This window comes from Spirosoma luteum DSM 19990, assembly GCF_000374065.1.
In the GTDB taxonomy this organism is placed as follows: domain Bacteria; phylum Bacteroidota; class Bacteroidia; order Cytophagales; family Spirosomataceae; genus Spirosoma; species Spirosoma luteum.
The window spans coordinates 865,073-922,165 of sequence record NZ_KB893245.1; the positions used below are offsets into that span (position 1 = coordinate 865,073).

Annotated in this window: 56 protein-coding genes, 1 tRNA gene and 1 pseudogene (2 of these 58 only partly in view); 20 read left to right on the plus strand and 38 right to left on the minus strand. The window is 50.6% G+C overall.

Going from position 1 to position 57,093, the window contains the following annotated elements:
• From B156_RS0103600 to B156_RS31255, 3 genes are all read right to left on the minus strand, one after another.
• Positions 1–1,234, minus strand: the 5' portion of a protein-coding gene (locus B156_RS0103600) for a thioredoxin family protein (RefSeq protein ID WP_018618268.1). Its footprint begins 83 nt before the window's first position; 1,234 of the gene's 1,317 nt are visible here — the first part of the coding sequence; its start codon is at positions 1,232–1,234; its stop codon lies beyond the left edge, outside the window.
• A gap of 109 nt (positions 1,235–1,343) precedes the next feature.
• Positions 1,344–1,556, minus strand: coding sequence for a hypothetical protein (locus tag B156_RS0103605; RefSeq protein WP_018618269.1), 213 nt, complete (start codon positions 1,554–1,556; stop codon positions 1,344–1,346).
• A gap of 158 nt (positions 1,557–1,714) precedes the next feature.
• The gene (locus B156_RS31255; protein ID WP_157626894.1) at positions 1,715–1,918 is read right to left on the minus strand and encodes a hypothetical protein; all 204 of its coding nucleotides are present in this window, start codon (positions 1,916–1,918) and stop codon (positions 1,715–1,717) included.
• Between the two features lie 848 nt (positions 1,919–2,766).
• Here B156_RS31255 and B156_RS0103610 point away from each other — a divergent pair.
• Positions 2,767–3,288, plus strand: a complete 522-nt coding sequence (locus B156_RS0103610; RefSeq protein WP_018618270.1) for a hypothetical protein — start codon at positions 2,767–2,769, stop codon at positions 3,286–3,288.
• A 2-nt stretch (positions 3,289–3,290) separates the two neighbouring features.
• Here the strand turns inward: B156_RS0103610 and B156_RS32475 are convergent, their stop codons facing one another.
• Complete coding sequence (locus B156_RS32475) at positions 3,291–3,785, minus strand: hypothetical protein (protein ID WP_342664395.1); 495 nt, start codon at positions 3,783–3,785, stop codon at positions 3,291–3,293.
• 556 nt (positions 3,786–4,341) lie between these two features.
• On the opposite strand from B156_RS32475, the pseudogene B156_RS32545 reads away from it, so the two are divergent.
• Together B156_RS32545 and B156_RS0103620 are read left to right on the plus strand one after the other, a co-directional pair.
• Positions 4,342–4,607, plus strand: a pseudogene (locus tag B156_RS32545) (PH domain-containing protein).
• Between the two features lie 269 nt (positions 4,608–4,876).
• Positions 4,877–5,635 carry a formylglycine-generating enzyme family protein gene (locus B156_RS0103620; RefSeq protein ID WP_018618272.1) on the plus strand — a complete coding sequence of 253 codons (759 nt, stop codon included), beginning with the start codon at positions 4,877–4,879 and terminating at the stop codon, positions 5,633–5,635.
• Positions 5,636–6,263: 628 nt separating this feature from the next.
• Here the strand turns inward: B156_RS0103620 and B156_RS0103625 are convergent.
• Positions 6,264–6,336 (minus strand) — tRNA-Thr (locus B156_RS0103625).
• Between the two features lie 83 nt (positions 6,337–6,419).
• Between B156_RS0103625 and B156_RS0103630 the strand changes: the two genes are divergently transcribed.
• Complete coding sequence (locus tag B156_RS0103630; RefSeq protein WP_018618273.1) at positions 6,420–8,390, plus strand: ABC-F family ATP-binding cassette domain-containing protein; 1,971 nt, start codon at positions 6,420–6,422, stop codon at positions 8,388–8,390.
• A gap of 101 nt (positions 8,391–8,491) precedes the next feature.
• Here the strand turns inward: B156_RS0103630 and B156_RS0103635 are convergent, their stop codons facing one another.
• Entirely contained in the window at positions 8,492–9,289 is a 798-nt protein-coding gene (locus B156_RS0103635; RefSeq protein ID WP_018618274.1) for a DUF3667 domain-containing protein, read from the minus strand.
• A 191-nt stretch (positions 9,290–9,480) separates the two neighbouring features.
• Between B156_RS0103635 and B156_RS0103645 the strand changes: the two genes are divergently transcribed.
• Positions 9,481–10,797, plus strand: coding sequence for a type IX secretion system plug protein (locus B156_RS0103645; RefSeq protein ID WP_018618276.1), 1,317 nt, complete (start codon positions 9,481–9,483; stop codon positions 10,795–10,797).
• 59 nt (positions 10,798–10,856) lie between these two features.
• Here the strand turns inward: B156_RS0103645 and ychF are convergent, their stop codons facing one another.
• Together ychF and B156_RS0103655 are read right to left on the minus strand one after the other, a co-directional pair.
• A complete protein-coding gene (gene ychF, locus B156_RS0103650) occupies positions 10,857–11,957 on the minus strand; it encodes a redox-regulated ATPase YchF (RefSeq protein WP_018618277.1) in 1,101 nt (366 codons plus the stop codon).
• Positions 11,958–12,210: 253 nt separating this feature from the next.
• The gene (locus B156_RS0103655; RefSeq protein ID WP_018618278.1) at positions 12,211–12,537 is read right to left on the minus strand and encodes a DUF3276 family protein; all 327 of its coding nucleotides are present in this window, start codon (positions 12,535–12,537) and stop codon (positions 12,211–12,213) included.
• Positions 12,538–12,810: 273 nt separating this feature from the next.
• On the opposite strand from B156_RS0103655, the gene B156_RS0103660 reads away from it, so the two are divergent.
• Both B156_RS0103660 and B156_RS0103665 read left to right on the plus strand, forming a co-directional pair.
• On the plus strand, positions 12,811–13,248 hold the full coding sequence (locus B156_RS0103660) for a septal ring lytic transglycosylase RlpA family protein (RefSeq protein WP_040585031.1): 438 nt from the start codon (positions 12,811–12,813) through the stop codon (positions 13,246–13,248).
• 161 nt (positions 13,249–13,409) lie between these two features.
• Positions 13,410–14,321, plus strand: a complete 912-nt coding sequence (locus tag B156_RS0103665) for a DUF58 domain-containing protein (RefSeq protein ID WP_018618280.1) — start codon at positions 13,410–13,412, stop codon at positions 14,319–14,321.
• Between the two features lie 12 nt (positions 14,322–14,333).
• Here B156_RS0103665 and B156_RS0103670 read toward each other — a convergent pair whose 3' ends face one another.
• The 9 genes from B156_RS0103670 to B156_RS0103710 form a co-directional block, all read right to left on the minus strand.
• Complete coding sequence (locus B156_RS0103670; RefSeq protein ID WP_018618281.1) at positions 14,334–15,818, minus strand: TlpA family protein disulfide reductase; 1,485 nt, start codon at positions 15,816–15,818, stop codon at positions 14,334–14,336.
• 294 nt (positions 15,819–16,112) lie between these two features.
• The gene (gene pfkA, locus B156_RS0103675) at positions 16,113–17,087 is read right to left on the minus strand and encodes a 6-phosphofructokinase (protein WP_018618282.1); all 975 of its coding nucleotides are present in this window, start codon (positions 17,085–17,087) and stop codon (positions 16,113–16,115) included.
• Between the two features lie 244 nt (positions 17,088–17,331).
• Positions 17,332–18,075 (minus strand): glycosyltransferase family 2 protein, encoded by a 744-nt coding sequence (locus B156_RS0103680; protein ID WP_018618283.1) that lies wholly within the window; start codon positions 18,073–18,075, stop codon positions 17,332–17,334.
• A 66-nt stretch (positions 18,076–18,141) separates the two neighbouring features.
• Positions 18,142–19,461 carry a glycosyltransferase family 4 protein gene (locus B156_RS0103685; protein ID WP_018618284.1) on the minus strand — a complete coding sequence of 440 codons (1,320 nt, stop codon included), beginning with the start codon at positions 19,459–19,461 and terminating at the stop codon, positions 18,142–18,144.
• Positions 19,458–20,429, minus strand: a complete 972-nt coding sequence (locus tag B156_RS0103690; RefSeq protein ID WP_018618285.1) for a hypothetical protein — start codon at positions 20,427–20,429, stop codon at positions 19,458–19,460. The genes B156_RS0103685 and B156_RS0103690 overlap by 4 nt, the downstream gene beginning before the upstream one ends.
• 80 nt (positions 20,430–20,509) lie before the next feature.
• Positions 20,510–21,316, minus strand: coding sequence for an FkbM family methyltransferase (locus B156_RS0103695; RefSeq protein WP_018618286.1), 807 nt, complete (start codon positions 21,314–21,316; stop codon positions 20,510–20,512).
• A 182-nt stretch (positions 21,317–21,498) separates the two neighbouring features.
• On the minus strand, positions 21,499–22,578 hold the full coding sequence (locus B156_RS0103700; RefSeq protein ID WP_018618287.1) for a VWA domain-containing protein: 1,080 nt from the start codon (positions 22,576–22,578) through the stop codon (positions 21,499–21,501).
• A 4-nt stretch (positions 22,579–22,582) separates the two neighbouring features.
• Positions 22,583–23,563 (minus strand): hypothetical protein, encoded by a 981-nt coding sequence (locus tag B156_RS0103705; RefSeq protein ID WP_018618288.1) that lies wholly within the window; start codon positions 23,561–23,563, stop codon positions 22,583–22,585.
• Between the two features lie 7 nt (positions 23,564–23,570).
• Entirely contained in the window at positions 23,571–24,431 is an 861-nt protein-coding gene (locus tag B156_RS0103710) for a DUF58 domain-containing protein (RefSeq protein WP_018618289.1), read from the minus strand.
• A gap of 84 nt (positions 24,432–24,515) precedes the next feature.
• Here B156_RS0103710 and B156_RS0103715 point away from each other — a divergent pair, with 84 nt between their 5' ends.
• The 3 genes from B156_RS0103715 to B156_RS0103725 all read left to right on the plus strand — a co-directional run bounded on the left by B156_RS0103715 (position 24,516) and on the right by B156_RS0103725 (position 27,131).
• The gene (locus tag B156_RS0103715) at positions 24,516–24,899 is read left to right on the plus strand and encodes a DUF4296 domain-containing protein (RefSeq protein ID WP_026260571.1); all 384 of its coding nucleotides are present in this window, start codon (positions 24,516–24,518) and stop codon (positions 24,897–24,899) included.
• Positions 24,896–26,251 (plus strand): protoporphyrinogen oxidase, encoded by a 1,356-nt coding sequence (gene hemG / locus B156_RS0103720; RefSeq protein WP_018618291.1) that lies wholly within the window; start codon positions 24,896–24,898, stop codon positions 26,249–26,251. The genes B156_RS0103715 and hemG overlap by 4 nt, the downstream gene beginning before the upstream one ends.
• A 73-nt stretch (positions 26,252–26,324) precedes the next feature.
• Complete coding sequence (locus B156_RS0103725) at positions 26,325–27,131, plus strand: polyprenol monophosphomannose synthase (RefSeq protein WP_026260572.1); 807 nt, start codon at positions 26,325–26,327, stop codon at positions 27,129–27,131.
• A gap of 99 nt (positions 27,132–27,230) precedes the next feature.
• Here B156_RS0103725 and B156_RS0103730 read toward each other — a convergent pair whose 3' ends face one another.
• The 5 genes from B156_RS0103730 to B156_RS0103750 all read right to left on the minus strand — a co-directional run bounded on the left by B156_RS0103730 (position 27,231) and on the right by B156_RS0103750 (position 31,045).
• On the minus strand, positions 27,231–27,797 hold the full coding sequence (locus tag B156_RS0103730) for an RNA polymerase sigma factor (protein ID WP_084757652.1): 567 nt from the start codon (positions 27,795–27,797) through the stop codon (positions 27,231–27,233).
• Positions 27,798–28,325: 528 nt separating this feature from the next.
• Positions 28,326–28,715: a tautomerase family protein gene (locus B156_RS0103735; RefSeq protein ID WP_018618294.1), complete on the minus strand. Its 390-nt coding sequence runs from the start codon at positions 28,713–28,715 to the stop codon at positions 28,326–28,328.
• Between the two features lie 5 nt (positions 28,716–28,720).
• Positions 28,721–29,623, minus strand: a complete 903-nt coding sequence (locus B156_RS0103740; protein WP_018618295.1) for an SDR family oxidoreductase — start codon at positions 29,621–29,623, stop codon at positions 28,721–28,723.
• A gap of 33 nt (positions 29,624–29,656) precedes the next feature.
• Positions 29,657–30,382, minus strand: coding sequence for a peptidylprolyl isomerase (locus tag B156_RS0103745; RefSeq protein WP_018618296.1), 726 nt, complete (start codon positions 30,380–30,382; stop codon positions 29,657–29,659).
• 36 nt (positions 30,383–30,418) lie between these two features.
• Positions 30,419–31,045 carry an ABC transporter ATP-binding protein gene (locus tag B156_RS0103750; protein WP_018618297.1) on the minus strand — a complete coding sequence of 209 codons (627 nt, stop codon included), beginning with the start codon at positions 31,043–31,045 and terminating at the stop codon, positions 30,419–30,421.
• Positions 31,046–31,216: 171 nt separating this feature from the next.
• Between B156_RS0103750 and purN the strand changes: the two genes are divergently transcribed.
• Genes purN through B156_RS0103765 form a run of 3 tightly spaced genes read left to right on the plus strand, consistent with a single transcriptional unit; the run spans position 31,217 to position 34,260 of the window.
• Entirely contained in the window at positions 31,217–31,798 is a 582-nt protein-coding gene (purN, locus tag B156_RS0103755) for a phosphoribosylglycinamide formyltransferase (protein WP_018618298.1), read from the plus strand.
• Positions 31,795–32,208: a YbjQ family protein gene (locus B156_RS0103760; protein ID WP_018618299.1), complete on the plus strand. Its 414-nt coding sequence runs from the start codon at positions 31,795–31,797 to the stop codon at positions 32,206–32,208. The genes purN and B156_RS0103760 overlap by 4 nt, the downstream gene beginning before the upstream one ends.
• Positions 32,209–32,223: 15 nt before the next feature.
• A complete protein-coding gene (locus B156_RS0103765; protein ID WP_018618300.1) occupies positions 32,224–34,260 on the plus strand; it encodes a beta-L-arabinofuranosidase domain-containing protein in 2,037 nt (678 codons plus the stop codon).
• A 9-nt stretch (positions 34,261–34,269) separates the two neighbouring features.
• Here the strand turns inward: B156_RS0103765 and B156_RS0103770 are convergent, their stop codons facing one another.
• From B156_RS0103770 to B156_RS0103805, 8 genes are all read right to left on the minus strand, one after another.
• Entirely contained in the window at positions 34,270–34,503 is a 234-nt protein-coding gene (locus B156_RS0103770) for a hypothetical protein (RefSeq protein WP_018618301.1), read from the minus strand.
• Positions 34,504–34,634: 131 nt separating this feature from the next.
• A complete protein-coding gene (locus B156_RS0103775) occupies positions 34,635–36,179 on the minus strand; it encodes a M20/M25/M40 family metallo-hydrolase (protein ID WP_018618302.1) in 1,545 nt (514 codons plus the stop codon).
• A gap of 60 nt (positions 36,180–36,239) precedes the next feature.
• Positions 36,240–37,136 (minus strand): LysR family transcriptional regulator, encoded by an 897-nt coding sequence (locus tag B156_RS0103780; protein ID WP_018618304.1) that lies wholly within the window; start codon positions 37,134–37,136, stop codon positions 36,240–36,242.
• 3 nt (positions 37,137–37,139) lie between these two features.
• Positions 37,140–37,796: a DUF3226 domain-containing protein gene (locus B156_RS0103785; RefSeq protein WP_018618306.1), complete on the minus strand. Its 657-nt coding sequence runs from the start codon at positions 37,794–37,796 to the stop codon at positions 37,140–37,142.
• Positions 37,793–38,923: an AAA family ATPase gene (locus B156_RS0103790; protein WP_018618307.1), complete on the minus strand. Its 1,131-nt coding sequence runs from the start codon at positions 38,921–38,923 to the stop codon at positions 37,793–37,795. The genes B156_RS0103785 and B156_RS0103790 overlap by 4 nt, the downstream gene beginning before the upstream one ends.
• Before the next feature lie 106 nt (positions 38,924–39,029).
• The gene (locus B156_RS0103795) at positions 39,030–39,485 is read right to left on the minus strand and encodes a DsrE family protein (RefSeq protein WP_018618309.1); all 456 of its coding nucleotides are present in this window, start codon (positions 39,483–39,485) and stop codon (positions 39,030–39,032) included.
• 24 nt (positions 39,486–39,509) lie between these two features.
• Positions 39,510–40,427 (minus strand): c-type cytochrome, encoded by a 918-nt coding sequence (locus B156_RS0103800; protein WP_018618311.1) that lies wholly within the window; start codon positions 40,425–40,427, stop codon positions 39,510–39,512.
• A gap of 211 nt (positions 40,428–40,638) precedes the next feature.
• Positions 40,639–41,544, minus strand: a complete 906-nt coding sequence (locus B156_RS0103805) for a ChaN family lipoprotein (RefSeq protein ID WP_018618312.1) — start codon at positions 41,542–41,544, stop codon at positions 40,639–40,641.
• Between the two features lie 164 nt (positions 41,545–41,708).
• Between B156_RS0103805 and B156_RS0103810 the strand changes: the two genes are divergently transcribed.
• The 5 genes from B156_RS0103810 to egtD all read left to right on the plus strand — a co-directional run bounded on the left by B156_RS0103810 (position 41,709) and on the right by egtD (position 47,573).
• Positions 41,709–43,121: an ATP-binding protein gene (locus B156_RS0103810; RefSeq protein WP_018618313.1), complete on the plus strand. Its 1,413-nt coding sequence runs from the start codon at positions 41,709–41,711 to the stop codon at positions 43,119–43,121.
• 99 nt (positions 43,122–43,220) lie between these two features.
• Positions 43,221–44,882, plus strand: a complete 1,662-nt coding sequence (locus B156_RS0103815; protein WP_018618314.1) for an FAD-dependent oxidoreductase — start codon at positions 43,221–43,223, stop codon at positions 44,880–44,882.
• 114 nt (positions 44,883–44,996) lie between these two features.
• On the plus strand, positions 44,997–45,269 hold the full coding sequence (locus B156_RS30710; protein WP_084757654.1) for a UBP-type zinc finger domain-containing protein: 273 nt from the start codon (positions 44,997–44,999) through the stop codon (positions 45,267–45,269).
• Positions 45,270–45,414: 145 nt separating this feature from the next.
• A complete protein-coding gene (gene egtB / locus B156_RS0103820) occupies positions 45,415–46,599 on the plus strand; it encodes an ergothioneine biosynthesis protein EgtB (protein ID WP_018618315.1) in 1,185 nt (394 codons plus the stop codon).
• Complete coding sequence (gene egtD, locus B156_RS0103825) at positions 46,599–47,573, plus strand: L-histidine N(alpha)-methyltransferase (RefSeq protein ID WP_018618316.1); 975 nt, start codon at positions 46,599–46,601, stop codon at positions 47,571–47,573. Before egtB ends, egtD begins: the two co-directional genes overlap by 1 nt.
• An 85-nt stretch (positions 47,574–47,658) precedes the next feature.
• On the opposite strand, the gene B156_RS0103830 is transcribed toward egtD, so the two are convergent.
• From B156_RS0103830 to dtd, 5 genes are all read right to left on the minus strand, one after another.
• On the minus strand, positions 47,659–47,991 hold the full coding sequence (locus tag B156_RS0103830; protein ID WP_018618317.1) for an MGMT family protein: 333 nt from the start codon (positions 47,989–47,991) through the stop codon (positions 47,659–47,661).
• 5 nt (positions 47,992–47,996) lie between these two features.
• Positions 47,997–48,578: a DUF3109 family protein gene (locus tag B156_RS0103835; RefSeq protein WP_040585034.1), complete on the minus strand. Its 582-nt coding sequence runs from the start codon at positions 48,576–48,578 to the stop codon at positions 47,997–47,999.
• Positions 48,579–48,652: 74 nt separating this feature from the next.
• Complete coding sequence (locus tag B156_RS0103840; protein WP_157626895.1) at positions 48,653–51,025, minus strand: lytic transglycosylase domain-containing protein; 2,373 nt, start codon at positions 51,023–51,025, stop codon at positions 48,653–48,655.
• A 55-nt stretch (positions 51,026–51,080) separates the two neighbouring features.
• A complete protein-coding gene (locus B156_RS0103845) occupies positions 51,081–51,722 on the minus strand; it encodes an O-methyltransferase (protein WP_018618320.1) in 642 nt (213 codons plus the stop codon).
• A gap of 96 nt (positions 51,723–51,818) precedes the next feature.
• Positions 51,819–52,271: a D-aminoacyl-tRNA deacylase gene (dtd, locus tag B156_RS0103850; protein WP_018618321.1), complete on the minus strand. Its 453-nt coding sequence runs from the start codon at positions 52,269–52,271 to the stop codon at positions 51,819–51,821.
• Between the two features lie 286 nt (positions 52,272–52,557).
• Between dtd and B156_RS0103855 the strand changes: the two genes are divergently transcribed.
• Both B156_RS0103855 and B156_RS0103860 read left to right on the plus strand, forming a co-directional pair.
• Positions 52,558–52,779 (plus strand): hypothetical protein, encoded by a 222-nt coding sequence (locus B156_RS0103855; protein WP_018618322.1) that lies wholly within the window; start codon positions 52,558–52,560, stop codon positions 52,777–52,779.
• A gap of 63 nt (positions 52,780–52,842) precedes the next feature.
• A complete protein-coding gene (locus B156_RS0103860) occupies positions 52,843–53,862 on the plus strand; it encodes an alkaline phosphatase D family protein (protein ID WP_026260575.1) in 1,020 nt (339 codons plus the stop codon).
• Positions 53,863–53,955: 93 nt separating this feature from the next.
• On the opposite strand, the gene B156_RS0103865 is transcribed toward B156_RS0103860, so the two are convergent.
• The 3 genes from B156_RS0103865 to B156_RS0103875 all read right to left on the minus strand — a co-directional run.
• Positions 53,956–54,774, minus strand: coding sequence for an enoyl-ACP reductase FabI (locus B156_RS0103865; protein ID WP_018618324.1), 819 nt, complete (start codon positions 54,772–54,774; stop codon positions 53,956–53,958).
• A gap of 123 nt (positions 54,775–54,897) precedes the next feature.
• Entirely contained in the window at positions 54,898–55,935 is a 1,038-nt protein-coding gene (locus B156_RS0103870) for an alpha/beta hydrolase (protein ID WP_018618325.1), read from the minus strand.
• Positions 55,932–57,093 carry the 3' portion of a methyltransferase RsmF C-terminal domain-like protein gene (locus B156_RS0103875; RefSeq protein WP_018618326.1) on the minus strand. 257 nt of this gene lie beyond the right edge of the window, so the window shows 1,162 of its 1,419 coding nt (coding positions 258–1,419); its start codon lies off the right edge, out of view — the gene reads right to left on this strand; it ends in the stop codon at positions 55,932–55,934. The genes B156_RS0103870 and B156_RS0103875 overlap by 4 nt, the downstream gene beginning before the upstream one ends.

Below are 57,093 nucleotides of genomic sequence, written 5' to 3' on the forward strand. Positions count from 1 at the left end.
TCTGCCACTCAATGGCTTCCTGCCGACGTCCGAGTTTATACAACAGGTGAGCATACGTATCCAGGTTGGCCGCCTGCTGCCGAATAGCCACTGAACGTTTCGCCCAGCTTAAGGCTTTTTCAAGCAATTCCGGCTCATCAACAGCCTCGTAGAAAGCCCACGCTCCCTGGTTCAGCTGCATGGCTAAAGCCGAGGAGTAGGCCGATTGATAATAAGCCCTCATCTCCTCAAACTTTTCGATCGTACTCGAGTCGCGCTCCCCCCGCAAATAGGGCCCCATAACCTCCTCATATTGCTCCTTATCTCGCTGGTGAAGGTCGGCCAAACTAAGGCTCATGGGCGTACCGTCCATATACTGGTTGGCTACCTCAATCAGCTTTGCTGTATTGCCTACGTGTCGATAAAAATCCATGCGCAGACCAAACGCTTGTTGTTCGTTGGCTTCTTTGGATCGGCTATCATCCTGGCTGCCTGCATGCTCGATCATCAGCGCAACCGCTTGTTCAAACAAATCGGCATCTTTCTGCTGACGAGCCTGCCTTAGGGTTTGCATCACGGCTATCGCCATGGGCGGTGGTTGATTCTCCTGCATGGACCCCATGAGCTCATGGACGCGGGCCTGATTTGCCTGGTAGAGTTCGTAGGCCCTGCTATTGAGGACCAGCACCTTTGGGTAGTCCAACAAGAGTTGAAGTGTTTCGTCGACCTGTCGCTGCCCGGCTGGCAGACTAGCCAAATACGCGTTAAATACATCGGTATAGGGTTGCTCCAGCTGTTTGAGCCGCTTCAGATACGCTTTGATGAAAGCCGCATCGCGCTTACCCGACTCGTATTCGGCCTGGTAAGCAGCCAAAGGCTTTTCCGAACGAGTGGCGAAGGCCTCGTCGGCCAACGCCATAAACTCCTCTACGGGGCGCCCTCCCATTGCCGCAAAGACGACCTCCTCATCGGCATTGACGAAAAAGTAGGATGGATACCCCCGAACGTTAAACTTTTTGGCCAGTTCTTGGCCTTCACCCTTCTCGGCATCGGCTTTATAATTGACAAAAGCGGCGTTGTACTTTTCCCCAACCTGAGCATTGGGGAACACCTCCTTATCCATCCACTGACAGGGACCGCACCAGGAGGTGAAAAGGTCCAGAAAAATAAGCTTGTTTTCGTGTTTGGCTTTTGCCAGCATCGATTGCCAGTCACCTGGCTCAAAATTGATACCGTGGGTAGGGTTTAACTGCATAGTATAGTAGAAGAAAGGGCTATAAGGAACGAGAAAAGTGCTAGTTCGCTCCATAGTCAATACGGTAGACCAAGCTTATTCTATGTCCCAAGCTGCTTTGTTGGTGGATCTAGGTTACCAATTGATTGAGCTGATCGTTAGCATACAGTTTTTGATTACACCTACTTTCCAGCGCAACGCTTCGTAGCCAGCGAATCCAGTATTTCTTTACTCCGGTGGCTTTGGCTAACGCCGGCTGGAAGTCTGCTACAATCTGCCGTTTGAGCCGATAGGTCACCTCGCCCGGTGGCCGATGGCTAGAATAAAAAAAGCCTTCTTTCATCGTTTTTGGGTTGTCTAATAAAGGGTATATAAGGGTAAATCATCAGAATAGGGCGGCAGCCCTGGCTGACCGGCTGAGCTTACGATTCGTTTAAGAGAAGTAAGCAAAAGACCCGTTAAACTACTGCTTATGACCTTGAGCTTCAGGGGTGAAGTTAGTTAATTCAGTAGGCAAACGGGTTGGACTTTAGGCCGGTATAAGGTGGTAATGCCCTGTCGGAGATAGATGGGATAATTGTCTAACTCCCGATCCACCTGTTTATGGTCATGAGGCATAGCCCGGAATATGTAGTGAGGGTCAATGAAGATGATGTTGAGCCGCTCTTGTACCTGTCTCTTCACCCGCTCGGTATGCTTTAGCAAATGCTAACTGGTGGCGTTGTCTTGGTCTGGTCTGGGTCATCAGAATAGCGGTGAGTACAGTACCAGTAGTGGTAGTAATTCGACAAATAGACCTGATAGGTACCGGGTTGGTCACGGATGGTGCACAGCAACTGAGCGGCTTGTTGGATTTTTGCTGCTGTCCCCGAATAAAGTTAGGTATGGAAATGTGCCATATGACGCGCTCTTGCGCTGATGTCAATACCTGTCCAACTTTATCAGTAATATACGGTCAACAAGCCTGGGTTGCTTGACTAATTTTAGTGGTTATACAATAAAGGTAAGTTCCACTCCCCTTCTTGTTTAAGTACAAATATTGTATAAAATTTCTTCGTTTCCGAAATCGCTCCTACTTGAAATGAAGAAATGTTTATGTGTCTACTACTTGGGAAATCGGTCGTTCGGAGAAACGTACGATTAGCCAGTCCCTGCGTAACTTCAGTTAGTAAGAGTCTGCGTCGCAGACTCTGCTTCACATAACATTGGTAGCTGTTGCAAAAGTAACTCATTGATGGATAGATAAGTTACTTTTGCAACAGCCACTGGTATTATACAACATCCCTTCAAAGAATGCCAGTGGTGACATCGGATGTCACCACTGGCATTCTTGTATTTTACCCTTTTATAGGTGTCTGCGACCGCACCGGCCGGAACAGCCACTGTCCGCTAAGCGGTGCGGGACAGGCATTTTTGTACTTTTTTAAATGCCCCCTTTAGCCAGTAAAGAAAGCAGGAGTGTATTGCGGATGTTTGCTTGATTCAAGCTACGTACGACTAAATGCGACTACAGTTGTATGGATTGTAGGAACATCAATTAATCCCTTCAACCCATGCACTTTAGTCTGTTTATTAGTATCTGGACGCTGATGTTATTAATTCCCCTCGGATTCATCATTCGCCGAATTTACCGAAACAGGGCAACGAAAGCAGCCACCGAGCGTTTTGCAAAACAGCTCCAACAGCATCCCGTACTCGGCAAAGACTTTGCCCTCACGCTATATAGACCGGTGGCCTGGATTGACTTTACCCCTAGCCTAGAATCCAAAAACCTACCGACTCTTCTCAATAGCCTACCCAGTCGAATCGGTGCTTTTTTGATTCATTACCGACAGTGGGTCAGTACGGATCATTGGTTGTTGATAACCACGGTGGGTTATTTCCGGCCCTATTCAACGGGACATGAGCTTTTTACCCCGGTCTACTCGGGCAACTGGGAGACGTACAATCTTAATTTTGTGATCCAGTTTGATCCCGTCAAAAGACAGGTTGTAGTTTTATCGGACCTGTACACCACCTTAGTCGATAAGAATTTACGAGCTGACTTCGCCACGGCTATCTTTAAGATGCTTTAGATCTAGCTTAAAACGTGTTGGGGAATTAAGTTTGGCCAAGCAGTCAAATTCGTTGTAGCATGATCTGAATGTTGGCTAGATACAGCCAACTCACCGAAGAAGATAACGTGTACTCGTAATCTTTGACGATACGCCGGAAGAACGGGGTCGCCCGTGCGATTAGTCCACGCAATGCTCCGTTCGACTACCCACCGTTTGGCTACCGGCACAAAACCACGAGCCGATTCAGGACGCGAAGCTTTCTCGAAATCAATGCTCCACGCAGCCAACGCCTGGGCAAATACCCCGTTGTATGCTTGATCCCCGTAGACCTTCTCCAACCTCTCTCCAGCCCGCCAGAGTATCGTGCTGACTAAAGGAACGGCTGCTGGACCCTCGGCTTCATTAGTCCCATGCACATCGACCACCCACAAGCGGCCATCCGTATCGACGACAAACTCTCGTTTTCGCCCGTTGACTCGTTTATTGACGTCCAAACCTCGATAATCGCAAATCATGGGGTTTAGTTTAATGCTCTGTGCATCAATACATAATACAGAGGGGTAGGCTTGTCTATCGACCCGTTTACGGTCTAAGTGATTTAACGCTGCGTTAATTCGCTCGAAGGTGCCATCCTGCTTCCACTGATCAAAGTAGTAGTAAACGGCCTGCCAGTTGGGCCACTCTTCAGGTAGGTTACGCCACCGCTCGAGCGGCCCCGTGACAACCTGTTCGCAGAAGCCACAAAATAATGTTGATCATCTGGCGCGGGTTATGTTTGCGCTTGCGTTTGAGATCGAAAAAAGGCGAACCGGGTCGCTGGAGCGATTGCGGCCCATTGAGGGTCGGTCAGTGGCTTCCACTGTTTGGTCATGACTCTGTAGTTTGGCGACCACAAAGTTGGCACGACTCTCAACCTTTCTCAATTCCCAAACACCCTCTAAAGTAAGACTTGAGCTAGCTATTTCCTTAGCGGGCTTATTTATTAGTTTGAGTAGCTTGATGGTCTATAAAGAGCTTTGGGCAGGAGTAAGTATTATCTTGGTGGTTTCCCTACTGATTCTACACTTGTTTATGACAACACGTTATAAACTGGACAAAAATACCCTTACCATTCAATCAGGCCTTTTCTTTCACAAAGCGTTGCCCATTGCTTCCATCAAAAAGATCATCGAAACCCGAACCCTATTAGTTCACCCGCTCTCTCGCTGGATCGAATTGAATTAGTCTATAATCGATTCGATAGTGTGTTACTCTCTCCTGAGGACAAGATGGACTTCATCACTGAGCTGCTCCGTCGAAAGCCGGACATTGAAGTTCGGCTAAAGAGTAGGGTATAAATACAGGCACTAAGGAAGAGCTTAGGTTAACTTCAATATAGGAGTATCGCCGAACGCTCCTATGCGAGACGAAGAAACATTCGTATATCTGCTGCTTAAATTGGGCGTTTCATAGTTCACGCTGCCACCTTCGTTTGTTCTGTTTGTCAGCTTGTTTGGAGGCTTACTCGACACACTCCCAGCCGATTAGCGCCAAACATACAAAGTAGAAAAGTGGCCTAATAGAATTTTAGAGACAGGTGCCGGAAACGCCGGCAAAAAATCTAGTGATGAACTACATTTTAATCGCCGTTCTGCTTGTAACGGCGGCAGCTACCCGGTGGCAAAGTAACTCGAAGCTATCAGAAAACGCAACCGCGGTTGGAGATATCAGTGAGCCGGATATGGTCACGGTGCAGGGCGGCAGGTTTGCTATGGGTGGCTATGAGAATGATAATGAAAAGCCAATCCATAATGTTACCCTAAGCAGTTTCAAAATAGCTAAATATGAAACTACGCTGGCACATTGGCAACAGGTTATGGGCAGTAATCCTTCCGGTCGTACTGATTGTATGGATTGTCCGGTAACCGCTGTCGGCTGGGATGATATACAGGCATTTATAACAAAGTTGAATACCCTATCCGGTAAGATCTATCGCCTGCCTACCGAAGCCGAATGGGAGTATGCTGCCAGAGGCGGTACAAAAAGCAAGGAATTTGACTATGCGGGTAGTAATGATGTCAATGCGGTAGCCTGGACGTTTGCTAACAGCGGATCAACTATTCATCCTGTTGGTCAAAAACAGGCCAATGAATTGGGCTTGTATGATATGTCGGGCAATGTCTTTGAATGGTGCAACGATTGGTATGATGAGACCTATTATGCTAACAGTCCGGAACATGATCCCAAGGGCCCTGCCACTGGGCCGCATCGTGTTTTCCGGGGTGGTAACCGGTCCAGCGAACCCGCTAAAAGCCACGTAGCCTATCGCAACCCCTTCCGGTTGGGCTACGCCAACCTAGGGTTCCGGCTGGCTTCTTCCCTTTAGTAAACCGAATACCTTTGAGCTAACCTAAGGGACTGCCTACCCGGGGCTTCGTGAAGGACAGTAAAGGAAATCTTTGGCTTGTCTTTTCTCAAGAAAAGCTCTTTTTGAGAAATACTTACAAGATGCCCTTGTGGGCATATATGTTGTTTATCTTGTTCTTATGTAAACGTTCGTTTATAACAGAACGCAATTTCTTTCCTTCACCCGTTTTCAAGCATGAACCACTTCAACATCAAAACCAAACGCCAGCTACTTTCTGGCATACTGGCTGGAAAGACTGATGCTTTACGAACTTACCAGCGATAGCAGGCAGTTTCTGTTTTTCCTTTTCGATGGGTAATTGATGCGAGAGCAGTAAGCGAAGGAATTACGGCCATTGATAAGCAGGGTGAAAATATCCCGATGAGTGAACAGGAGTTTGAGCAATTACCCCGTACCGCCCTTATTTGGCGGATTGTTGACTTTACAGGCGGGTTAAATCCGCCCGGTATTGATTAATGACACAGGGGCCGTAATTAGCCCTTTTTCTTTGCCTAATCAAGCCGATTTGTCTAAACGCATTGCACATTACATTGCACACCACATAAAAAAAGCACCTAACATATTTGTTAAGTGCTTGATTGTCAGGAGCCTCCTATAGGACTTGAACCTACGACCCCTTCATTACGAATGAAGTGCTCTACCAACTGAGCTAAGGAGGCTTTTGGGCATTTTGAGACCGCAAAGATAGCGGAATCATAACATATCAGGCAAGGAAACGGGCGTTTTTTCTTAATTTTGCCCTATGATTTCCATTACTAACCTGTCTTATTACCTCGGCAGCCGAGCGCTTTACGAAAATGCCTCGCTGCATATTAAGCCTAACCAGAAAATTGGCCTTATCGGTCTGAACGGAACGGGCAAATCGACGCTGCTGCGCATCATCAATGGCGATTACCAGGCCGATGGCGGCACCATATCCAAAGCGGGCGATGTTACGCTGGGTTTCCTGAACCAGGACCTGCTTAGTTACCAGACCGACGATTCTATTCTGTCGGTGGCCATGCAGGCGTTTGAGCGGCAGAATAAATTGCAGGTTCAGATAGACGAGGTGCTCCACGAAATGGAGACCAACTATCAGGATGAACTGGTCGATAAACTCGGCAAACTCCAGGAAGAATTTGAAGCCCTCGATGGGTACACGGTGCAGTCGCGGGCGGAAGAAATTATGGAGGGACTGGGCTTCTCGACCGAGGATCTGCAAAAGCCACTCCGGCAGTTTTCAGGCGGGTGGCGGATGCGGGTAATGCTCGCGAAACTGCTGTTGCAGAAACCATCCCTGCTGATGCTGGATGAGCCGACCAACCACCTTGACCTGCCTTCGATTCAGTGGGTAGAAAAATACATTCAGACGTATGAAGGGTCCGTAATTGTGGTTTCACACGACCGGGAGTTTCTCGATAACGTGATCGACGTAACGGTGGAGGTGGCCAATGGCAAGCTGAATTATTACGCCGGTAATTACTCGTTCTACCTGGAGGAGAAAACCCTGCGCAACGAAATTCAGAAAGGTGCCTTCGAAAATCAGCAGGCCAAAATCCGGCAGACGGAGCGGTTTATCGAACGGTTTAAAGCGCAGGCAACCAAAGCTAAACAGGCGCAAAGCCGGGTAAAGCAACTGGCCCGGATGGATCGTATCGATGACGTAATCGACGAGTCGGCGCGGGTAAACTTTAAATTCCAGTTCTCCACCCAGCCCGGTCGCCATATCCTGCACCTCGACGATATTTCGAAGGCGTACGGTCCGAAGAAAATTCTGACCCATGCCGACATTCGGCTCGAACGGGGTGATAAAGTCGCCCTGATTGGTGCCAACGGAAAGGGTAAATCAACGTTGCTCCGTATCATTTCTGGGTCGGAGCCGGTTAGTGACGGGCAGCGCCAACTGGGGCACAATGTGTCCTTCAGTTTCTATGCTCAGCACCAACTGGAGTCGTTGAGTGTGGATGATACATTGCTGGAAGAACTCAAACACGCCAATCCGAACAAAAGTGAAGGCGAATTGCGCGGAGTACTGGGTTGCTTTCTGTTCTCGAGCGATGATGTTTTCAAGAAAATCAAAGTGCTGTCAGGGGGAGAGAAGTCGAGAATAGCACTGGCAAAAGTGCTGCTGTCGCAGGCGAATTTCCTACTGCTTGACGAACCGACTAACCACCTCGACATGCAGTCGGTGAATATCCTGATTCAGGCACTGGAGCAGTATGAGGGTACGTACGTGGTGGTTTCGCACGACCGCTACTTCGTGTCGCAGATTGCCAACAAAATCTGGTACATTGAAGATGAACAGATAAAGCAATATCCGGGCACCTACGATGAATACGAATGGTGGATGGAAGAGCGCAAAGCCGACGCTGCGGCCGGGCAAAAAGCAGAGGGCAAGGGGCAAAATAGTAACGGGAACGGGTCTGCTCCCAAGCCCCTCGCTCCAAGCCCCCCGCCCAGGAGTGGTAACGACGACGAACGGAAAGAGTGGCAGCGTACACTAAAGCGCCTGAGCCAGCAGGCCGAAGAATCCGAACATAAAATTGGACAGCTGGAAGATCGTAAACAACGGCTCGAAACCGAACTCGCCGACCCGGCTACCTACGGCGACGATAAACTGATGCAGGCTAAAAACGACGAATACCGACGGGTGACAACGCAGATTAGCCAGCTTCAGGACGAGTGGGAAACGGCTATGCTCGAAGCCGAAGAGTGGGAAAAGAAACTGGCGTAATCAAGGGCAGTTTTCACATAAAAGGCCCTACGTGTCCAACACGTAGGGCCTTTTGCTTTACTGCATGAACTGGGTAACTTGAGGAGTGTACCCGTTTGTACTTAACCGAATCGAATGTATAGAAAAATGGCTCCTCCGGAAAAAACAACCCAACTCATCAGCACCAACAGTGTAACCCCACCAGTCTTTACATACTGACTGAGCAGCCTGTAGTTTAAGAACTGATAGTAAGCGATAGTTAAGTAAATAAGTTGAAAAAGCAACAGTATACGATTAAGTAAGGGTAAGTAGGCGTTCAGCAGCAACCCCAGTATAAGAGTCAGGATGATACTGGCTAGTGAGAAAAAACTACTGAAGAAAACGTTGGCTACCAGATGTTCGGCGTAGTTGATACCGGATCGCCGGAAACACAACCAGAAGATGAAGGCGAATAGGGGGATGGCCACCATACCAACGATATTGACATGCCTTTCGATAAACGTAGTAGCCGCGTGCTGACGTTCAGCGTAAGGGGATACTGCCTTGGGCACTGTGGGCTTTACTCCCTGCGTTGCTGATATGCCGGTATGTTCGCTGCTTGTGTAGGGGTTTACGAAGTTATTGACGGCGATGTTGAGCCCCAATACGATTAACAAAAACGAAAAGGGATTGAAGTATTTGCTTCGCTTTCCCTCCAGAGTGTATTCCCGAGCCGTCACGCCTGGTTTACGCATCAAACTCTTGGTGAGGTACAATACACCTTTGTCGGCATGGGTGAAAGCGTGGAAAACCTCATGTAAAATATGCGCCGGGTTAAAGCGATGAATATGGGCTTTCTGACCGCATTGGGGGCAAAACTGGTAGGATGCGTCTAAGTCTGCCGTACAATTTGGACAGGTCTTTACGGTCACTGTGGTCATGGAAGGAAGGTTAAAACAGAGAAAATGCCAAATCAGCTGGAATGATTATCGTTTATGATTCTCAGTACTTCGATGCGCGGTTACCATCAAGCCAAAGGATGTTGCAGCGACGCAATTTTACTGATTTTTCGCAACTATACACCCATGTATGCGTTTAATAACCAGTTTCTTGCCGAAATAAACACCTGATAATGATTCGTCGCCAATTCATTGCCATCGCGCTTACGGGGTTGTGTGTGTACCCATTGTTTGCGCAGAATCCACAGCTTCAGACCATCGATCATATTTACGACCCACAGGTGCAAACAGTACTCCTATACCCTCTGGTAGGAGCAAGTCCGAACGGTCAGAATGCCGTAGCACCGGCTCTGACCCTCAATCCCCCCGTTATTTCGCTGGATGAACAGGTGCCATTACAACTCGAATTTGATGATCTGACGGCTAACTACCGCTCATTCCGGGCCCGGATTATTCACTGCAACGCCGACTGGCAGCGGTCAATCCTGAACGATATCGAGTTTACCTACGAGTACAACGATAATCCCATTACGGACTATCAGATTTCTATCAACACAAAGATCCCCTATTTCCACTACCAGTTTACCCTGCCCAGTCTGAAACTGCCGGGCAATTATGTGCTGGTGGTGTATGACGAACGAAACCGGAACAACATCATCTTTACGCGCCGGTTTAGTACCTACCAGAATCGATTGCTCGTCAACGCGGCCGTACGTTTTTCGTCGGCTCCCGACCGGCAATTTACGGACCAGCAGCTCGACATATCAATCAACTATCGGGGGTATCAGGTTATTTCTCCCCAGGATGATTTTAAGGTCATAATTCGTCAGAATTTTCGCGACGACCGGACCCTGACTGGTCTGCGCCCCACCAATGTGCAGGCGTTTGATCAAATCCTCGAATATCGGTTGATTGACCTGAGTAACACGATGCCGGGGGGGAATGAATTTCGCTTTTTCGACACCCGTACGGTCCTTTCCCGTGCCAACTACATTGACCGGATCGACCGGCTTGCCGACCGTAATATTGCTTACGTACAAGTCGATAAGCCCCGCAACCAGGGGGTGTATATCCAGAGTGATGATTTCAATGGTCAATTCGTAATCGACCATCGTGAAACGGGTAACGGAGCGACTAACGCGGATTATATCGAAACGATTTTCACCCTCAAAATCCCGGAAGTGCCCGATTTCAACATGTACGTGAATGGCTCGTTCAATTTCTGGCAACTGAACGAGCGTAACCAAATGGCCTATGATGCGTTGTTGGGCGCGTACCGGGCGTCGATTCTGTTGAAGCAGGGCGTTTACAATTACGACTACACCCTCATGTCGACCGGTCCACAAAAAAAAGTGGATGAGAACTACATCGAGGGTAGTTTCTCATCCACCGAAAACGACTACGAAGTATTCGTTTACCACCGCCCCCCCGCTTCCCGCGCCGACCAGCTGGTTGGCTACCGGCGGACGAGTGTCAATCAGCGTAAATGAATCCAGATTCCATTAGCCCCAGTTAGTTTAAACCGGGGGCTATTAGAATTTGGATTCATTTACGCGCTGTGCAGGAATTCCATGATGTCGCCGTCCTGCACGATGTATTCTTTGCCTTCTACGGCCAGTTTGCCCGCTTCACGAACACCCGCTTCTGTTTTGAACTGCGAGAAATCGGGAAGTTTCATCACCTGCGCCCGAATGAATTTCCGCTCGAAGTCGGAGTGGATAACACCGGCTGCCTGGGGTGCTTTCCAGCCCCGGTGAATGGTCCAGGCGCGTACTTCTTTAACGCCGGCGGTGAAGTAGGTAATCAATCCCAATAGTTTGTAAGATGCTTTGATAAGCTTGCTGAGCCCCGATTCAGTCAGACTGTACTCACCCAGGAACAACTCCCGCTCTTCGGGATCTTCCATTTCGGCAATCTGCGATTCAATACCGGCACTGATAACAATTACTTCGGCTCCTTCATTTTTTACGGCTTCCTGTAAAGCATCGGAATACGCATTTCCGTTGGGTAGCGAGCCTTCATCTACGTTGGCGACGTAAATAACCGGCTTCACCGTGAGCAGGGAAATGTCGCCAATGGCCGCTTCGCGCTCTTCGGGTGATACCTGCACCGTACGCGCACTCTGACCTGCTTCCAGCGCCGTTTTAAACCGCTTCAGGATTTCCAGTTCCGACTTTGCTTTGGCATCGCCTACCTGAGCCGCTTTCTGGATTTTCTGAATTTTCTTGTCAACGGCTTCCAGGTCTTTCAACTGGAGTTCGGCATCAATAATTTCTTTATCCGAAACGGGATTAACCTTGCCTTCTACGTGAACGATGTTATCGTCCTCAAAACACCGGATAACGTGAACGATGGCGTCCACCTCCCGAATATTGGCCAGAAATTTGTTACCCAAACCAGCTCCCTGACTGGCTCCTTTTACCAGCCCCGCAATATCGACAAACTCAATAATGGTGGGCACCACTTTCTGGGGTTTCACCAGCCCTTCCAGGGTATCCAGCCGCTCGTCGGGAACGGTTACGACGCCCACATTTGGTTCTATTGTGCAGAATGGATAATTGGCGGCCTCGGCCTTTCCACTCGATATTGCGTTAAACAGGGTGGATTTGCCCACGTTAGGCAAGCCCACAATTCCACATTGAAGTCCCATAAATTGTTGTGAAAGAGTGAATGAGTGAACGTCTGGCCTATCCGCATATCTTTTCCTGTATAGACGATCTGCTGTTCATCCGTTCAATTGTCTGCTCTTTTATTTTTCGCAAAAATACAACCGTAACGGCGGACCACCGCAACGACGAACAGCAAAAAAAGCCTTTGGCGTGTCCAAAGGCTTCGGGTAAGTACGGTTGGTTAATAAATTGGTTTCTAGTAAAGTCTACCTCATCTAGTGCCTGTTAGTTTAGTTACTCCCATTTCAATTCGCTGGCGAAGTCGTCCTGCTCGCTGCGTTCGCGCTGGGCTAGCTGCGTAAAATCTACTTCGGGCATCAGTTCCGTTTTTACGTGTTCTACGGTTTCCTGAAGGGCCTCGATAAACTTGTCGAAATCTTCCTTGTACAGAAAAATCTTGTGTTTTTCGTAGGTAAACCCCTCGCCCTGCGGATGCCGTCGGCTCTCCGTAATGGTCAGGTAATAATCATTGGCACGGGTTGCTTTAACGTCGAAGAAATACGTTCGTTTGCCCGCCCGGACCCGATTCGAATAGATTTTTTCCCGGTCTCTTTCGTCCACAATAAATAGGGTTTAATCAGTATATGACCACTAAAGTACGGGCATTCGCGAAAGAACAAAAAGATTGCTCATAAATATATTTTGGGGACATATAACCGCAAAAATGAATTGAGTTGTGGAGAACATTCCACAGTTTTTCGCCTGATTGCTTGCTCGTGAAGGGCGTAAAAGCTATCTTTGTTTTATAGGAATTGCACTTTTTGGAGGCAGGTAGTATGTATGACGTTTATCAGCGTACGACCCGCCTATTTTTTTCACGTAACCAAAAGCTGTATGAATGTAATCATGTCCCTTATGTTGTTCTTTAGCAGCATAAGCCCGACGGGGGCCTTACCGGGCCTCATACAGAAAGGCAAAGCGTCTTTTTATGCCAAAAAGTTTACGGGTCGGAAAACGGCCTATGGCGAACGTGTCAATCCTGATGCGCTCGAAGGTGCCCACCGTCACCTGCCCCTGAACACGCTTGTTGAAGTGACCAACCTAAGCAATAACCGTTCAGTAATTGTACGAATCAATGATAGAGGGCCATTTGCCAAAGGTCGCGTCATTGATTTAACGTATGCCGCTGCCAAGTCGCTTGGCATGATTTCAAGCGGCATTGCCACCGTATCGCTCCGGGTTGTCGACAAGGGTAAACGCGCCGTAGCGCTCGCTCCTTCCATCTTCGATGTGCCCGTAGCTTTCCAGCCCCAACTGGAACCTGCCCTGTAGCCTGTCTGCCCAAACACAATCAGACCTACCGAACCGTTCGCTATTTCCCCGTGCAATTCCTGTCGGAGATGTCGAACGGTTCGGTTTTTACGTTAAATTGGTAGGGAAACGAAAGGCTGAATTTATCGTTCATCTCCCTTTCTTTCCACTTCGGTCTACTTATGAAACAAACGCTCAATCTGGGTCAGGTACGTTCCTACGGCAACGTCGAATTTCTGGCCCGTCAGTTAGTCGAAGGTTTTATTACCGGGCTTCATAAATCGCCTTTTCACGGGTTCTCCGTCGAATTTGCCGAACACCGGCTTTATAATACCGGCGAAACAACCCGGCACATTGACTGGAAAGTGTTTGGTAAAACGGAGAAGCTGTTCGTAAAGCGCTACGAAGAAGAAACCAATCTGCGCTGTCACCTGCTCATCGATACGTCTTCTTCCATGTATTATCCGGAGGAAAATTACGGTAAAATGACCTTCAGTGTCATGGCGGCTGCCTGCCTGGCGTATATGCTCCAGCGGCAGAAAGATGCGGTGAGCCTGACTACCTTTGCCGACCAGATTGATGTGCAGACACCCATCAAATCAACGCCTTCGCACGTTCATAAGCTATTTACACAGCTGGACCAGTTGATGCAGCAACCCAGGCCGTTGCGCCGAACGGCAGCCGCTGATGTGATTCACCAGGTAGCCGAGAAAATCAACAAACGGTCGCTGGTCGTGATTTTCAGCGATATGTTCGATAACAGCGAAAATGCCGACGCATTGTTTTCGGCACTTCAGCACCTGCGCCATAACCTGCACGAGGTACTGATTTTTCACGTAACCGATAAAAAGACGGAAGAGGAGTTTGCTTTTGATGAGCGGCCGTATGAATTCATCGACCTCGAAACGGGGGAGACGGTAAAACTCCAGCCGGGGCAGGTTCGTGACACGTACCAGCAAGCCGTAAAGTCCTACTTTCAGGAGTTGAAAATGCGGTGCGGTCAATACAAAATAGACTTCGTGGAAGCGGATATTGCGCAGGGATTCGACCAGATTCTGAATTCCTACCTGGTGAAACGCACGAAGATGAGGTAATAATAGCAGAAGCTATTTCTTCACACTTGCCTTGGCATTGGTTGGGGCCGCATCCGTTTTCTTACCGGCCTGCTGCCGTTTCTGGAAGAGGATAAAATCCTCGATTTGTTCGGCGGGTAGTTTGTGGGCTAGTATCTTCTTGTTTTTATCGAGAACGTTGACCGTTGGCGTAGTGAACACATCGAACTGATTGCGGAAGTCATTCTTATGGGCGAAATCGTAGCCATGGATGGCTTTGCCAAGCTTGAACTCTTTGATAAATTTCTTCCACTCTTCCGGGCTTTGGTCAATGGCAATGGCCAGTACTTCAACGCCTTTGCCTTTATAGTCATCAATCAGTTTTTTCAGCTTGGGCGCGCTTTCCCGGCAATGGCCACAGGTGGGGGAGTAGAAGAAAACAACGGTGTAGTCGGCCTTTATAGCCGAAAGGTTAATGGGTCGGCGAAGGGTGTCGCTTACAATGGGCGACTGCATCGTTTTGCCGACCAGATTGGGTTTGATGGCCGCTACCCGTTCGCCAATGGCCTTTAGAGTAGATGAATCCGATACAGTCATAATACCCGTTTTGTAATATTTCTCGAACATGTGAACAAACAGTCCTTCCGTACCCATCACTTTGGGTTGCTCGTACTGACTTGTGATGTAGTAAATGGTGTAGTACTTGATGTCGGTGTTTTTCCCGGCAATGGCTTTATTCACGATAAAATCTGCTTCCTTAATCAGAGAATCGGGTACCTGCACTGTCAACTCTTTGATGTACCGCTCAATTTTGCTCTGTAAAAAAGGCGTTCTGACAAAACGCTCATCGGAGAAGTCAAAATCATCCCAGAAGTGGTCTTTATAATAGTTGAAAACCCAGATGGAATCCGGACGGCCGTTGGCTGCTTTGGGAGCAGGTGGTATCTCCGGCTCGGCGGTGGCTTTAAATAGTTTAGCCGCGAAGGCGGTCGGGTTATCGGTCAAAAACTGCGCACGATACTCATTCGCCTGCTTCTGAAGGTCGCTCAGCTGCTTGTTGAGCAGAGCCGACGATGCGGCATCAGTACGCATTTTCTTCTGCATGGTGATGGCCTGCGCTTCTTCCGAAAATTTGCCTAGTTTCTGCTGATAGGCATAGAATAATTCATTTTCTTTCGAGCCACTGATTTTCATCGCGTTGATGATAGAAGCCGTATCGGTATCAAAAGAAAACTGCTGGTCATCCGTAATTAGCAACTGCATATAACCCTTTCCTGGAACTACGACAAGGAATAGACCCTGGGGCAGGCTTTTTTTACCGGCAAAAACCATGTTTCCGGCTCCATCTACGCGGGCCGTGTCTTTAGGGATATACTGAGTAGCCCCAAAGTAGTGCGCCAATACGCAGGTAGTGTCTTTTAACCCCGTGATATGGCCCGTTATCTTGAAGCCGTCGGAGGGTGCCTGAGCCGTAGATTGGGCCTGCGCTACCGACAATGAAAGGAATCCGGCAAGCAAGGCCAGTAGGAGGTTCTTCATACAAGAGGGTGTATAGCCTGGTAAAAAAGAGTAAAATGGGTGGTGATACGATAGGTCTGCTGGTTAACACATTGCCTACAAAACGCTTGCCATACCGGTTATAGTCTGTGGTTTTGTTGTTTTCCGCTCCCTTATTGGTACGAATGCCGACAAGAGCACTGCCTAACAGGGTTCCATAACGCCCGGCAGTTCGGAGCCGTGCATAACAGATAAGTCTCTTATAGACACAGAACCCGCACGCGGCCAGCCTGCTAATGGATAAAAGCGATACGCGGCTTGCCGGGCAGTGGATTATTATACGGACAGAATCTTCACCATTCTGAGCAAATCTTCACTAATGGGCTTGGGTAAACGGATGGTATCGCGGAAAGGCGTATACACCAGTTCATTGTTGACAATACCGGCCATTACGTTCTGCTCACCATTCATGAGGCCCTCCATAGCACCCAGGCCCAGGCGGCTGGCCAGAATACGATCATAGGCCGTTGGAACGCCCCCCCGCTGAATGTGCCCCAGTGTGGTCACCCGCATGTCGATGTCGGGTTGTACCTGCTGCCGGATCTTCTCGGCAATATCACTGGCGTTACCTGCTTCTTCGCCTTCCGCAATAACCACGATGGATGATGATTTCTGGCGGCTCCACCCCGATTTCAGAATTTCAATTACCTCGGGAATGGGCGTAAGTACTTCCGGAACCATAACCATTTCGGCTCCGCCCGCAATACCTGATTGAATGGCGATATAGCCCGAATCGCGCCCCATTACCTCAATGAAAAAGATGCGGTCGTGCGAGTCGGCGGTATCGCGGATTTTGTCGATAGCTTCCAGCGCGGTGTTAACGGCGGTATCGAAGCCAATGGTATAATCTGTACCGTAAAGGTCATTGTCAATCGTACCAGGGGCGCCAACCGTGGGTATACCGAATTCATCGAAAAAAAGGGTGGCTCCAGTAAATGTTCCATTACCACCAATGGCGACCAGGCCTTCTATGTCAAATTTTTTGAGTTGTTCGTAAGCTTTGGCCCGTCCTTCGGGAGTCATGAACTCTTTACTCCGGGCCGATTTCAGGATAGTCCCACCCCGCTGTACGATGTTACTAACCGAGTGAGAGGTCATCTGAAAAATATCACCACTTATCATTCCGTTATACCCCCGGCGGATACCAAACACTTCAATACCATGGTAAACCGCCCCCCGGACAACGGCCCGGATGCAGGCGTTCATACCCGGTGCATCGCCACCTGAAGTAAAAACAGCTATTCGTTTCATAGGTCAAGTCAATTTTTTAACGGAATTTCACAAAAAAGATTACGGTGTGTTCTTTTGAACCTCGCAAATTTATTCTCATTTCCCAATCTTAAGGCATTAGGCAAGGAATTATCCTGTTGTTTTCATGCAAATTTCACAAAGGAACTTTACGAAATAACTCCATACACCGCACCTGTTCAAACTGGTTAAACGGACAGGGTCAATAAAAAATAATGCGCCTGTCGGCTAACTAGATGAAATCTGCTCATCGGCTTTTGAACTGGTAAGCCCGCATTAGAATCCGTCCGTGATTGGCTACTGTTGTGAGCAGGCCGAAATGGGCTACCAGTACCCTGAACCGGTCGGTAAGGGAGCGACGGTGGTGCTGCACCGATAGCCCGCCCACGAGGTATTGGCACAAGACGAAGGGCAGGAATTTAACTTTCTGAGCCGCCTTCAAACAGCGGATTTCCCAGTCCAGATCAGCACTGAGGTTATTGAGAAGGTAATCAGGGGCAATGCTGCGTCTGGCGATAAATGCCTGATGGCAAACTTTCATACCCAAAGCCATATCGGGCCAGGTCAGGTTGGGGGGGAGTATATGGGGGGTTACCTGGCTCCGTAAACCAACCGGAGGACCGTCGTTGCGTACGAACAGAGCATCGCTGTAATACACATCTGCCGGTGATTCGTTTGTTATAGTCAGCAGGTTTGCCAACGTTTGCGAATCATGTACTGTATCCCCCGCATTCATAAACCAGACGTACTCACCCCGCGCCCGGTGCAGCCCTTTGTTCATAGCATCGTACAGGCCCCGGTCGGGTTCAGAAATCCAGCTGGTAATGTACTCCTTATAACGTTCGATGATGTCCAGCGTCCCATCTGTTGAACCACCATCAATCACAATATATTCATAATCGGTCGCCTGCTGCCCGATAACGCTCTGAATTGTGCGCTCCAGAAAACGTTCGGCATTGTACGTGATGGTGATGATGGAGAGGGTTGGCACAATTTATAAAGAGTGAAAGAGTGAAGGAGTGAAAGACTGAAAGAGTGCATTTTTGCAAACGCTCTTTCAGTCTTTCACTCCTTCACTCTTTAGTTTGTAGTATAGGTCAATATGTTGCTGTGCCACTACTTCTTCCGAAAACTGAGCTTCGGCAGATTGCCGGGCGTTTTGGCGTAAAAGTTCCGGGTTGGGGTGGGTCAGTATAAAGGCCAGTCCATCGGCGAGTTGCTGGGTGGAACCCGTATCGGCCAGAAACCCCGTTGACTCGTGATCAATCATTTCGGGAATGCCGCCCGTTCGGAAACCAACCACCGGTGTTCCACAGGCCAGTGCTTCAATAACCGTGTTGGGTAGATTGTCTTCCAGTGAGGGAACAACCAGGGCGTCGGCGGCATTATAGGCGGCTACGATATCCTCTTCACTGGTCAATAGGCCGAGGTGCCGTACCGAGTAGGGTAATTCATCAAACAGATATGAACGCCCTTTCCCAAATACCAGAATTTCGGGAGCCAGTTCCGGGTGTTGCTGGTGCAGTAAGGTCAGCGCATCGGCAAAATAGCGAAACCCTTTGCGCGTGTCCGTTACGCTGGCACTGCCAAACAAAAGCCGGGCCGAACCCGTATGGTTATCATGCCGGTCCGGCAATGCGAAATGGGTGTTCGCTTCTGCCCGCCTGATAGGACGGAAAATACGTTGATTGATGGCATAGGGAATAACCGTGAAGGGGAACCGTTGCAGCAATGTGCCTCGCTGTGCCTCCGCAGCCAGCCACTGGCTTGGTGGTGTAAAATGAATCGATGCTTCAGCAAAAAGTTTCTTCTTCTGTTCAAAAACCTGCCTGGATAAATCCTGCTCGCCCGGTTTTTTTAGATACGGACACTGATGGCAATACGTCTGAAAATGCGTGCAGCCGCGCGAATAGTGGCACCCACCCGTAAACGCCCACTGGTCATGCAATGTCCAGACGATGGGCTTACCCAGCGCAAAAAGAGACTGTAAACCACTAAGCGACAAAAATCCGAAGTTTATCCAGTGTAAGTGCAATACATCGGCCTGCTGAATAGCGGGGTGAAAATTAAGGTTTGCCCCGAACCGGGCGGGCGAAAACTGAAACCGTACAGATGGGTCACGTTCGTGCGGCAGGAAATACAGCCGTTCGGCTACAAACCGTCCGAAAGCGGTTTGTTCGGCCAGAAAGTTATTGGCTAAATACGTTACACCCGGTGCTACCCGGTGCTTTTCCAGCCGGTTTGGGGTGCCAACCAGCAGGGTACTCTCTATTCGCTCATCACGCCATAGCTGCTTTTGCAGGGCCCGATGCAGTCGATTTGCTGCCACGGCTGCCCCGCCAAACAGATGATAGGTACTTAGGTGCGTAACTCTCAACGGCCCAGTAGTTTATCGAACTTTTTAACAACTTCCGGCCAGAACCCCAGCCCAAATACGCGCGCCCATATGCGTTGGCGTGAGTAGTGCTCCATTTCATCAAATATGGGGTCCTGAAATCGTTCCTTCGCTTTTTGGGTCAGGATGAGGGCGAAGCCGTGCTGTTTCAGCGTGGTGGCAAATACCCAGCCCAGTAATAGATTGCGCTTGGTGAGCATAGTGTCATCCGCAAACCGGTTGAGGTAGGTCATCTCGCCCCAAACGGCGCTGTTCTTCAATGAAAAGAGCACAAATTTCCGGACGAGTGGCTGCCGCGAAAAACTATCCAGTAGGGCGGGCGTGATGCGGGGCGATCCTTTTGGCAACAGTTCTGCCAACCAGTGGCTGCCAGTTTCATCCATAAACTGTAATACCTGAAACAGTTTATCTTCGCCCTCATAAATAGAGGCTATCCCCGGCTCAAATTCGGCGGTGAGCACATGCCGGGCGCGTTCGGTACCCAGATTTCGAAACAGGCGCAGATCAGTGCCCTGCGAATCAGTTTTGAACCAGTCAATTTGCTTTATTTTCAGGTCATCGAGCGATGAACGAAGGCTGCGTGTTTTCAATTGAACGACTTTCAGCGGTTCAAACTTGGGGGCAAACGCGTACTCCTGAATCAGGTCGGGCCGGGGTTTCAGCAAACTGGAGCAGTGAGGAGATGCTGTCAGGTAGAAATCATCGGTCTCTGTTTCGGCACTAACCGTGTCTGGCCCGGTAACGATGTGGTTAAAGGTGTACAACTTCCTGAAATGGCTGGACTCACTTTCCACGTAGCCAAAATCGCGGTCGTCGGCGTCGAAAGCGATACAGACGGCGTATTTGGCAAACGCTTTCCAGCGGTTATGTAATTGCCCCGACGCGCCAATGTCCACCAGCACGGGTGGCTCAGCCTGGAATTCCGGGCGGGAAAGTATTTTATCGATCATTTAGTTAGGGTATACAGTTCACGGTTTATGGTTGGCTGGCGCAGAAAAGTTGGTGTGCCAGCCAACCATAAACCGTGAACTTATTTTCTATACGCAAAGATATTCAATTGCAAATCCATGCTGTTGTTGCCTTTGTACTGATGGTTAACCAGTGGAGTATGGCGGTATTGGCTGGTGTTGAGGTAATACCGAAAGCCACTGTCTTCCAACACCTTTATGACTTCGGCCAGGGTTTGTGGATGGTCGAGGTAAGCATGAAACTCCACAAACAGATTCTGCACGTGGGCCAGCGCATCCCGGCAGTCGGTGAGTACCGCCGTTTCGGCCCCTTCAATGTCCATCTTGAGCATGTCGATCTGGGTTTCCTGCAGCAGCCGGTCGCGCAGGCGCACGGAGGGCACCAGCGTTCGATCCGTTTGGGAGAAGATAGACGCCGAATCGGCCTGGTCACTACCGAACAGGATACCATCCTCATTCGTCCAGACCGCTTTCGTAACGACCTCAACCCCGGTTATTTTATTCTGTCGCAGGTTGTCCTGCAACAAGTCACTGATGCGCCTGTCGGCTTCAAATGCCACGATGCGCGCGGTGGGATACTGTTGCCGAAAATACACGACGCTGGTACCGATGTTGGTGCCGCAATCGAAAATGACAGGTGTAGTAGATGTGGTATAGAACTTATAGAACTCGTCCACAAAAATTTCGCGGTATTGCCACACAAAGGACAGCGCATCGGGCACCCGGAATCGGTAAGGCCCAAATGTGATATCGGTTGCCTGATTGCGCGGCCGGTCACCGTAGCGCACCGCTAATCCCAGCAAACGACGACCTTCGGCTGAGCGGAGCAGGCGGGCTGTTTCGGTGAATAAAAATCTAAAAAGCCACATGAGTGAGAGTTTTCATGGGCAAAGGTAGGCCAAAACAGAATGTAGAAATCTACTTGTCAGTTGGGTAGGGCACGTAAACCTGCCTGTAACCAAATTACTCCATGGAGCCAGCCACTCCATTTTTGACCCGAGAACTGAGGCAGGTACGTACTGCGAAAACGACAAAAGCGCGTCACGAGCCGTTAATCTTCCAGAACGTTGCCAAAAATGGTTGTTTTCAGGGCAAGGGCAAACAGCAGAAACGCAATTCCCCAGTACAGATAAATACGGTAATAATCCTGTACGTCTTCATAAATCCGAACCCGAACCGGTGCTTTTTCCAGGCGGTCAATCTGAGCGAATACCGTTTGCAGTCGTTTGGCATCCGTAGCCCGGAAGAAACTCCCGTTGCCAATAGTAGCGATGGTTTTCAGGACGCCTTCGTCTACCGTAACGGCAGAGGTGGCGGAGGCAACCGGGCGGCCAACGGCAATGGTATACAGGCGGATGGAAAATGCTTTGGCCAGCCGTGCCGCCGTTACCGGGTCCAGATTGCCCGCCGTATTATCCCCGTCGCTCAGCAAAATAATGATCTTACTGCGCCCTTTCTCCGGCTCTGTAACCTGTACCTGAGTGGTATCCAGCGGTGAAACCAACTGATCCCGCATCCGGTTGATGCAGCGGGCCAGGGCATCGCCAATGGCGGTTCCAGACGTGCGAATCATCTGTGTATCGAGGTCATTCAGGTATTGTTTCAATAAGCCATAATCAGTCGTGAGGGGGCAAAGTGAAAAGGCTTCTCCCGCAAAGACGACCAGACCGATCCGGTCATTTCGGCGTCCGTTAATAAAACGCTGGGCTACCCGTCGGGCAGCCGCCAATCGGGTGGGCGGCAGATCGGCCTCCCGCATTGACTCCGATACGTCGATAGCCAGCATAATGTCGATTCCCTCCGATTGCTCATCCCGCTGTTCCCGAATAATTTGTGGGCGGGCCAGCGCAACCAGCAGTAGCCCCGTGCCAATGAATACACTTACCGGCAATAGATAACGCAGCCAGCTCAGCCACGACCAGTACGATTGGGCACGTCCGTTCGAATCTCGGGACGTATCCAGTTGCGACAGCGATAGGGTAAGCCGTTGCTGTGTTTTCCGGTACAGGTAATAACGAAGGGCAAACAGCAACAGGATAGCCGGAATGAACGCCAGCGCCAACGGGTTCACCACCCGAAACTGCTGCCATTGTGCCGGATCAAACCAGTGAAGCGAGTACCAGGGTTCCATTTAGTTAAGAGACAAACGGTTTTTCGGCCAGCTGGCTCGTGGGTACATTGGCGGAACCCGACTCAGTTTGTATTCGGGTACGGTAACGCTGATAGCGGTTCGTGGCTATGTTGCTCAGCAGCCTGAGAGCGGCCAATGAATCGGCGGAGAAAGTTCCTCCATAAATCATCCGGTCCGCTTCGCGCAGCGCATTTAAAACGCGGTCGTCTTTCATGCGGTCGGCCAGTTCGGGCGTTGTCAATGAACTGTAAGGCTGTGCATCAAGCCGTTCCAGATACACTTTCCACGTCATAATAGCGCGTCGGGCCGTTTCGGATGCCGAGGATGCGTTAACGCTTTGGGTAATCTGATTGTACTCCGTCAAAAAGCGCCGGTGATTCTGACGTAGCTGAAAAAGTTGCCAGTACCGCTTAATGGTTCGTCCCAGCAAACCGTATAAGCCAAGTCCTGCCAAACCAGCCAGCAGGAAGCCCGCAACCAACGCTGTGTAGTTGAATTGCTGCTGAAGAGGAGCCAGGTTTGTTTCGGTAAGCAGCTCCGGCTCCGACCGGGATGAATCAGCCAAAACGGCTACCGGTAAGTTGGACCGCAGAAAAACGGTGTCGGTTTGTGTCCACAGCGCGGTGCAATCGGTTTCGTGAATAACCCGCACAGGTACGCTCAATAATTGAACAGAATCCGTTTCAAACGATACCAGCGTATACACCGCACTATCCCGGCTGATGGCTCGGGCACCGGTACCGGTGGTTTGAGTGGCAAAGACCGCTACCTTCTGTACGCGGTAAGGCGCAAAGCTCCGGGCTGTATCGGGAAACAACACATCCGTTGTGGCAGGATGATGATACACCAGACTATATTGAACGGGTCGGCCGATATCAATGCTATCCGTCAGGAACTGACCACTCAGCGCAGCATTTCGTGTGGGTGGTTGCGCCTGTATCAGCCAGGGGAAAAGGAGCAGTATGAGTCGAATGGCGTATGGCACGGTAGTTTTACTTTCTTACCCGGAACAATTCAACGAGCTTTGGTACGAAATCCTCCTGCGAATCGAGCGCGAGGTAATTGGCATTATACTGCCGGCAAAGCCGTTCCAGCTGAATTTGGTTTTGATGGAACGTATCGTGTAAAGTAGCCCGGAACGATGCCGATGAGGTATTGACCCATGCCATACGGCCCGACTCACTGTCATACACCGGAATAATGCCCAGTTTGGGCAGATTGACCTCTCGCTGGTCGTATAAGTGAATAACGACCAGGTCGTGCTTTTTGGCTAGTGCCTTTAGATTATGTTCATAATTAGTGTCGATAAAATCGGAGAGCAGGATAACGACACTCCGGCGTTTCAGGGCGTTCAGGGTAAACAGGAGCGCATCGGCAATGCTGGTCTTGCCCGATACCGGCTGAAGTTTAAACAGGCTCATGATAAGATGATAGCCCGTTTTTATGCCATTGGCGGGTTTGATATACCGTTCTTTCTGATCCGAAAAACAGTACATGCCCACGTTGCTGGCTTCATGAATGGCCGACAATGCCAACACGCCACACACCTCTTTGGTGGCCGTCAGTTTGTCGCGGTGCCGGTGGCCAACCTGCTGCGATGCGCTGACATCTACCACAAAAAAAACGGTCTGGTCTTTCTCTTCCCGAAACACTTTTACGAACGTACCGTGCCCTTTGGATGAAACGTTCCAGTCGATAGCCCGCACATCATCACCGTATTGATAAGTCCGTAAGTCGCTGAATTCCAGTCCTGTCCCCTTGAAAATGGACCGAAAGCTACCCCGCATCTGCGAGTTGACTGCCTTGCGGATGCGGATGTCGAAATTACGAAGCCGGGCTAAGAACTCGTCCATACAGAATAGGCGTTATACTATTTTAACAGGTAATCCCGAACTTTGCCAGCCGGGATTACCTTACAAAGCTATTGATTTAACCGTATGCACCGACACTCATCTTTGCGCTATCTGTGGACGTTGCTGCTTGGCGGATGGCTGGCTACTGCCTGTACAAACCCCACCGATAGCAAACCGGCTGGCCTGATTGAGGAAGGAAAGATGGCCGAGATTCTGACCGAAGTACACATGGCTGAGGCCCGAGTCAGTCGCCTTAGCCTAACCTCCCTCGACTCGTCGCAGGTAGCTTATAAACATATGGAAACACAGATTTTCAAAAAATTCGGGGTCGACACAGCCGCCTATCGAAAAAGCTACATCTTTTATTCGTCCCACCCCGCCAACATGGAAGTCATCTATAAACAGGTGACACAAAGTTTACAGAAGAAAATTGACGCTGGAAACGCGAAGAGATCGAAAAAGCCATGACGGTTGGTATTATTGGCGCGGGTATTTCGGGCCTTACCCTGGCGTATGAGTTACAGAAGCAGGGTATACACTACCAGCTCTGGGAAGCCAGTGCGCAGCCCGGTGGGTATATCCAGTCGCGCCGGGAGCAGGCGGGTGCGTCATCCGGGGGCTCTTATCTACTTGAATCGGGTCCAAACTCGCTGCTTGGCGATAGTGCGCTACTGGAGTGGATTGACGAATTGGGCCTGGCGCCCGAAGTTCTGTTTAGTAAGCCGGTTAGCAAAGCGCGGTTTGTTTTCCGGGATGGCCGGTACCGCGAACTTCCCTCCGGACCTCCTTCATTGCTGTTTGGCCGTTTCTTTAGCTGGAAAACGAAGCTGGCCATCTGGCGGGAACGGTCCAATAAAACGCTGTCGCCAACGGGTGAAACGCTGGCTCAGTTCTTTCGCCGGCGTTTTTCTCAGGAACTGGTCGACTATGCACTGGGGCCTTTTGTTGCTGGTATATACGCGGGCAACCCGGAGCAACTGCTCGTATCAGAGACGTTTCCGATACTGCTTCGATACGAAAAAGAGTATGGCTCTGTAATACGCGGCCTGATAAAAAACCAATCCAAAACGGAACGCCGACAATCTTTCAGCTTTAAGAACGGGATGCAGACCCTGACTGATGGCCTGGCTGCCCGGTTAACAAACCTCTCGCTCAATACGCCCGTTGAGCAAATCGTTCCGGTACAAGCCGGGTGGCAGGTAACCGTGGGTGGTAAAACGGAGGTAGTAGACAAACTGGTCATCGCCGTTGGTACGGAGGCTGCCGCTCAACTGGTGGCACCGTATAATGACACATTCGCAACCCGGCTCCGGGCCGTTGTTTACCCACCCATGAGCGTTGTTCACTCGGTCTACAACCGTGCTGCCGTTGATCATTCACTGAATGGCTTTGGTGGGTTAAACCCCAAAATGGAGGGGCAATTTGCGGCTGGCCACATCTGGAGCAGCTCTATTTTCGATGGTCGGTGCCCGGCCGATGAGGTACTGTTTACCACCTTTGTTGGCGGAACTCAGTCGGCACGCAATGCCCGCCAGCAGGATGACGTATTGCTGTCAACTGTTCATCAGGAGCTGACGAAAGGCTTCGGTATCCGGGCCGGTAGCGGGCCGGTTTTTCAATCCGTTCGGCGGTGGGAGCGGGCTATCCCACAATATGATGCTGCCATTGTAGCCGTAAAAGAACCGGTAATACTGGCTGAAAAAGATCAGTTATTTGTCTGTGCCAACTGGTACGGGGGCGTATCATTGTCCGATTGTATTCAGAAAGCGCAAAAAATGGCCCCACAGCTGAAGAATAACCTGATTATTGCTAATTTATAATGAATTTTTTGCACAAAAACGGCGTGCTTTGCTGTTATCTCAGTACGTCGGTCATCTAACCTATTATCTACCTGTGAAAGAGCGTTTGGTCGTTATCCCAACTTATAATGAAATTGAGAATATCGAGGCCATCATCCGAAAGGTGTTCAGTCTGCCGGAGTCCTTTGATTTGCTCATTGTAGACGATGGCTCTCCTGACGGAACCGCCCGGCGTGTGCGTGATTTGCAGGAGGAGTTCTCCCCTCATGACTCGTCCCGGACTAGTGCCGCCAGCCGATTGCACTTGTTGGAACGGCGGGGTAAAATGGGACTGGGAACGGCTTATATCGACGGGTTTAAGTGGGCATTGTCCAGAGGGTATCGGTATCTGTTCGAGATGGATGCCGATTTCTCGCATAATCCCGAAGACCTGATTAAACTCTATCGTGCCTGCGCCGAAGACGGTGCCGATGTAGCTGTTGGCTCACGTTACATTAATGGTGTTAACGTTGTGAACTGGCCGATGGGCCGGGTGCTGATGTCCTATTTTGCAGGGGTATACGTCCGGTTCATTACGGGCATGTCTATCATGGACCCAACGGCCGGCTTCATTTGTTACCGCGCTGAAGTGCTGGAAGTGATTTTGCATAATCCCATCAAATTTGTGGGCTACGCTTTCCAGATTGAAATGAAATTCACCTGCTGGAAATACGGTTTCCGTTTGAAGGAAGTCCCTATTATTTTCACCGACCGTACGCGGGGCGTTTCGAAAATGTCGTCCAAGATTTTCAAAGAAGCCGTTTTTGGGGTGCTACAAATGAAAATCAGCAGTTTCTTCCGCCACTACATCCCCCGCCACGAAACTGCCAGAAATACGCAAGAGCCGGTTAACGCGGCTTGAGTTCAGAATATCGATCTATACGACAGACGCTACGCTTACGCTAGTTTGGTAGTACCCATTTTTTTGAGAATAGGCTACCCGGGCTAACCTAACTGTCGCTCATAAAACCAATGATCGATTATATAGCCCTTGCAGTTTTCCCCGGCTTCGCTTCAGGCGCATTTTAACGGCACTAGCTTTGATGGCATACAAATCAGCAATTTTCTCAATACTCATTCCCTGTTCATACTTTAAGCTCAATAAGGTCTGTTCCTGGACCGAGAGTGCTGTCATGGCCCGGCTCACCAATTGGCGCGTTTCTTCCTGTATCTGAGCTTCCTGAGAGTCAGCAATCTCCAGATTGACCGTCTGGTCAATGGACATAAGTGGAAGCCGCTTTGCTATCCGAAGTTGATCTGAACAATAATTATAGGAAATCGAATAAAGCCAGGTTGAAAAACTCGACCGTTGCTGAAAAGTGGGCAGCTTATCGAATACTTTCAGGAAAATGTCATGGGTGAAATCGTGGGCTTTTTCCGAGTCATGGGTCATCGATAAGCAGCGCTGATAAACTTTACTCACATAGCGGCTGTAAAGCGATTCAAAGCATTGGTTGGGTTGAGTTGGTAAGATTTGCTGGATTACTTCTTCGTCGGTTAAGGAAGTGTACTTAGTAGAAAGACGCATATTACTTGTAAGTGGTAGGTAAGAAAACGTATTAAGATAGAGAGTATACGCATCTGGATACTAATTAGATGTACCTACATTAAAAGAGTAACGGCGAATGTATTAAGCGGTGTTTATGTAATCTTAAGGGTGCGGACATACTCTTTTTTTTGTTTCTTCCGATTCTGCACTGAATCCCATAGTGAGACCTTACTTGTTGTGTTATTCTGGGAATAGCACAACAAGTAAGGTCTTAATTATTTATTGTATGTGTTGAACTTTACCGGGAAACTGCATGTGCTACTTTCAGCAAAAAACGCTCGTATTCCTCCGGCTCCACATCGATCTCAATCCGTTTATGCGGATTGGTGAAACTAGCTGAAATCGTTATAGTCGATTTGGTCGTCCCAATTGATTATCCAGTAATTCCCCGTTCAATTCGGTCTGGCCCAGCACACTCGGTATAGCATAACGCAACACATCGCTACCTATAATCGTAGCGATGTGTTGCGTTACAGCCAGGCTGTGCGTTAACTCCTCTACCCGTACTTATAGGCTAATCCTGTAATTCAGCTTTATCTCATCGCCGGTCATACCCCGGAAACCCCAATTGTGGACAGGACTTTCCAGAATACAGATTTCAACGTCTGTAACGGCTAGGCCCACCTGCTCACCAAGACGCTGGTAGAGCAGATGGATTAACTTTTTCTTCGTTTCTACTGTGCGGCCTTCCAGCATTATAAACTCCAGAATGATGTACCGCTCCGATGCCGTGTCTGGTCGGAAGAAATCGTCGTTGTCGAGGTAAAAAAAACGGTGCGCCCGTTTGTCCATCGGGAATTGTAAGGCTTCTACCACGCAGGAATGAATCACCTCCGAAAGCTGGTTCCGGATGGGTAACAGTTGCTCGCGTACACCGTATATTTTTACCTCACTCATGTGCCTTATTTGTTGAGTTGGCTTGCCAGTACGGCAATTCCCTCTTCAAACGAGTGAGGATCATAGCCTAACACGGTCCGAGCTTTGTCCAGCACAAAACCCGTGCGCGGGGGGCGACGGGCTACCTGCGTAAAAGTGGAAGCATCGGCCTGGGCAATCAATGCTTTATCGAGACTAAAATAGTCGGCGGTTCGGATGGCCATTTCGTAGGGCGTTATCACTTCTTTCCCCGAAATATTAAATATCCCCTCCGCTTCCTGGTCGGCAATGAGGTAGCAACCCATAGCCAGGTCTTCGGCCAGCGTGGGACTGCGCCACTGGTCGGTCACGACCTTAATGTTTTTACCGTCCTCCAATGATTTTTTAACCCACAAAATAATGTTGCTGCGGCTCATGTCGTGCGCAATACCATACACTAGTACCGTGCGGGCAATGGCCCACCGAACAGGCGAGTGCCGCACCACCGATTCTCCGGCCTGCTTGCTCCAGCCGTAAAAACTGATGGGGTTAGCTTCGGCGGTTTCGTCGTACGGACCCTCGGCACCGTCGAATATAAAATCCGTTGATACGTGGACTAGAAACGCATCTGTAGCCTTGCAGGCTTCCACGATGTATTCGACAGCATGAACATTCTGCGACCAGCAGTCATCTTTCTGCGTTTCGCACTTATCCACATCAGTCATTGCGGCTCCGTGGATAACTACGTCCGGATGCGTTTCATTGATTACATCCAGCACCTGTTGCCGGTCGGTAATGTCCATAGAGCGGTAGGTATAACCTTCCGAAAACGGTAACCGGTTATTGCCCCGCGCGGTGGCAATCAGTTCAACGTTGGGTTGCTGCGTCAGCAAATGGACCAGCTTCTGGCCCAACAATCCGTTGGCACCCGTGATAAGAATTTTTTTCATACTGTTTGTGTAGAGACGTGAGGTATCGCGTCTCTACATGAATTTGTACCCGTACTTTTTTGTGATTTTCCTTTTCTTTATCCACTCGCCCGTCATGGTCATGGAAACATTGCGTTTTGGTCTGTCCAGTTCGTTTCGGGGTTGTTTGGCTATACTGTCAACAAGAGCCAACCCATCGATTACCTCGCCAAAAACGGTGTAATTGCCATCCAGATGAGGAGATCCGCCAATGGTTTCGTAGACCCGTTTTTGCTCTTCGGTAGGTATATGCCCATTCAGGGTTTTAATCCGTTCGACCTGCTTCCGGAAACCTGCTTCATCCCAAACCCGCCCTTCTACAATGTAGAACTGACAACCGCTCGATGCTTTCTCCGGATTGCCATCGCGGGCCGCAGCTAATGCCCCTTTTTTGTGAAAGAGTGTCGGCACAAACTCCGCCGGAATCTTGTAGCCGACATCCCCGTTGCCGAGTGGTTCACCGTCATCTTTTTTTCGCGAGTTTGGGTCTCCTCCCTGAATCATAAACAGCGGAATAACCCGGTGAAATAACAAGCTGTCGTAAAATTTCTGGTCAACGAGTTTGATGAAGTTTTCCTTGTGCTTCGGGGTTTGGTCATATAGTACCAGATGCATGGTTCCAAATCCCGTATTTAACGAAACGAGGTAATCTTTTTTCTTATTCCTGCGCAGTCCGCTGTCGCGGTTCTGAGCCGTCGACAGCATTGGCAGCAACAGGAAAAGTAATAAGGTCTTACACATTGGGTGAGGCTATTGAGTTGTTTGTCAGGTGAAGTGCTATAGATTCACTCGGTTTTGAAAGGCATCTTTCAATCGCTGGTCGTGGGTAACTACAATAAGGCTGGCCCCAATTTGCTCCGACTGGTCGCGCAGGAGCGTTACTACCCGAGCAGTATTGTCATCGTCGAGGCTGGACGTTGGTTCATCGGCCAGGATAACGTCCGGTTGGTTCATGACCGAGCGGGCAATGCTAACCCGCTGTTGTTCACCCTGGCTAAGCTGATGCGTTTTCTTTGCCAGCTGCTCACTGAATCCCAATTGCACAGCCAGCGCACGGGCGCGGCTCTTGTCCTGCGGTTTGTTGGCCAGGTAGTTGGCCAGCAGCAGATTATCCATTACCGACAACGCACTCACAAAGTGAGGCTTCTGGTACACAATGCCCAGATGTCGGGCACGGAAGGCAGCGGTATCGGCAACGCTGAGCCGGGTCAGGTCCGTCTGGTCAATGATAACCGAGCCACTTTTGGGTTTGAGCAGTAAGGCTAGTAAATGCAGGAACGTAGTTTTGCCCCGGCCCGACTGCCCCAGAATAAGCAGGGCTTCCCGATTGGCACAGTGTACATCCGGAAATGTAAACTGTTTGGCAGGGGTATATTCAAAAGTAAGGTGCCTGGTTTCCAGCATCTGTTAGAAACGATTAGCCACAAAAATAGGCAAAAGTTGTAATTTTGGTTGAATAAGTCGGGCAGTTAGTTAGGCAGTCAATCAGTCGGTCAGTCAACCAGAACCTGACGCAGGCAGTATGAATGCGCCACCTACTGACGACTTACCTACCTCTACTACGTACAACTTATATTGAAACGCATCGCTCTTTTTGCCTCCGGTTCCGGCTCGAATGCCGAAAAAATTGCCACTTATTTTGCTGATAACGCGTCGGTAGAGATTTCCCTGATTTTGTCCAATAACCCCAAAGCGGGTGTCATCGAGCGGGCCCGGCGACTGCATATTCCGGTACTGCTGTTCGACCGGGCTACCTTCTACGATACGAACCGGGTTACACAGTTTCTTATTAATCAGAAAATTGATTTACTTGTACTAGCCGGTTTTATGTGGCTGATGCCGGCTGAACTGGTACGGGCTTTCCCGAATCAAATCGTTAATATTCACCCGGCTTTACTGCCTAAGTTTGGGGGGAAAGGCATGTACGGTCACTTTGTCCACGAAGCGGTGGTGGCGGCTCAGGAAACCAAGTCAGGTATTACCATTCACTACGTGAACGAGCACTACGACGAGGGACAGATTATTTTTCAGGCTCATTGCCCCGTTTTACCAACGGATACGCCTACCGATGTAGCCCTGAAGGTACAGGCACTCGAACATACCCACTACCCACGCGCAGTGGCAGAAATCTTAGCTGAAACGACGCCAAAACCATGAAAAAACTTTACGTGCTGTTGCTGGTAGTTCTGGTCGTAACAGGCTGTTTCAAGCCCATTGTGTATTTGCAGAACAAGCCTAATTATCCTGTCGACGTGTTCTACGACAACCAGCGTCCCGACCGCCCCTTTGCGCCGTTGCAGGACCTGGAAATAAAAGGCGAATTACCGCTGAATGAACGTCAGTCCGGTAATAAACGGATGCTCAGCCGGGGTAATGATATGCAGCAGAAAGAGTTATTGCTGGCCCGGCTCACGCTACAGGCCAAGCGCATGGGTGCCGATGCGCTGGTGTTCGTTCGCTATACTTACTACACGTCCACTACGGATAATGGGTATGTGATGAAGGGCGTAGCGGTAAAATATAGCCAGGAAGAGGAAACGACCGTGCAATCGGACAATCAGCACTAACCCTTACCATTTATCATGCGCTTACTTTTACTATCCCTGGTTTGTTTGAGCCTTACTGCACAGGCTCAATCCGGCAATAGTCAGAAACCTGTTTCGCCAACCGGCTACGTCAATAACCGACACCCGCTCCGGCCCAATCCGTACATCGAACTACCCCTGGGAGCGATCAAGCCACAGGGCTGGCTGAGAGAAATGCTGGTTCGGCAAAAGACCGGTTCGTCCGGCCACCTCGACGAGCTTTACCCACTAGTGATGGGTAAACGCAATGGCTGGCTCGGTGGTGATGGCGACCAGTGGGAACGAGGCCCTTACTGGATTGATGGCCTGCTTCCCCTCGCCTACATTCTGGATGATAACGAGTTGATTGCCAAAACCAAACCCTGGGTGGAGTGGGCTATTAATAGCCAGCGCCCCGATGGTTATTTTGGTCCGGCCACCGATTACGCCTACGAAAAGGGGGTGCAGCGGGATAACTGTGAGGACTGGTGGCCCAAAATGGTCGTGCTCAAAGTGCTCAAACAGTATTACTCTGCCACCAACGATCAGCGGGTTATCAACCTGATGACCAACTACTTCAGGTATCAGTTGCAGGAACTGCCTAAACACCCACTCGACCACTGGACCTTCTGGGCGCGCTACCGGGGTGGTGATAACCTGATGGTTGTGTACTGGCTCTACAACCAAACCGGCGACAAGTTCCTGCTCGACCTGGCCGACCTGATCCACAAGCAAACGTTCGACTATACGAATGGTTTTCTGAACACGAACATGCTGAGTCAGAAGGGGAGTATCCACTGCGTTAACCTGGCGCAGGGCATGAAAGAGCCCCTGATTTATTACCAGCAATATCCTGAACAAAAATACGCAGACGCTGTCGACAAGGGGTTGGTCGACCTTCGCCGGTACAACGGCATGGCGCATGGCCTGTACGGGGGCGACGAGGCTTTACATGGCAACAACCCAACGCAGGGGTCGGAACTGTGTAGTGCTGTTGAAATGATGTTCAGTCTGGAGAGCGTTCTCAGCATTACCGGTCGTGTTGCCTATGCCGATCAATTAGAGAAAATTGCCTTCAATGCCCTGCCCACGCAGGTCAGCGATGATTTTATGGGCAGGCAGTATTTCCAGCAGGCCAATCAGGTGATGCTGACACGGCACACCCGCAATTTCGACGTCAATCATAGTGGTACTGATGGTTGCATCGGCCTGCTGACAGGCTATCCGTGTTGCACCGCCAATATGCATCAGGGCTGGCCTAAGTTCACGCAAAACCTGTGGTATGCCACCGCCGACAGGGGATTGGCAGCCCTGGTTTATTCGCCCAGCACGGTGAAAGCGTACGTAGCCGACGGTAAGCAGGTGAGTGTGACGGAAGAAACGAATTACCCATTTAGTGAAGCCATTAAATTCACGATAGCGACCGATAAAAACGTGAAGTCAGTCAAATTCCCGTTTCATCTACGGATCCCGGAATGGTGTACTAAAGCAACGGTTTCGGTGAATGGACAGGTTTATAAAGAATTACAGGGAAACCAGACTGTTATTATTGACCAGGTCTGGAAATCGGGGGATGTTGTGGAGTTGACACTGCCGATGCACGTTGCCAAAAGCCAGTGGTATGAAAACTCCGTATCGGTAGAGCGGGGGCCATTGACCTACGCGCTGAAAATGGATGAAGAACGGAAACGGGTGCAAAATGAAAAAGACCCAGTAGACTACGGCAGTTCGTACGAAGAAGTTCGTTCTTCCACTCCCTGGAATTACGGGTTAGTTGAACAGGAGAAAAGCCCTATCGAGCAAAACGTGAACGTTGTGGAGAAAGGGCCAATGGCTGCCTACCCGTGGAATTTGGCTAATGCGCCGTTGGAAATCCGGCTCAAGGCAAAGCGCATCCCCTCCTGGCAACTGTATAACGAAATGACCGGTCCTATTCCATACAGCGTTACGTACGGGCTGGAAACGGCCAATGAGGAAGAAGAAATTACGTTGATCCCTTACGGCTGCACCACATTGCGAATTTCTCAGTTTCCGGTTGTTCGAAAACGTGACTGAATAGGTTTCTTACTTAACCTCTTCATAATCGACATACTCACCGCCTTTGTAGGGCGACGTATCATTCGTGCCGGGTCGTTTGTCAACGCGGATCTCACCTTCGCGGGTCTTGCTGCGCTTATTTTCCTGTTGTTCCTGTTGCTTCACCAACTTTCGGCCAACCAGCAAATAAAAGACGAATCGGCGCACGGGTGGCACAAACAGAATAATCAGCGTGATGATAAACAGATATTTGAATAGCATGTTCGGGTGTCGTTATTAGTAGATAAACGATGAGGCAGGTCGTTTAGTTTTCCATTTTGTCGGACGGCTTTCATCCGGGTTGACCGGATGCGTTAGTGTTTCATCTAGAAGCACGTTTTTGCAAACCTCTACTACTGGCCGTACAATGCCTTTGCGGCTGGGGCATACTTATCATCCGCTGACCATTGGGGCCGCGTAGACCGGTTGGCAATCAGACGGGCCGCGTTAGCATAAGCCTGACAAAAGCGGGTGAAATAAGCGTAGTCCAGCGATTCGGGGTTGTCGATGGCCTGGTGGTAGTACTTACCGATGGCGGCATCAAACGTTTTGAATCCCGGCGAAAACGTGGGTGCCGGAACGCCTTTGGCCGCAAAACTGACATTGTCGGAACGGTCGAACAAGCCCTGTTCGGGGGCGGGTTCGGCAAATACAGTCAATCCAAACGCACGGGCAGCGGTTTCGATTTCTGTTTTTGCTCCTGTTCGCTCCAGACCAATCACCGAGACGATGGTGGTGTCGTTGTACCCTGCTCCGTCGATATTCAGGTCGAAAATGGTTTGTTTCAGCGGCACCAGCGGATGTTCGGCATAATACCGGCTTCCCAGCAACCCTACTTCTTCACCCGTCAGGGCCAGCACCAGAATAGACCGCTTTGGCTTTTGCAGCGACAATGCTTTGGCGGCTTCCAGGATGGCTACCGTACCCATGGCATTATCCCGTGCTCCATTGAAGATGCTATCCGCTGGCTGATAGGGTGTATTGGCCTGTTTACCCACGCCGATATGGTCGAAATGGGCTGATAGAATTACGTATTCATCCTTCAGTTTTGGGTCGGTGCCTTCAATGATACCCGCCACATTGGCTGAAGGCGTGGATGTGCGTAGCCGCCCCGACGACTGTAGGGTAACGGTTTGCCCGGCTTCTTTCAGTTGCTTATATTTATTATTGGCGTTGTTTACCCATACGTGGGCTAAGGAACCGGCCCCTTCGGTCGTAACGGGTATCGCTAGCTGTTCGCGGTTAAAATATTGATTGACAAAGCCCCAGGGGATAGATTCGCTGTAGAGTTCAATCAGGGCAGCGGCTCCTTTTTCAGCCGCCAGTTTACGTTTTTCATTCGAGGCCCGGAAGATTTCACCCGGCCCCTTTGCTTCCGGCGACCCGCCCTGCGCTACCAGAATCCGTCCTTTCACATCCCGCCCTTTGTACCCATCCTCGCCATCCGTCAGGCCGTAGCCAACATACAGTACCTCACCCGATAAATTGGCTGCATCACCCGCCATAACCACTACTTCTTTACCCAGACGCAGGGTGTCAGTTCCCACTACCATCATGGCCGAGCTGGCGGCTCTTACTTTTTCCAGGTTGATACGCTGCAAAAAGTTACCCTCGCTGACTGGCTTCAGCCCCAGTAACCGAAACTGCTCGGCAATGTACCGGGCCGCTACTGCATTGCCCGGCTCACCCGTGCGACGTCCCTGCAACTCGTCGGAGGCCAGAAATCGCGTGTGCGCTTCTACTTCAGCGGCAGACAGGTTGAATTCTGGCAATTTGGACGACGCTGCCGTTTCTCTTGCTGATGTAGCGGCCGGGCGGGGAAGCCGGGTTTGTGCCTGAAGTGATAGGGTAAGCAGGGTTAATACCGCGACGAGCGACGGGGTGCGTTTTGTTTGCATGATAACTGAGTTTCTGCTACCAAAAGTACGAAAACCGGTTGGTTAGCCCTCATTCCTGATTTAACCTTTCCGGTAGTGCTGCCGGGTAAACCGCATGAAGGTATCGGCAAGCCCCTCGCTAACACCCTGCATCTGAATCGAATAGAAGTCGCGCTGGATAGTAAGTCCCTGCACATCCAGAATTTTTAGCGAACCCGCCTGCAACTCGTGCTGCACCGCGAAAACCGACACGAAAGCCATACATCGAGAACTACCGAGGTATGACTTCATGCTTTCGGTACTACCCAACTGCATCTCAATGGTTAGGTCGGTGAGCCGCAGGCCAGCGCCCCGCAGTGCATGTTCCACCACTTCCAGCGACCCGGAACCCCGTTCGCGCAATACGATAGGGATGGCCCGTAATTCATCCAACGTAATTTCATCCCGGTCGGCCAGGGGATGGTCGGCGCGGCAGATGAGAACAAGTTCGTCTTTCACGAAGGGTGTGTACCGAATGTCGCTGTGGTGCGTCCTTCCTTCGACCAGACCCAGGTCAATCTCATCGTTCAGTAACCACTGCTCAATCCGCTCGGTATTGCCGCTCAGCAGCGAGATAGAAACGTCAGCCGATTGTTCGTGAAAGCGAGCCAGTACGGGTGGAATGACGTATTGCGCGACGGTGGTACTGGCTCCTACCCGAAGCGTCCCCCCCGGCTCACCCTTCAGCGCGTTCATGTCGAACTCCAGTTGGCGGTAGGTAGCCATGATGGTTTCGGCATGGCGCAGGAACACGTTTCCGGCCGTAGTCAAGCTAATCTGGTTACCCCGTCTATCGAACAGCGCCGTCCCAAATTGATGTTCCAGTTCCTGAATGTGTTTGGTCACGGCGGGCTGGGTTACGTATAGTTCCGCGGCCGCCTTGGTAAAGCTAAGCCGCTTGGCAACGGTATAAAAAACGTGCAGACGAAAATCGAGCATGGCTTAGTAAGGATTAAAAAGTCGGTTCAGCCAGCTGACAAAACGGAGACAGAGCTCGGCGTTATGGTCGAGATAGGTTTTAGTCAAAGCCAGGCCCATTGGCGTGCCGGGGTCTTTCTGCCAAGCTAACCAGGTATGAATAAATGCCTTCGCCCGGTGGGACTGAGGATTGTAAAGGCTATCAATATTCAGTCCTTCTATTTTTCTGAGTACCTCACCAACGTACGGACGAAGTAAGTCACTTTCTGGAATAAGGTACTGGACAAAATCTTCAAGCATTCCCAATTGTAGGTTATCGGGCATGAGCCAGATTCCTACAGTTGGATTGCGGTCAATTCCGGCGATAACGGTCCCATCTTTTTCCGGTAATTCTGGAACCTCATAATTCTCTTTACGGAGCGTATCGCGGATACTATCCCAACGAGCTTTTAAATCTTTATCTGCATCCAGTACAATACCAATTGTGTTAATCTTTGGACGCTGAAGTTTAATCCGGGCGACAATTTGGTCAGGCATTTTGTCAATTCCTTCGCAATCAACAATCTCGAAATTATCCGGTAATTGATGGGCGTCGCGGATCGTCGCCGTTACATACAAATCGTCTTTTCCTTCAACTAGTAGCTTGAACGAAAATTTCCTTCTACTAATATTCTCACTCATCGGGGATCGACGTGAACGCGGGTGGTGGATTGAATTTCGTTGGCATCGTAAACCGTTGCTTCGATATTGCCTTCGTAATTCTCAAGTCGTATCATGGTCCCGAATTCTAAATCCTGTTTTCCATTATTCAGTACGGCGGAGAACGCTTCAATGCAATCGAGGCTATGGGTAGTAGCAAACACCTGAATGTTTAGCTTTTCGGCGAGGTAAAAGATGATCTCCCAGAGCTTTTCCTGCACGGAATAGTGTAATCCGTTTTCAAATTCGTCAATGAGCAGGTAACCACTGCTTTCACAGTTAACAGCGGCCAAGATGATAGAGAATACACGGCCTACCCCATCACCCATACTTGAAAGTGCCTGTCTTTGACCGTCACCCGTTCTGACGATTGGGCGGCCATCACCCACTAAACTAAATCTTTTTATACTTGGCTCTATAATCTGTAACGCCTTTAAAACATCATCTTCCGATTCCGTTAAGGCTACTTTATTCCAGAGTTCTGGTATTGTTTCAAGAGTCTGATTCTTAGCATCAACAAACTGAAGGAAAACGGAAGAATTATCTTTTGCAAAGTAATGCTCGGAAAAAAGCAGTTCATCAGTCAGCGAAATTCTGTGCTGATAAATCCCCCCATGTCTTGTCAATAGTATCTCTACACGGGACTCCCGCTTTTCGACTTGCTCCGAAGATGTAGCAATGACGTATTCATTATATTCGTTACCATTTTCGCCTGACCGACTCACTGCATAGCTGTTTACCAAAGCTATTCGCAAAATTTCATAAGCATCCTGGCCAGCTAATTCCCCTATGTAAATTCGCTTATCTTCCTGTTCATCGCTTATAAAAAAGTTCGTATTCCTATCAGTGAAAAGAGATTTTAAGGTGGTTAAGTTTGACTCTACAGAGCTATTTTGCTTCTCAAAATCAGGGTAAAATTCACCTCTCTTTCGAAGTAGCTTTCGAATCGTGGGAAGTTCATTTCCTTGTTCAGCGTGTATAGCTAATGCTTCCAGTACCGATGTTTTTCCCGTATTGTTTTTCCCGACCAGCAAGTTCACCCGACCTAATTTTTCGATGGTCAGGTGGCGAAGATTGCGGTAGTTGCGTATTTCGAGTGAGCGTAACATGAAAGAGTGTGTTTATCGTATGCCAAAATACGAGTTTATACGGGCTTTAACCAAAACAGCCCGTTACCAGCTTATGGCAACGGGCTGTTTTTATGATTTGTAGAACCTACGGGCGGATAACAGCCCAGCCGTCTTCCTGACGGATAATAAGTTCGCCGTTGGCGGTGGGGACGTAGCTGATGAAGGGGAATAACTCCTCCCGTTTGATTTTCCGCATCCGCATAGTGTTTTCGCACATGGCTAGAATAACACCCTGCTTTTGCAGATTTTGAAGTTGTTGTTCATACTGAGGCTTGTCTTTGCGGTACAGTATGTTTGCCCCACCATACACGACCAGCTCCATGTCCAGTTTTCCTTTCAGGCGTGGGTCGTTCAGGGCGTTCTGGATGTTGGCCAGGGCGTGACTGATAACGGATGTGTCGGCCGTGTTCAACTGGTATACCGCCCGGTAGCGCGACTTGGTAGCTTCGGCCCCGTGGAAGGCACCGGTCTCACTGGTTTGCGCCATGGCCGGAGCGATAGCCAGTAACACGAGCGCGAACAGGTAGGTTAGTTTTTTCATGGTTGCTTTATTTTTCAGGTGAAGTTACTGTTTCTTTCGGGCATCGGCAATGGGCTGAAACGGGCCAAACTTATGCTGCTGTTCCGGGAAGGCATCGGCATAGGGGCCGGTGGGGAAATCAATTGGTTTGCTGGCTACGTTAGGCCAGTCATGGCTTTGGTCTTTGTGGGGGCGGGGCATGGAGTTAATGAAGGCTCCTACATCCCAGGCTTCCTCGTCGGTTAATTGCGGATTAGCGTACGAACTCCCAAAAGGCATGTTGTTTTTAACATACCCGGCAAAGCTGGATAAGCGGTACAGGCCCGCTCCATCATTATAACTGTTTGGCCCCCACATGGGTGGATAAACGTATTCCGATGCTCCGGCCACTTTCGTTCCTTCGCCTTTTACGCCGTGGCAAACCTTACATTTGGCCACATATATCTGTCGGCCTTTGGTGGAATCAGCGGCACGGTCCAGGTAGGCTACTTTTACCAGACCTACCCCCTCGGGCCGTTGCCCTTTGGCCACATCTGTACCAAGCCACCGCATATACGCTACCATCGCCTGCATTTCCCGGCTCGCACTGTCGGGTGCTTTGCCCCCCAAACTGCGTTCAAAGCAATCGGATATGCGTTTAATGACCGTTTCTACCGCCCCCGACCGTTCGCGAAAACGGGGATAGGTGGAAAACACGGCGGAGTAATTATTGCCCAGAACTTTGGTACCCGCTTCAAGGTGGCAGTTCTGGCAGTTCATACCGTTGGACAAATGCTTCACCGAACCATTTGGCCCCAGGTACTTAGCCGTGTGAGCAACCAGGTCGCGCCCATACCGGATTTGTTTACCCAGTGCTCCGGCCGGAATTTGGCTGTCGGCAGGCGGTTTCCAGTAAGTTGGTGGTACCAGTGCGGCCAGCGTAACTACGCAGATAAGGCCACTAAGAATGATTAAATGCTTCATCAACTGTAAATATAGCAGTGCTTATCAATTGCCGTGAGGTGAATGGTAGCCCCTGGCAAACAATTAATTTAACGGTTGATCTAAACGACTTTAACCCGTTAACGAATGAATAGTCATTGAGACTATCTGGTGTTATAACTGTCGCATACAGGGGAAGGGAAAAAAGTAACTATAAAGCCATCTGCCAGTAATACGCTATCTGTTTTTTTAGTCAATACGTCTTGGTCATATCGGCGGGAATAGCCAGCACAAAATCGGCCAGATTCCGGTTCTCCCGGTCGGGCTTGTCGGTGTCGGGCATTTCGACGGAGGAAAGGGTCAGGATTTTCAGATTGGGCCGCTGCTGGCGCAGATACCAGCTGATACCTTCAAAGTTTTTGGAGTGATAATCGCCGTTCAGATGCAGGAAAGTTTGGCCCGGTTTCAGGTTTTGTAGAATAAAATAGGCCATCGTGGCGTCTTTAATGGCTTGGGCACGGGCAAAATTTGCCGTCATATCCGCGTTTGCAGTCGGATGTCCACTTTTCGTTGTCCCCGAAGCTCCATGTGCCGGCCCGCTCATCATTTCCATCATGGCTTTGTAGCCCGGCAAGGTCAGGTCAACGGTGAGCGGCAGGGGAGCCATCTGGCTTTTGGCCTTTGCCGAAACCGTATCAAGGGCCGATAATCCCTGCCGCGAAACCAGACGGGCGTACTGGCGTGGCACGTTGGTGGCAATGAACGGAATACGTTGCTCGCGGGCAAAGTCCGTAATGGGTTTATAGTCGGTCTCGTAATTGGTCCAGAGCCGGGCCTGCGCAGCCAGTTCCTGTGCCGTTGTTTGCCCCTGCACGTAATTGCTTAGGGCTGTCTGGGTATCCGTCTCAAACATTTCGGCCCCCAGTACCAGATTTCCCTTTTTCTGGTACTGTAAATCTTTGGTCAGCTGGAGTTCGAGCCAGTGGCAAATGGGATTATTATGCAGTTCTCCAAACAAAACGACATCCGCATCGGCTGCCTGGCGAAGCAGTTTTGCGTAGGTAGTCGCTTTAAGCGTAGGCGTATAGAGTTGATAAGCCGGTTTGTCGGAGCGAAAGGCAACAAGCAGTAAACTAAACAGAAGCAGCGTATGACGCATAGCAGAGAAAATACGTTTTAGTAAGTTAACGTCTTTTTGGTAACTAATCGCGCTTACAAATCGTTACGCATCAGGCTCTCCAATCAGTATACTTTGCTGCATTACACTACTCTTTCACTCGATGGAGGAGCCAGGTTTTTACCCATTTTTATATTCCTTCCGGCATGAATCTGTTAAAAACCCTCCACCAGTTTCCCCTCTTTGACCAGGTACCCGACGAGCAACTTCAGTGGTTTATTGACCGGGCCGAGGTTGTCTCCTTGCCCGAAGAGACCGTCATTAACAAACCCGGCTCACCAGCCGATTACCTGATAGTGCTGCTCGACGGTCGTATTCGGATTGATGCCGGAACGGGTGGGGCCGGGGATGAGTTGCTGTCTTTTGAACCACATTCGGTGCTGGGTGTGCTGCCTTTTTCGCGCATGAAAACCAATGTAAACTGGGTAATAACCAGCTCACCAGTGCAGATGCTGCAACTGCACCGTACCCACCTGCCCGACCTGATTCATACGTGCTATGAACTGACCGAAAGCCTGGTGCATCAGATGACTACGCGGGTTCGGGACTTTACTAAACTGACCCAGCAAAATGAGAAATTAGCGTCGTTGGGTCGGTTGTCGGCGGGGTTGGCGCACGAACTGAACAACCCGGTGGCCGCCGTTGTGCGCTCGGCCGATACGCTTAGAACCCACATGCGGGCTACACCGGAAGCGTTCAAGACCATTATGCACCTCAGCCTGACCGACGAGCAGGTCGATTCAGTGAATACCGTATTCTTTAAAAAAGTAGACCAGCAGTCGGGCGCAGACCCGGCACAGCGTCTATCACTTCTGGAACGGAGTAGTCTGGAGGATGAAGTAGCCGACTGGCTCGACGATCATGGCGTTGATGATACCATGGACCTGGTTGGGCCACTGATTGACTACGGTTTTACGGTGGATGACCTGGACTGGATTCTGGAAAAAATTGGCGATGAGAATCTGGCCGGTGTAATTAACTGGCTGGTTAACAATTTGGTGACCGAAAAGCTGGTATTCGACATCAGCGAGGCATCCAAACGTATTTCTATCCTGACCGACTCCATCAAAAACTACACGCATATGGACCGGGGTGGGGGTAAAGAAACGGTTAAACTGGCCGACGGTATTAACAATACCCTCACGCTGCTGAATCACAAAGTAAAAAGTAAACATATTACCGTGACGGTAGCCTTAGCGCCCAACCTGCCCGCCATTTGTGGCTGGCCTGGTGAATTGAATCAGGTCTGGACAAACCTGATTGATAATGCCATCGATGCCATGCCCGACGGAGGCTCCCTCGCCATTGACAGTCAGCTTGATGAACGGCCCGACGGGTCGGCGTTTGTGCTGACCAAAGTAATCGACAACGGGTCTGGCATTTCGGCCGATATCACCGATAAAATATTCGAGCCTTTTTTTACGACAAAGGAAATCGGCAAAGGCACCGGACTCGGACTGGACATTGTGCAGGGTATCATAAAGCATCACAACGGTTCCATAAAAGTAAAATCAGAACCGGGTCGCACCGAGTTCAGCGTATGCCTGCCCACTCAATGAGTGAATGAGCGAAAGGGTGCCAGAGCGAAAAAAAACGCCTGATACTCTTTCGCTCATCTACCCATTCGCTCATTCAATCTTTCGCTCTTTATAAAAGTTATGCGTCTTCCTATCATTTTTGCCATTGACGACGACCCGCAGGTATTGCAGGCTATTCAGCATGATTTACGGCAGCAGTACCGCAAAAAATACCGTATCCTTTGCACCAGTTCGTCCCAGGAAGCCCTCGATTCGTTGCCTGAGCTAAAAAAGAAAGGCGAAGTTGTGGCCCTGTTCCTGTCGGACCAGAAGATGCCCGTTATGACGGGTGTCGAATTCCTGTCGAAGGCGCGTAAACTGTTCCCCGATGCCAAACGGGCCTTGCTGACGGCCTATTCCGACATCGACGCGGCCATACGGGCCATTAATGAGGTACAACTGGATTACTACATCGCCAAGCCCTGGGACCCACCCGAAGAAAAACTGTACCCGGTGCTGGAAGACCTCCTTGCCGATTGGCAGGCGAACTACCGGCCCGATTTTGATGGGTTAAAGCTGATCGGCTATCAGTTTTCCCCCCGGTCTCACGAGTTGAAAGATTTTCTGGCGGGTAACCTGTTCCCGTATCAGTGGCTCGATATAGAAACGAACCCACGGGCGCAGGAGCTGCTTGATTTGCACGGAAAGAGCCAGAGCGATTTACCCGCCGTTGTTTTTGACGATGGAACGCTTTTGACTCAGCCCAGCCTGAGTGAAGTAGGCGAGAAACTGGGACTACAACCCAAAGCGTCTCTGGGGCTTTATGACCTGGCCATTATTGGCGCTGGTCCTGCCGGACTGGCAGCCGCTGTTTACGGGGGTTCAGAAGGGCTGAGAACGATTCTGGTCGATAAAAGAGCCCCCGGTGGGCAGGCAGGTACTAGCTCCCGCATCGAAAATTACCTCGGTTTCCCCAATGGCCTGAGCGGGTCCGACCTGACCCGGCGGGCCATTACCCAGGCACAACGGTTTGGCGTAGAGTTTCTGGCTCCGCAGGAGGTCGTTTCTATCAAGTCGCAGGGGCAGTATAAGCACATAAAAATGTCGGACGACACGGAAGTTGTAGCGCGGGCTATTGTGCTGAGCACCGGGGTATCGTACCACAAACTGGAAAACGAAAGCCTCGATAAATACACCGGAGCGGGCGTTTATTACGGCGCAGCTACTACCGAAGCTGTCGCCTTTAAAGGGAAGACTGTGTACATCGTGGGCGGGGGGAACTCGGCTGGTCAGGGAGCTATGTACCTGTCCCGTACGGCGGCCCAAGTGTTTATCTGCGTCCGGCGGCCGGACTTGTCCGAAACAATGTCGCAATACCTCATCGACCAGATTGACAAAACACCCAATATAACGGTGGTGGGCTGTACCGAAGTGGTAGAGGGGCTGGGCAATAATGAGCTGGAGTGCCTGGTGCTGGAAGATATGGATACAAAAGAGCACCGGACAGTGGAAGCCGCCGGACTGTTTATTTTTATTGGGACGAAACCCTTCACCGACTGGATAGAGATGGATATCCTGAAAGACCCGAAAGGCTTTATCGCTACGGGCCGGGATATGGCGAAGTTTGCCGAGTTCAGAAGCGTCTGGAAACTGGGGCGGGAACCCTACCTGCTGGAAACCTGTAGCCCCGGTATTTTTGCCGCTGGCGATGTTCGGGCGGGTGCCATGAATCGGGTAGCATCGGCCGTAGGCGAAGGAGCCATGGCCGTAAGCTTCGTCCATAAATACCTGGCCGAAAACTAAGAGGTGTAGGATGGTCAAAATACCCAGCCCCTCCACAGTAGGGAGGGGCTGGGGTGTACGTCATCAATCGATACTCCCTTTACCCCCTATATCATACATCATATAGCCAAAACTATGCTTAAACAAACCACCTGCAACCACTTATCAGCCATCACCAATATCCGTCCGGCCACTGAATACGTTTGCGACGAATGCGTAAAAACGGGCGATACTTGGGTGCACCTGCGTACCTGCCAGACGTGCGGAACGACGCTTTGTTGCAATTCTTCCCCCAACCAGCACGCTACGAAGCATTTTTTAGCCAGTCATCACCCGGTAGTCATCTCCGCCGAGCCGGGTGAACGGTGGCTCTGGTGTTACGCTGATGAACAAATGGCCGCATATTAAAACAAGGTGGTTGAGTTTACTGTTTTTGGTTTACGGTTTACGCTGGAGTGGTAGCGCGAAACGAACATAGCCTAAAGCCCCACAGGAACGCTCCAGTCTGCTACCCGGCCCGGCATGTACTGAATACCATAAACCGTGAACCATTATGATTGCTGAACAAACACTAACTGAACAATACCTGCGTGTACGGGCTCATTCCGAGGCCATCTGCCGGGGACTCGAAACCGAAGATTATGTTGTGCAACCCATTGCCGATGTGAGCCCGCCCAAGTGGCATTTGGGGCATACAACCTGGTTTTGGGAAACATTTCTGCTGGCTCCGAACCTCCCCGGCTATCGCGTTTTTCACGACGATTTTAGCTACGTTTTCAACAGCTATTACGAAACTGTTGGCAAGCGGGTTCTGCGTACGAACCGGGGTAATTTGAGCCGCCCAACGGTGGCGGGTGTGTATGCGTACCGAGCGTATGTAGATGAACACATGAGTCGCTTTCTGGATACGGCTGCCTTTACGGATGATCTGCTTGCCCTGATTGACATTGGGCTAAATCATGAGCAGCAACACCAGGAACTGCTTATTACGGACATCAAGTACATTCTGGGTCATAATCCCCTGCTTCCGGCCGTGGAGATGCCTTTTGTTGAGTATCCCACGCTGACCAACGCCCCGCCCGTTAGTCTTGAGTCGGGTATTTACACGATTGGTTTCCAACGCAACGGACGGGGGAACGGCGCATTCTGCTTTGACAATGAACTGAATCCGCATAAGGTGTACCTCAACGACACAGTGCTGAACGGCAATCTGGTCACCAATGGGGAATATAGCGCGTTTATCGAGTCCGGTGGCTATCAAAATTTCCGATACTGGTTGTCCGATGGTTGGGCGTGGGTCAACGCAAATGGTGTTCAGGCTCCGTTGTACTGGCATAGGATTGACGGTAACTGGTGGTATTATACCTTCGACGGCTTGCAACCCGTTGACCCGGATGCGCCGGTTAGTCACGTTAGCCAATACGAAGCCGACGCGTATGCCCGCTGGAAAGGGCAGCGGCTCCCCACCGAATTTGAGTGGGAAGCCGCTGCCCAATCGGGTGGTATCAACTGGGGAACCCGCTGGGAGTGGACAAATTCGGCTTACCTGCCTTATCCCGGTTTCGTAACCGCCGAAGGTGCCGTGGGCGAATACAATGGTAAATTCATGAGCGGACAATTGGTATTGCGCGGTGCCTCGGTGGCCACACCCGAAGGGCACTCCCGACCAACCTACCGCAATTTTTTTCAACCTGACAAGCAATGGCAGTTTACGGGAATACGCCTGGCGAATCTATAATGGAAACGCCTTTTATGGAGCAGCACGAATCCGATGCGGCCCTGGTTGATGAAGTACGAACGGGGTTGCAGCAAATCCCCAAGCGGCTATCGTCACGCTTTTTTTATGATGCCGAAGGAAGCCGAATTTTTGCTGAAATAATGCACACGCCGGACTACTACCTGACCCGGTCAGAGTACGAAATTCTGGATACCCAGAAGGCCGACCTGCTGCGGTTATTCACTCCGGACAAACGCTCGTTCGAATTGGTAGAACTGGGTGCGGGTGACGGCCTGAAAACAAAAATTCTACTGGGCTTTTTAGCCGATCAGCAAGCCGATTTTACCTACGCTCCCGTTGATATCTCGGGCGATGCGCTGGATAAACTGGTGGCTGATGTGCAGCAACAATGGCCTGACTTGCTGCTGAATGCCCGGCATGATGATTACTTCAATGCTCTGGAGCAACTTTCCGAAGAATCCAACGCCCGGCGTATCGTGCTGTTTCTGGGTTCCAACATCGGCAATTTCACCCCCGATGAAGCTATTGATTTTTACCGGCAGCTTCACGACCGATTGCAACCCGGTGACCTGGTTCTGACGGGTTTCGACCTGCAGAAGCACCCGGCCATTATCCATGCGGCCTACAACGACCGGATGGGCCTGACCCGCGCTTTCAACCTGAACCTGCTCCGGCGCATCAATACCGAACTGGATGCCGACTTCAATCTGGCTGCTTTTGACCACTACGAAACCTATAACCCCGAAAGTGGTGAGGCTCGTTCGTACCTGGTTAGTCAGAAAGCGCAGACGGTTCGGATCAATGCACTCGATATGGCGGTACCATTTGACTACGGAGAAATTATCCATACCGAAATTTCCCGCAAGTTTACCCGCGCCCAGATTGAGGAATTGGCTCGCCAAACCGGCTTTTCGGTAACCGGCTGGTTTACCGACTGTAAAGGCTATTTCGCCGATGTAGTATTTGAGCGGTAGAAAAACAGCGAACTGATAAACATGAAAAGTGCTTCTCACAACTAATTGTGGGAAGCGCTTTTTTGTGTGCTCCGGGGAAAGGGCTCTATAGACCTAGCTCCAGAGCTGGGTCCCAGAACAGGGTTTTGAAATTGACTACCCGGTCATTATTTACCTGAATGCCCTCGTCTTCCAACAGTTGCTGCATAATGGTGGGGCCACCGAAAAAGTGCTTGCCCGTAAGTACGCCAACACTGTTGACCACCCGATGGGCAGGTACGTCGGTCTGGCTGTGAGAACCGTTCATGGCCCAGCCCACCATGCGGGCACCCGCTCGCAGACTCAGATAACGGGCAATCGTGCCATAGGTGGTCACGCGGCCCTTCGGCACCAGGCGCACAACTTCATACACTTCGTCAAAATAATCCCGTTTTTCCATTCCGTCTACACCGGCTCCGAAGTCGGAGGATTTTCAATGGCCTGAACCAGGCGGTTGTACCAGGTTTCTCCGTACGCCCGAATCAGGGCTTCGCGGACGAATTTGTAGATGGGTACATTCAACTGTTCGCCGAATCCGCAAGCAGGGCTACAGATGGGCCAGCGGTCGTAGTTAAGAGCATGGAATGATTCGTATTTGGTGACACGAATGGGGTATAGATGGCAGGAAATGGGTTTTTTCCAATCCACTTTGCCGTCGTTATAAGCGGCCTCGATGCCACACTTCAGGATGCCCCGATCATCCCAGGTGGCATAGACGCACTCCCGGCCACCAACGGTACTGGTCACAAAACCACCGTCACCGTCGGATTCGTAGCCGCCCTGTTGCTCAATAACCCCGATCCCTTCGGGGGAGAGATAGGGTTTTACGGATTCGTAGATTCGGTCGAGCATGGCGGGTTCGTCACCTTCCAGCGGGGCGCCCATATCGCCTTCAACACAACAGGCACCTTTGCACTTGTCGAGATTACAAACGAAAAACTTTTCGGCAACATCGTCGCTGATGCAGGTTGTATCAATGAGTATCATAATGGGAGGGAGGGAAAAGGGCAGGAAGGGAAATTTGTGTGACATTCTATTTCCTTCCTACCTTTTCGGACTCTTTATTCGTTCTTGATGATTTTGATTTTCTGGCCCACCTGAACCCCCGTATCCTTCAGATTATTCCATTCCTTTATCTGGTCGATACTGACACCATACTGCTGCGAAACCCGGTACATGGTTTCTCCTTTAGCAATAGTATGATAGCTTACAGTTGCTTTTGGCCCAGCTGCTGGTTTGGTTGAGGCCGACACGGCCGATTGACTCCCTGGCGTAGCTTTCACTTTCAGTTTCTTTCCTACTTCGAGCACATCATTATTCGTCAGGCTGTTGAGAGTCATTAACTCATCCACTGTCAGGCCGTACTGCCTGGAAATGCTATAGTACGTCTGGCCAGTTTCGACCGTGTGGGTCGCTGCCGACCGGTCGACGGATGCAGAAGGCGTTGCCGGGCTGTTCGTGGCTGGCGCAGGAGATACGACCGGTTTGGGTTCGGGCGTTTTAGCCACTGGCTCCGGCCTTGTGGCGGGGGTTTCTGTTTTTGGACTAACCGTGGCTGCGGGCCGGGGTGGAGCCTTGGTGGGAGGTACAGTAGACGACGTAACGATAGACCCATCGGCCTGTTGTTCGGTCGGCCCCTTATACGTACCCGTTTCGGGCCGCCCCATGTCCGTGTCCGAAACGGGAGCTTTTTTAGATTGACGGGTGTACGTATCCGCCCTTTTTACCGGTTTGGATTCGCTCACTGCCGAATCGGTATCAGGGGTTACCCGCTCGGGGGTGGTAGCCACGGGCACTGCTTTCGTTGGTTCGGAGGCTTCGGGCGTGCGCACAATAACGATCCGTTGGGTTCCCTCCGAACTACCACTGGCTTGCGGTGACACAGGAACGGAGCGGGTTACGGTAGGTTGTGTAACGGGCCGGACTGGCTCCGGCCGCTGGGCAGCCGCCGGTTCCGATGTTTTGTCGTCGGGTGTTACGCCACCACCTACCAGTTTGGGCTGGTACCGTTTCCGTTCCGATGCATTGCGGGGAATGTCGCTACTCCCGGCGGGGCGGGCGGGCGTATTGGCGGCTACATCGACCCGGGCTGGAGCGGGCGTGGGGGTCTGGTCATATACCGGTGGGGTAGGAGCGGTAATAATCTCGGCCGGTTTGTTGGCTGGTCTGCGTTCGCGGAGCCACATGACCCGCCCGGTGGCCAGCTTCTGCACCCGATCCAGGCGGTTGTAGCGCATCAGTTTTTTCAGCCGGATACCGTACCGCTGCGAAATACTGCGGGCTGTTTCCCCTTCGCGAACGGTGTGGAAGGGGACAAGCGCCTTGTTCCGTTTTTTTGCCAGGTAGTACACATCATTCAGCAATACGGGGTCCCGGTCGCTCATGTCGTTGTAACGCAGAAAACTCGACAGACTGATTTTTGATCGCCGGGCCAGCGAAGCGGCATTATCGCCCTCCTGCGCCTGGATACCCGGTAAGCCATTGATTTCGTAAAGAACAGGGTCATTCTTACTGCTTAACCCGGTGGTTACCTTGCGAAGAACCGGAAAGCCAACATCCGTCTGAACAAAATCGGCCGTTGGGATGGAGGTACTGGCGGCTATCTTTTGCCGAACATCATTGATTTGATCGGTGGCTACCGGTATCGCCAGCACATACTGGCGGTCGGTGGGCACGCCCCCATTCAGCACCCAGCGGTTGTACTTGCGTAGTTCAAACTCATCGATGCCTAATTCGTCGGCAATGGTTTTCAGGGATTTGCCCCCTCCGCTCGGGTATTCGATCAGGGCAAAACGGTTGCTGGTCTGGTGTGTTTGCAGCGCATTTTCGATGGCAATCTTATGGGCAAAAAACCGAAGGATGTACCGGTCGGTGCGGCCGTCGAGGGCTACCTCGCGGGCGTACGACCAATCGGGTGGAATTAGTTTGGCAATCCCGCCCGCGCCCAGGTAATACGAGTACAGGGAAGCAACCCAGTTATTAAACTGGGTGTTGCTCTTTTTCAGGTATTTAGCGGCCCCGTGGGTGGAGGCTATAATGCTTTTGCGTTCATCAATTTCATCGTCTACCCGCATTCCATTATCCGTCGCGGTCTCGCGCTTAAACTGCCAGTAACCTACTGCAGCTGACGAAGACACGGCATCCGGTGTCAGTGAACTTTCCTGAACGGCCAGGTATTTGAAATCGGTAGGGACATCCTCATCAATCAGAATGGCTTCAATCATGGGGAAATACAGGGCAACGCGGTCGAGCTTGGCCGTCCAGTATTGCCGGTTAGCCATGAGTGCATTGACATCCTGCTGTATCAGCCGACGGGCATCGGGGTCCAATTGAACTGAAATGCCGGCAAACGTGAGCCGTTCCGGTACTGTTGGCCCATTTGTCTGAGCCGATACCGCAACGCTTATCAGGGTTAAAAGTAGGAGTAAACGCATCCGTTTTTTCATATAGTATACCGCCCGGGCGGTGGTTCATGTTGGTCTGTCGTACTTATCGTTTTCGCATCATCATTATCCCGTCCCGTACGGGCAAAAGTACGTTCTCCACCCGTGGGTCTTCCTGTACTCGCTGGTTAAAGTCCGCAACTGCCTGGGTGTCTGCATCCCCCGCGCCAACGGGTTTTGCTACCTTGCCACTCCATAATACGTTATCGGCCAGTATGAAGCCGCCGGGGCGGAGTTTGTCCAGCACTAAATCGAAATAGACGGACAGGTTCCGCTTGTCGGCATCAATAAACGCCAGCTCGAATGATTCATCGAGCGTTGGGATGATATCCACTGCCTGCCCCAGTCGAAAATCAATTTTATCGTTCAGTGGAGACTGTGCCCAGTAGGAACGGGTGAAGGCTTCGAGTTCTTCATTATAGTCGATGGTTATCAACCGGCCCTCTTCGGCTAATCCTTCGGCCAGGCAAAGGGCCGAGTAGCCGGTGTAGGTGCCAATTTCAAGAATCCGGCGCGGCCGAATCATCCAGGACACCATCGCCAGAAAACGCCCCTGCACATGCCCCGACAACATGCGGGGAGCCATAATGTGGGCGTGGGTGTTGCGGTTCAGGCGGTGAAGCAACGCACTCTCGGGCGAGGTGTGGGCTTCGGCATAGGTGGTTATATTGGCAGGCAAAAAATCCATTCGGCGGTTTATCCGTATGAAATGTTGTTTCGACGGATAAGGGCTGGTTTCAGTAAAATTAACGGATAACTGGCACAAATTGGTAATTGCCAATGACTAAATACGGTTTTTCGAGTCGATCAAAATCGTTATCGGCCCATCGTTCACTAGCGAGACCTGCATATCAGCTCCAAACTCGCCCGTTTGAATTGGTTTTCCCAAATCGGTTTCCAGTTGGTGTATCATAGCTTCATAGAGCGGAATGGCTATTTCGGGGCGAGCCGCTTCGGTAAAGCCGGGGCGGTTCCCTTTTTTTGTACTGGCATAGAGCGTGAACTGACTAATGAGCAGAATATCGCCACCGACAGCAGCCAGATCGAGATTCATTTTTGCCTCGGAATCATTAAAAATACGCATCCCAACAATTTTTCGACTGAGCCACGTACTGTCTTCCTGGGTATCCGTATGGGTAATGCCAAGCAGAATCAGAAAACCCGTATTGATTTTACCTTTCACCTGCTGCTCAATCGTAACGGAAGCATGGGTAACGCGCTGAATAATAGCAATCATGGGCAGGGTATACGAACCATTTACTCAAAAACGTTACTATTTGCCTAATAGTACTAACTAATTTTGCCAGAAGGGCAAAGAATTTGCTACTGTCTTATCATAACCCGATTACCAGGCTATGTTTTAGGTTGGTTGTACGGCCAAGAGGAGGAATGCGGCTTTAGCTAATTGCCCGTGCTTCGGAGATATTTGCTTAAAAAAGCCGGCTATATTAAACCTTTGCAGGGATAGGCTGTCCATTAACCAAATACGGGTACCCTGTTCAGGTTTTGAACTAAGTTGACAAATGGAAAACAAATCGACTACACTGTTGCTGATCTCTCTGGGCCTGATAACTGTTCTGGTAGCGTATGCTGGCGGGTTGTTTGACTGGATGCTGGATTATTCCACCGAAGCCGGGAACGATACATTGGATTTACTCGGAAACACAATCGGTCTGGTGGCATTGGTAGCTTATATATACTTCGGTATTCGGTTTTTCAACCGGTTTGTCGATTCCCGGGCGTAAGGTTGTCTGGGCTGGCATTGCTTTTTACTTTTGCTGGATAACTGAATCAGTAATCCTTCTGAAATGAGAAAGCTTTTCGCACTAATGCCACTCGTTTACCTGGTCGTATCAGGTTGCCAAACGTCCAGACCAAACACGGCTGTCCCTCCCAATAAAGCCCTCACAACCATTGCCTTTGGGTCGTGTAGTGACCAGAAACGACCCCAACCCCTCTGGGACGACATCGTTGCCCAAAAACCTGATTTATGGATTTGGCTCGGCGATAATATCTATGGCGATTCGGAAAATATGGATACGTTGCGGGCCAAATACGCCCGGCAAAAAAGTAATCCCGTTTACCAGCAGTTGCGACACTCTACTCCCGTCATCGGTGTTTGGGACGACCACGACTATGGCGTAAACGATGGTGGTAAAGAATACCCGATGCGGGTAGCCAGCCAGCAGGTGATGCTCGATTTTCTGGATGTACCCGCCGAAAGCCCATTACGAACCCGGCAGGGAGGGTATTCAGCACACAGCTACGGCCCCAAAGGGCAGCGGGTGAAGGTCATTTTGCTGGATGGCCGTTATTTCCGCGACCCGCTCAAAAAAGACGGTAAAGCCAATGTGCCCGACCCAACTGGCGATGTGCTGGGAGAAGCCCAGTGGCAGTGGCTGGAAAAAGAACTGACTAACTCCGATGCTGACCTGCACGTTATTGGCAGTGGTATTCAGGTGTTGCCCGAAGAGCATATTTATGAGAAATGGGCTAATTTCCCTACCGCCCGCCAGCGGTTACTGGACCTGCTGGGCAAAACAAAACCGAAAGGGGCCTTTCTACTGAGTGGTGACCGGCACATGGCGGAGGTATCAAAAGTGGCGGTTCCGGGTTTGGGATACCCCTTGTTCGATATTACCAGCAGCGGACTAACGCACGTTTCGCCCCCGCATGAGGAACCCAACCGCCACCGGGTAGGTAATATCGTTTCCAAACTGAATTATGGCCTTATCACCATAGATTGGGCTGCTAAGCCGCTCACCGCCACCGTTCGTATCAACGGCGACGACAAGGCTACATACCTGACGCAGGCAATTACTTTTTAGAGTAACATTCGGCTTTGATGCGTAATTGACCTGAGGTAGACTCCAATAAAAAAGGGGGCATCAATGGATGCCCCCTTTTTTATTGGGATGACTTTATTCTCCTTTGTGAATCAGCTCCATCACTTCTTCTGAGATGCCAGTCATGGAGAATCCGCCGTCGTGGTAGAGGTTTTGCATGGTCACCATGCGGGTCAGGTCGGAGAATAGCGTAACGACGTAATCAGCGCATTGGTCGGCGTTGGCATTGCCGAGGGGTGCGGTCTTATCGGCGAAGTCGTAAAACTTGTCGAAGCCGCCAATGCCGCCACCCGCCGTAGTGGGCGTGGGTGATTGCGAAACGGTGTTCACGCGTACCTGCCGGTATTTGCCGTAACGATACCCGAAACTACGGGCAATGGATTCCAGAATGGCTTTAGCATCGGCCATATCGGTATAGAACGGGAACGTCCGCTGGGCCGCCATATAGGTCAGTGCCACAATGGAACCTCCTGCGCTGATGGCATCGAGCTTATAGGCCGTCTGCATCATTTTGTGAAACGACAGCGCCGAGATGTCAATGCTTTGTTTGAACCAGTCGTAGTTGAGGTCGGTGTAAGCTTTTCCCTTGCGGATATTGGGACTCATGCCGATGCTGTGCAGGACAAAATCAACTTTGCCACCCAGCACTTCCTGTGATTTGGTGAACAGGTTTTCCAGGTCTTCGACCGCCGTAGCATCGGCTGGAATTATTTCCGCGTTGCATTGCTCGGCCAGTTGTTTGATAGCGCCCATCCGCATAGCAATGGGGGCATTGGTCAGGGTGAACGTTGCCCCTTCTTCTTTCGCTTTCAACGCCACTTTCCAGGCGATTGATTTTTCGTCCAGCGCACCGGAGATGATGCCGCGTTTTCCGTTCAGTAATCCGTAAGCCATTTTTTTTGAATGAAGAGTGAACAATGAAAAGCGAAGAATAAAAAGAGATGATTACAATACACTTCATCCCGCGGGCGAGCCCGTTTTCTTTCTTTACTCTTCATTAATTTTTCCAAAGGTAGGCTATTTTTCAGTTTGGCGGATTGTTAACTCCGTTGCCACTGGTACGATGGGCATCTTCAACACGTCTTTCATGAATGTCTCGGTAGCCTGATAAACCCCGGCCAAATCACCCGATGTGAAGTGGGAGGCAATGACGTGCTCACCCGCATCCGGGAAATCTTTTTTCACTTTTTTTGCTGTGGGGGTACCCAGTTCATCAAACATCTCCAGCATGGCGGGCACCGATACCACCTGGTCCTGATGGGCCTCATCTTTGTAATAGTAACCCATAAAAACCGGCTGTTTTACCTTCGCAAACTGGTCGGGAGTCATAAACTCGTCGAGCATGGTTTGCAGGGTAATCAGGCCGTTGGTGTGGTATTGTGGCGACCAGTAGCGTTCCCGTCCACCACTGTAGTGGGTGTTTTTAACGTATTCCCCGCCGAAAACCTGATCGAGAATCTGTTTTCCCCAGGGCTTGGTTACCAGCTTCAACGCCGGATTCGCCACGGCGATACAAGGAGAATACAGGATTAGCCCGTCAATTTCGGGGTGGTGCGCTGCCAGATAAAGCGTGAGCATACCGCCCGCCGATGTACCCATCACGATTACTTTATCACCCAGTGCTTTACCAATAGCCAGTGCCCGCTCGGCCGACGCGGCATACCGGGAGGGGGTTAGTTCTCTCATGGCCTCGGGCGAATCTACCCCATGCTCAGCCGTACGGGCGAGGTACAGGTTACAGCCAAAGCGTTGTGCTATCTGTTTGTGAATCGGGTCCCCTTCGGCCCAGGTGGCCGAAAAACCCGGAATGTAAACGATACTGTAGGGTGTTTTTACTTTTTGCCGGCTGTCGGCCCACACGACACGGGCTTCATTGTCGGGCCGCAGCTTCAAGGATTGTTCTGACTGAGCAATGGACTGCTCCAGCTTTACCAGGTCGGGGTCTAGCGAGAAAGTTTCATTTCTGACCGCATCGGTCTGGGCAGTCGGCCCCAGCAAATAGCCAATTACCATAACAGTAAGCAGTAGTCCAACAATAAGAAGTAACCGTTTCATACGTATTCTTTAATATCCATTCGGATGCGCCAGTCTTTGGGCAGGTAATTATTTACCCGGTTGCCAACGCCCTTCACCCAGCCCAGGTTTAGCCCTTTATACTGAGCCAGCAACCAGCCACTTACCGGCCTATCGAACACCAGGTTTTCCTTCTTAAAGTACCGGAGGGCATTTTCTTTACTTAGTTCAATGGCCGGCAGCTGTTGGTTAATCGCGGTGCTGAGCGCCAGCGCGTGCGAAGGAATAAAGTCCTGTCCTTTAAACTGGCCCATGTCCAGACCAAACCCCTTGTTGTGCAATGCACTATCCAGAAAAAGGAACGTTTTTTCGAGGCTTTTGGGCAGAGCCATCACTGCCCCGTTGGGCTTCTCCCAGAACGAGAAATCGGCGGGATTTTGCAGCCACTTTGACGCTGAAGCCGTGTCGCGGGTACGTAGTGCCCGGATGGTGCGAAACGTGCGGGCGTCTAGTTTTACGGCTGCGGTGAACGTCTTTTTCCGGAAAACACTGATGAAAAATCCTTCGCCCCGAACCCGGTGTGGGTAACACTGATACCCAACTGCATCGTCTGTCTCTTTCTCGACAATACCCCAGTCGTCGGGCAATGTCAGGGCGCGGTTTTGAAAGCCGTGTCCGGTCAGGTACTGCATATTGTTCCGGTTTTCCGGGTCATTGTAGGTACAGGTGCTGTAGATGAGGGTACCCCCTTCATCGAGCAGATTGGTGGCTGCCGAAAGGATGCGTTTCTGGCGGCTCGAACAGAGCTGTACACTGGCTTCCGACCATTCCTGCACGGCTTCCGGGTCTTTCCGGAAAAGGCCCTCCCCGGAGCAGGGCGCATCCACCAGCACGACATCGAAAAAACCGGCCAGGTTAGTCATCTCGTCCGGGTCGTGGTTAGTAATAACCACATTGGGGTAGCCCCATTTGTCCAGGTTCTCGCGTAAAACCGACACCCGGCTCCGAATAACCTCGTTGCAAACCAGCAGACTATCCGGCGACAGAGCCGATGCCAGCAGCGTACTTTTGCCGCCCGGCGCGGCACACAAATCGAGAATCCTCATCGGTCGATTCAAATTAACAGATTGCCGGAGGGCTTCACTGAGCAGCATGGAGGCTGCCTCCTGCACGTAATAGGCACCAGCCTGAAACAGCGGG

Coding starts and splice junctions, on each gene's coding strand:
- B156_RS0103605 (WP_018618269.1), bottom strand. CDS start 1,556: ATGAAAGAAGGCTTTTTTTATTCTAGCCATCGGCCACCGGGCGAGGTG.
- B156_RS0103610 (WP_018618270.1), top strand. CDS start 2,767: ATGCACTTTAGTCTGTTTATTAGTATCTGGACGCTGATGTTATTAATT.
- B156_RS32475 (WP_342664395.1), bottom strand. CDS start 3,785: ATGATTTGCGATTATCGAGGTTTGGACGTCAATAAACGAGTCAACGGG.
- B156_RS0103620 (WP_018618272.1), top strand. CDS start 4,877: ATGAACTACATTTTAATCGCCGTTCTGCTTGTAACGGCGGCAGCTACC.
- B156_RS0103630 (WP_018618273.1), top strand. CDS start 6,420: ATGATTTCCATTACTAACCTGTCTTATTACCTCGGCAGCCGAGCGCTT.
- B156_RS0103635 (WP_018618274.1), bottom strand. CDS start 9,289: ATGACCACAGTGACCGTAAAGACCTGTCCAAATTGTACGGCAGACTTA.
- B156_RS0103645 (WP_018618276.1), top strand. CDS start 9,481: ATGATTCGTCGCCAATTCATTGCCATCGCGCTTACGGGGTTGTGTGTG.
- ychF (WP_018618277.1), bottom strand. CDS start 11,957: ATGGGACTTCAATGTGGAATTGTGGGCTTGCCTAACGTGGGCAAATCC.
- B156_RS0103660 (WP_040585031.1), top strand. CDS start 12,811: ATGAATGTAATCATGTCCCTTATGTTGTTCTTTAGCAGCATAAGCCCG.
- B156_RS0103665 (WP_018618280.1), top strand. CDS start 13,410: ATGAAACAAACGCTCAATCTGGGTCAGGTACGTTCCTACGGCAACGTC.
- B156_RS0103670 (WP_018618281.1), bottom strand. CDS start 15,818: ATGAAGAACCTCCTACTGGCCTTGCTTGCCGGATTCCTTTCATTGTCG.
- pfkA (WP_018618282.1), bottom strand. CDS start 17,087: ATGAAACGAATAGCTGTTTTTACTTCAGGTGGCGATGCACCGGGTATG.
- B156_RS0103690 (WP_018618285.1), bottom strand. CDS start 20,429: ATGATCGATAAAATACTTTCCCGCCCGGAATTCCAGGCTGAGCCACCC.
- B156_RS0103695 (WP_018618286.1), bottom strand. CDS start 21,316: ATGTGGCTTTTTAGATTTTTATTCACCGAAACAGCCCGCCTGCTCCGC.
- B156_RS0103700 (WP_018618287.1), bottom strand. CDS start 22,578: ATGGAACCCTGGTACTCGCTTCACTGGTTTGATCCGGCACAATGGCAG.
- B156_RS0103710 (WP_018618289.1), bottom strand. CDS start 24,431: ATGGACGAGTTCTTAGCCCGGCTTCGTAATTTCGACATCCGCATCCGC.
- B156_RS0103715 (WP_026260571.1), top strand. CDS start 24,516: ATGCACCGACACTCATCTTTGCGCTATCTGTGGACGTTGCTGCTTGGC.
- hemG (WP_018618291.1), top strand. CDS start 24,896: ATGACGGTTGGTATTATTGGCGCGGGTATTTCGGGCCTTACCCTGGCG.
- B156_RS0103730 (WP_084757652.1), bottom strand. CDS start 27,797: ATGCGTCTTTCTACTAAGTACACTTCCTTAACCGACGAAGAAGTAATC.
- B156_RS0103735 (WP_018618294.1), bottom strand. CDS start 28,715: ATGAGTGAGGTAAAAATATACGGTGTACGCGAGCAACTGTTACCCATC.
- B156_RS0103740 (WP_018618295.1), bottom strand. CDS start 29,623: ATGAAAAAAATTCTTATCACGGGTGCCAACGGATTGTTGGGCCAGAAG.
- B156_RS0103745 (WP_018618296.1), bottom strand. CDS start 30,382: ATGTGTAAGACCTTATTACTTTTCCTGTTGCTGCCAATGCTGTCGACG.
- B156_RS0103750 (WP_018618297.1), bottom strand. CDS start 31,045: ATGCTGGAAACCAGGCACCTTACTTTTGAATATACCCCTGCCAAACAG.
- B156_RS0103760 (WP_018618299.1), top strand. CDS start 31,795: ATGAAAAAACTTTACGTGCTGTTGCTGGTAGTTCTGGTCGTAACAGGC.
- B156_RS0103765 (WP_018618300.1), top strand. CDS start 32,224: ATGCGCTTACTTTTACTATCCCTGGTTTGTTTGAGCCTTACTGCACAG.
- B156_RS0103770 (WP_018618301.1), bottom strand. CDS start 34,503: ATGCTATTCAAATATCTGTTTATCATCACGCTGATTATTCTGTTTGTG.
- B156_RS0103775 (WP_018618302.1), bottom strand. CDS start 36,179: ATGCAAACAAAACGCACCCCGTCGCTCGTCGCGGTATTAACCCTGCTT.
- B156_RS0103780 (WP_018618304.1), bottom strand. CDS start 37,136: ATGCTCGATTTTCGTCTGCACGTTTTTTATACCGTTGCCAAGCGGCTT.
- B156_RS0103785 (WP_018618306.1), bottom strand. CDS start 37,796: ATGAGTGAGAATATTAGTAGAAGGAAATTTTCGTTCAAGCTACTAGTT.
- B156_RS0103790 (WP_018618307.1), bottom strand. CDS start 38,923: ATGTTACGCTCACTCGAAATACGCAACTACCGCAATCTTCGCCACCTG.
- B156_RS0103795 (WP_018618309.1), bottom strand. CDS start 39,485: ATGAAAAAACTAACCTACCTGTTCGCGCTCGTGTTACTGGCTATCGCT.
- B156_RS0103800 (WP_018618311.1), bottom strand. CDS start 40,427: ATGAAGCATTTAATCATTCTTAGTGGCCTTATCTGCGTAGTTACGCTG.
- B156_RS0103805 (WP_018618312.1), bottom strand. CDS start 41,544: ATGCGTCATACGCTGCTTCTGTTTAGTTTACTGCTTGTTGCCTTTCGC.
- B156_RS0103810 (WP_018618313.1), top strand. CDS start 41,709: ATGAATCTGTTAAAAACCCTCCACCAGTTTCCCCTCTTTGACCAGGTA.
- B156_RS0103815 (WP_018618314.1), top strand. CDS start 43,221: ATGCGTCTTCCTATCATTTTTGCCATTGACGACGACCCGCAGGTATTG.
- B156_RS30710 (WP_084757654.1), top strand. CDS start 44,997: ATGCTTAAACAAACCACCTGCAACCACTTATCAGCCATCACCAATATC.
- egtB (WP_018618315.1), top strand. CDS start 45,415: ATGATTGCTGAACAAACACTAACTGAACAATACCTGCGTGTACGGGCT.
- egtD (WP_018618316.1), top strand. CDS start 46,599: ATGGAAACGCCTTTTATGGAGCAGCACGAATCCGATGCGGCCCTGGTT.
- B156_RS0103830 (WP_018618317.1), bottom strand. CDS start 47,991: ATGGAAAAACGGGATTATTTTGACGAAGTGTATGAAGTTGTGCGCCTG.
- B156_RS0103835 (WP_040585034.1), bottom strand. CDS start 48,578: ATGATACTCATTGATACAACCTGCATCAGCGACGATGTTGCCGAAAAG.
- B156_RS0103840 (WP_157626895.1), bottom strand. CDS start 51,025: ATGCGTTTACTCCTACTTTTAACCCTGATAAGCGTTGCGGTATCGGCT.
- B156_RS0103845 (WP_018618320.1), bottom strand. CDS start 51,722: ATGGATTTTTTGCCTGCCAATATAACCACCTATGCCGAAGCCCACACC.
- dtd (WP_018618321.1), bottom strand. CDS start 52,271: ATGATTGCTATTATTCAGCGCGTTACCCATGCTTCCGTTACGATTGAG.
- B156_RS0103855 (WP_018618322.1), top strand. CDS start 52,558: ATGGAAAACAAATCGACTACACTGTTGCTGATCTCTCTGGGCCTGATA.
- B156_RS0103860 (WP_026260575.1), top strand. CDS start 52,843: ATGAGAAAGCTTTTCGCACTAATGCCACTCGTTTACCTGGTCGTATCA.
- B156_RS0103865 (WP_018618324.1), bottom strand. CDS start 54,774: ATGGCTTACGGATTACTGAACGGAAAACGCGGCATCATCTCCGGTGCG.
- B156_RS0103870 (WP_018618325.1), bottom strand. CDS start 55,935: ATGAAACGGTTACTTCTTATTGTTGGACTACTGCTTACTGTTATGGTA.